Source organism: Pantoea rwandensis (assembly GCF_002095475.1).
Taxonomy (GTDB): domain Bacteria; phylum Pseudomonadota; class Gammaproteobacteria; order Enterobacterales; family Enterobacteriaceae; genus Pantoea; species Pantoea rwandensis.
Window position 1 is genome coordinate 1 of record NZ_MLFR01000025.1, and the last position, 57,671, is coordinate 57,671.

At 52.4% G+C, this 57,671-nt stretch carries 51 protein-coding genes and 2 pseudogenes (1 of these 53 running past the window's edge); 29 read left to right on the top strand and 24 right to left on the bottom strand.

Features of this window, described 5'->3' with window-relative positions; all coding sequences use genetic code 11:
- Positions 1-192: 192 nt before the first annotated feature.
- From HA51_RS19810 to HA51_RS19820, 3 genes are read right to left on the bottom strand one after another with little or no spacing between them, the layout of a single operon-like run.
- A complete protein-coding gene (locus tag HA51_RS19810) occupies positions 193-1,374 on the bottom strand; it encodes an acetyl-CoA C-acetyltransferase (RefSeq protein WP_084936297.1) in 1,182 nt (393 codons plus the stop codon).
- Entirely contained in the window at positions 1,371-2,048 is a 678-nt protein-coding gene (locus HA51_RS19815) for a CoA transferase subunit B (protein WP_084936298.1), read from the bottom strand. Before HA51_RS19815 ends, HA51_RS19810 begins: the two co-directional genes overlap by 4 nt.
- Positions 2,035-2,754: a CoA transferase subunit A gene (locus tag HA51_RS19820; RefSeq protein ID WP_084936299.1), complete on the bottom strand. Its 720-nt coding sequence runs from the start codon at positions 2,752-2,754 to the stop codon at positions 2,035-2,037. Before HA51_RS19820 ends, HA51_RS19815 begins: the two co-directional genes overlap by 14 nt.
- Positions 2,755-2,899: 145 nt before the next feature.
- On the opposite strand from HA51_RS19820, the gene HA51_RS19825 reads away from it, so the two are divergent.
- From HA51_RS19825 to HA51_RS19855, 7 genes and pseudogenes are all read left to right on the top strand, one after another.
- Complete coding sequence (locus HA51_RS19825; RefSeq protein WP_084936300.1) at positions 2,900-3,799, top strand: LysR family transcriptional regulator; 900 nt, start codon at positions 2,900-2,902, stop codon at positions 3,797-3,799.
- Between the two features lie 744 nt (positions 3,800-4,543).
- The gene (locus HA51_RS27575) at positions 4,544-5,158 is read left to right on the top strand and encodes a LuxR family transcriptional regulator (protein ID WP_245840241.1); all 615 of its coding nucleotides are present in this window, start codon (positions 4,544-4,546) and stop codon (positions 5,156-5,158) included.
- A 17-nt stretch (positions 5,159-5,175) separates the two neighbouring features.
- Positions 5,176-5,721, top strand: a complete 546-nt coding sequence (locus tag HA51_RS19835; protein WP_084936301.1) for a fimbrial protein — start codon at positions 5,176-5,178, stop codon at positions 5,719-5,721.
- A 59-nt stretch (positions 5,722-5,780) separates the two neighbouring features.
- Positions 5,781-6,521 (top strand): fimbria/pilus periplasmic chaperone, encoded by a 741-nt coding sequence (locus tag HA51_RS19840; protein ID WP_084936302.1) that lies wholly within the window; start codon positions 5,781-5,783, stop codon positions 6,519-6,521.
- A 1-nt stretch (position 6,522) separates the two neighbouring features.
- Positions 6,523-9,056 (top strand): annotated as a pseudogene (locus tag HA51_RS19845) (fimbrial outer membrane usher protein).
- Positions 9,057-9,060: 4 nt separating this feature from the next.
- Positions 9,061-10,380, top strand: a complete 1,320-nt coding sequence (gene stbD, locus HA51_RS19850) for a fimbrial usher protein StbD (RefSeq protein ID WP_245840242.1) — start codon at positions 9,061-9,063, stop codon at positions 10,378-10,380.
- Complete coding sequence (locus tag HA51_RS19855; protein WP_084936304.1) at positions 10,346-11,068, top strand: fimbrial assembly chaperone; 723 nt, start codon at positions 10,346-10,348, stop codon at positions 11,066-11,068. Before stbD ends, HA51_RS19855 begins: the two co-directional genes overlap by 35 nt.
- Before the next feature lie 37 nt (positions 11,069-11,105).
- Here the strand turns inward: HA51_RS19855 and HA51_RS19860 are convergent, their stop codons facing one another.
- The 4 genes from HA51_RS19860 to HA51_RS19875 all read right to left on the bottom strand — a co-directional run bounded on the left by HA51_RS19860 (position 11,106) and on the right by HA51_RS19875 (position 15,048).
- Positions 11,106-12,374 carry an MFS transporter gene (locus tag HA51_RS19860; RefSeq protein WP_425435771.1) on the bottom strand — a complete coding sequence of 423 codons (1,269 nt, stop codon included), beginning with the start codon at positions 12,372-12,374 and terminating at the stop codon, positions 11,106-11,108.
- 108 nt (positions 12,375-12,482) lie between these two features.
- A complete protein-coding gene (locus tag HA51_RS19865) occupies positions 12,483-13,409 on the bottom strand; it encodes an SMP-30/gluconolactonase/LRE family protein (RefSeq protein WP_084936306.1) in 927 nt (308 codons plus the stop codon).
- Positions 13,406-14,356 carry a hydroxyacid dehydrogenase gene (locus HA51_RS19870; RefSeq protein WP_084936307.1) on the bottom strand — a complete coding sequence of 317 codons (951 nt, stop codon included), beginning with the start codon at positions 14,354-14,356 and terminating at the stop codon, positions 13,406-13,408. The genes HA51_RS19865 and HA51_RS19870 overlap by 4 nt, the downstream gene beginning before the upstream one ends.
- Entirely contained in the window at positions 14,356-15,048 is a 693-nt protein-coding gene (locus tag HA51_RS19875) for an RraA family protein (protein WP_084936308.1), read from the bottom strand. The genes HA51_RS19870 and HA51_RS19875 overlap by 1 nt, the downstream gene beginning before the upstream one ends.
- A gap of 167 nt (positions 15,049-15,215) precedes the next feature.
- Here HA51_RS19875 and HA51_RS19880 point away from each other — a divergent pair, with 167 nt between their 5' ends.
- The gene (locus HA51_RS19880) at positions 15,216-15,947 is read left to right on the top strand and encodes an IclR family transcriptional regulator (protein WP_084936309.1); all 732 of its coding nucleotides are present in this window, start codon (positions 15,216-15,218) and stop codon (positions 15,945-15,947) included.
- Between the two features lie 44 nt (positions 15,948-15,991).
- Here HA51_RS19880 and HA51_RS19885 read toward each other — a convergent pair whose 3' ends face one another.
- The 3 genes from HA51_RS19885 to HA51_RS19895 all read right to left on the bottom strand — a co-directional run bounded on the left by HA51_RS19885 (position 15,992) and on the right by HA51_RS19895 (position 19,116).
- On the bottom strand, positions 15,992-17,332 hold the full coding sequence (locus HA51_RS19885) for an MFS transporter (RefSeq protein ID WP_084936310.1): 1,341 nt from the start codon (positions 17,330-17,332) through the stop codon (positions 15,992-15,994).
- Between the two features lie 282 nt (positions 17,333-17,614).
- The gene (locus HA51_RS19890) at positions 17,615-18,271 is read right to left on the bottom strand and encodes a TenA family protein (RefSeq protein ID WP_084936311.1); all 657 of its coding nucleotides are present in this window, start codon (positions 18,269-18,271) and stop codon (positions 17,615-17,617) included.
- A complete protein-coding gene (locus HA51_RS19895) occupies positions 18,271-19,116 on the bottom strand; it encodes a BtpA/SgcQ family protein (RefSeq protein ID WP_084936312.1) in 846 nt (281 codons plus the stop codon). Before HA51_RS19895 ends, HA51_RS19890 begins: the two co-directional genes overlap by 1 nt.
- A gap of 27 nt (positions 19,117-19,143) precedes the next feature.
- Here HA51_RS19895 and HA51_RS19900 point away from each other — a divergent pair, with 27 nt between their 5' ends.
- On the top strand, positions 19,144-20,010 hold the full coding sequence (locus tag HA51_RS19900; RefSeq protein WP_084936313.1) for a PfkB family carbohydrate kinase: 867 nt from the start codon (positions 19,144-19,146) through the stop codon (positions 20,008-20,010).
- A gap of 11 nt (positions 20,011-20,021) precedes the next feature.
- On the opposite strand, the gene HA51_RS19905 is transcribed toward HA51_RS19900, so the two are convergent.
- Positions 20,022-20,972, bottom strand: a complete 951-nt coding sequence (locus HA51_RS19905) for an ABC transporter substrate-binding protein (protein WP_084936314.1) — start codon at positions 20,970-20,972, stop codon at positions 20,022-20,024.
- Between the two features lie 341 nt (positions 20,973-21,313).
- Here HA51_RS19905 and HA51_RS19910 point away from each other — a divergent pair, with 341 nt between their 5' ends.
- The 6 genes from HA51_RS19910 to HA51_RS19935 all read left to right on the top strand — a co-directional run bounded on the left by HA51_RS19910 (position 21,314) and on the right by HA51_RS19935 (position 27,445).
- The gene (locus tag HA51_RS19910) at positions 21,314-22,351 is read left to right on the top strand and encodes a LacI family DNA-binding transcriptional regulator (RefSeq protein ID WP_084936315.1); all 1,038 of its coding nucleotides are present in this window, start codon (positions 21,314-21,316) and stop codon (positions 22,349-22,351) included.
- Positions 22,352-22,711: 360 nt separating this feature from the next.
- Entirely contained in the window at positions 22,712-23,458 is a 747-nt protein-coding gene (locus tag HA51_RS19915; protein ID WP_162288395.1) for an ATP-binding cassette domain-containing protein, read from the top strand.
- Positions 23,459-23,476: 18 nt separating this feature from the next.
- Complete coding sequence (locus HA51_RS19920; RefSeq protein ID WP_162288394.1) at positions 23,477-24,478, top strand: ABC transporter permease; 1,002 nt, start codon at positions 23,477-23,479, stop codon at positions 24,476-24,478.
- Positions 24,479-24,481: 3 nt separating this feature from the next.
- Positions 24,482-25,561 carry a phosphotriesterase family protein gene (locus HA51_RS19925; RefSeq protein ID WP_084936318.1) on the top strand — a complete coding sequence of 360 codons (1,080 nt, stop codon included), beginning with the start codon at positions 24,482-24,484 and terminating at the stop codon, positions 25,559-25,561.
- A gap of 13 nt (positions 25,562-25,574) precedes the next feature.
- Positions 25,575-26,330, top strand: a complete 756-nt coding sequence (locus HA51_RS19930) for a glutamine amidotransferase (RefSeq protein WP_084936319.1) — start codon at positions 25,575-25,577, stop codon at positions 26,328-26,330.
- Positions 26,330-27,445, top strand: a complete 1,116-nt coding sequence (locus HA51_RS19935) for a M20 family metallopeptidase (protein WP_084936320.1) — start codon at positions 26,330-26,332, stop codon at positions 27,443-27,445. The genes HA51_RS19930 and HA51_RS19935 overlap by 1 nt, the downstream gene beginning before the upstream one ends.
- A 50-nt stretch (positions 27,446-27,495) precedes the next feature.
- Here HA51_RS19935 and HA51_RS19940 read toward each other — a convergent pair whose 3' ends face one another.
- On the bottom strand, positions 27,496-28,359 hold the full coding sequence (locus tag HA51_RS19940) for a helix-turn-helix domain-containing protein (protein ID WP_158087381.1): 864 nt from the start codon (positions 28,357-28,359) through the stop codon (positions 27,496-27,498).
- A gap of 226 nt (positions 28,360-28,585) precedes the next feature.
- On the opposite strand from HA51_RS19940, the gene HA51_RS19945 reads away from it, so the two are divergent.
- Entirely contained in the window at positions 28,586-30,712 is a 2,127-nt protein-coding gene (locus HA51_RS19945; protein ID WP_211282972.1) for a TonB-dependent siderophore receptor, read from the top strand.
- Positions 30,713-30,728: 16 nt separating this feature from the next.
- Positions 30,729-31,814: an ABC transporter substrate-binding protein gene (locus HA51_RS19950; protein WP_084936322.1), complete on the top strand. Its 1,086-nt coding sequence runs from the start codon at positions 30,729-30,731 to the stop codon at positions 31,812-31,814.
- Positions 31,815-31,850: 36 nt separating this feature from the next.
- On the opposite strand, the gene HA51_RS19955 is transcribed toward HA51_RS19950, so the two are convergent.
- The gene (locus HA51_RS19955) at positions 31,851-32,321 is read right to left on the bottom strand and encodes a DUF1203 domain-containing protein (RefSeq protein WP_084936323.1); all 471 of its coding nucleotides are present in this window, start codon (positions 32,319-32,321) and stop codon (positions 31,851-31,853) included.
- Positions 32,322-32,520: 199 nt separating this feature from the next.
- Here HA51_RS19955 and HA51_RS19960 point away from each other — a divergent pair, with 199 nt between their 5' ends.
- From HA51_RS19960 to glgX, 5 genes and pseudogenes are all read left to right on the top strand, one after another.
- Complete coding sequence (locus HA51_RS19960; protein ID WP_084936324.1) at positions 32,521-32,763, top strand: hypothetical protein; 243 nt, start codon at positions 32,521-32,523, stop codon at positions 32,761-32,763.
- 300 nt (positions 32,764-33,063) lie between these two features.
- On the top strand, positions 33,064-34,503 hold the full coding sequence (gene proP / locus HA51_RS19965; RefSeq protein ID WP_084936325.1) for a glycine betaine/L-proline transporter ProP: 1,440 nt from the start codon (positions 33,064-33,066) through the stop codon (positions 34,501-34,503).
- Between the two features lie 283 nt (positions 34,504-34,786).
- Positions 34,787-36,571, top strand: coding sequence for a malto-oligosyltrehalose trehalohydrolase (treZ, locus tag HA51_RS19970; protein ID WP_084936326.1), 1,785 nt, complete (start codon positions 34,787-34,789; stop codon positions 36,569-36,571).
- Positions 36,568-39,063 carry a malto-oligosyltrehalose synthase gene (gene treY, locus HA51_RS19975; protein WP_084936327.1) on the top strand — a complete coding sequence of 832 codons (2,496 nt, stop codon included), beginning with the start codon at positions 36,568-36,570 and terminating at the stop codon, positions 39,061-39,063. Before treZ ends, treY begins: the two co-directional genes overlap by 4 nt.
- A gap of 50 nt (positions 39,064-39,113) precedes the next feature.
- A pseudogene (glgX, locus tag HA51_RS19980) lies at positions 39,114-41,188 on the top strand (glycogen debranching protein GlgX).
- 35 nt (positions 41,189-41,223) lie between these two features.
- Here the strand turns inward: glgX and HA51_RS19985 are convergent.
- The gene (locus tag HA51_RS19985; protein ID WP_084936328.1) at positions 41,224-41,562 is read right to left on the bottom strand and encodes a helix-turn-helix domain-containing protein; all 339 of its coding nucleotides are present in this window, start codon (positions 41,560-41,562) and stop codon (positions 41,224-41,226) included.
- A complete protein-coding gene (locus HA51_RS19990; protein ID WP_084936329.1) occupies positions 41,534-41,941 on the bottom strand; it encodes a type II toxin-antitoxin system RelE/ParE family toxin in 408 nt (135 codons plus the stop codon). Before HA51_RS19990 ends, HA51_RS19985 begins: the two co-directional genes overlap by 29 nt.
- Before the next feature lie 286 nt (positions 41,942-42,227).
- On the opposite strand from HA51_RS19990, the gene HA51_RS19995 reads away from it, so the two are divergent.
- The 4 genes from HA51_RS19995 to HA51_RS27580 all read left to right on the top strand — a co-directional run bounded on the left by HA51_RS19995 (position 42,228) and on the right by HA51_RS27580 (position 45,770).
- Positions 42,228-43,865: a methyl-accepting chemotaxis protein gene (locus tag HA51_RS19995; RefSeq protein WP_084936330.1), complete on the top strand. Its 1,638-nt coding sequence runs from the start codon at positions 42,228-42,230 to the stop codon at positions 43,863-43,865.
- Positions 43,866-43,944: 79 nt separating this feature from the next.
- Entirely contained in the window at positions 43,945-44,496 is a 552-nt protein-coding gene (locus tag HA51_RS20000; RefSeq protein WP_084936331.1) for a TetR/AcrR family transcriptional regulator, read from the top strand.
- A 78-nt stretch (positions 44,497-44,574) separates the two neighbouring features.
- Entirely contained in the window at positions 44,575-45,543 is a 969-nt protein-coding gene (locus HA51_RS20005; protein ID WP_245840243.1) for an MFS transporter, read from the top strand.
- On the top strand, positions 45,501-45,770 hold the full coding sequence (locus tag HA51_RS27580) for an MFS transporter (RefSeq protein ID WP_245840244.1): 270 nt from the start codon (positions 45,501-45,503) through the stop codon (positions 45,768-45,770). Before HA51_RS20005 ends, HA51_RS27580 begins: the two co-directional genes overlap by 43 nt.
- A gap of 36 nt (positions 45,771-45,806) precedes the next feature.
- Here the strand turns inward: HA51_RS27580 and HA51_RS20010 are convergent, their stop codons facing one another.
- Positions 45,807-47,582 (bottom strand): chloride channel protein, encoded by a 1,776-nt coding sequence (locus HA51_RS20010; protein ID WP_084936332.1) that lies wholly within the window; start codon positions 47,580-47,582, stop codon positions 45,807-45,809.
- An 81-nt stretch (positions 47,583-47,663) separates the two neighbouring features.
- Here HA51_RS20010 and HA51_RS20015 point away from each other — a divergent pair, with 81 nt between their 5' ends.
- Positions 47,664-48,071 carry a MarR family winged helix-turn-helix transcriptional regulator gene (locus tag HA51_RS20015; RefSeq protein ID WP_084936333.1) on the top strand — a complete coding sequence of 136 codons (408 nt, stop codon included), beginning with the start codon at positions 47,664-47,666 and terminating at the stop codon, positions 48,069-48,071.
- 3 nt (positions 48,072-48,074) lie between these two features.
- Here the strand turns inward: HA51_RS20015 and HA51_RS20020 are convergent, their stop codons facing one another.
- The 4 genes from HA51_RS20020 to fliD all read right to left on the bottom strand — a co-directional run bounded on the left by HA51_RS20020 (position 48,075) and on the right by fliD (position 50,922).
- The gene (locus HA51_RS20020) at positions 48,075-48,410 is read right to left on the bottom strand and encodes an SRPBCC family protein (RefSeq protein WP_084936334.1); all 336 of its coding nucleotides are present in this window, start codon (positions 48,408-48,410) and stop codon (positions 48,075-48,077) included.
- Positions 48,407-48,721 (bottom strand): ArsR/SmtB family transcription factor, encoded by a 315-nt coding sequence (locus tag HA51_RS20025; protein WP_084936335.1) that lies wholly within the window; start codon positions 48,719-48,721, stop codon positions 48,407-48,409. Before HA51_RS20025 ends, HA51_RS20020 begins: the two co-directional genes overlap by 4 nt.
- Positions 48,722-48,746: 25 nt before the next feature.
- Positions 48,747-49,358: an ATP-dependent Clp protease proteolytic subunit gene (locus tag HA51_RS20030; RefSeq protein ID WP_084936336.1), complete on the bottom strand. Its 612-nt coding sequence runs from the start codon at positions 49,356-49,358 to the stop codon at positions 48,747-48,749.
- A 154-nt stretch (positions 49,359-49,512) separates the two neighbouring features.
- Positions 49,513-50,922, bottom strand: coding sequence for a flagellar filament capping protein FliD (gene fliD, locus HA51_RS20035; RefSeq protein WP_084936337.1), 1,410 nt, complete (start codon positions 50,920-50,922; stop codon positions 49,513-49,515).
- A 446-nt stretch (positions 50,923-51,368) separates the two neighbouring features.
- Here fliD and licT point away from each other — a divergent pair, with 446 nt between their 5' ends.
- Positions 51,369-52,232: a BglG family transcription antiterminator LicT gene (gene licT / locus HA51_RS20040; protein ID WP_084936338.1), complete on the top strand. Its 864-nt coding sequence runs from the start codon at positions 51,369-51,371 to the stop codon at positions 52,230-52,232.
- A 30-nt stretch (positions 52,233-52,262) separates the two neighbouring features.
- Here licT and HA51_RS20045 read toward each other — a convergent pair whose 3' ends face one another.
- From HA51_RS20045 to HA51_RS20060, 4 genes are all read right to left on the bottom strand, one after another.
- Complete coding sequence (locus HA51_RS20045) at positions 52,263-53,657, bottom strand: glycoside hydrolase family 1 protein (RefSeq protein WP_084936339.1); 1,395 nt, start codon at positions 53,655-53,657, stop codon at positions 52,263-52,265.
- A gap of 15 nt (positions 53,658-53,672) precedes the next feature.
- Entirely contained in the window at positions 53,673-55,541 is a 1,869-nt protein-coding gene (gene bglF / locus HA51_RS20050; RefSeq protein ID WP_084936371.1) for a PTS beta-glucoside transporter subunit IIABC, read from the bottom strand.
- 297 nt (positions 55,542-55,838) lie between these two features.
- Positions 55,839-56,507, bottom strand: coding sequence for a response regulator (locus tag HA51_RS20055; protein WP_084936340.1), 669 nt, complete (start codon positions 56,505-56,507; stop codon positions 55,839-55,841).
- A 201-nt stretch (positions 56,508-56,708) separates the two neighbouring features.
- Positions 56,709-57,302, bottom strand: a complete 594-nt coding sequence (locus tag HA51_RS20060) for a helix-turn-helix transcriptional regulator (RefSeq protein WP_158087382.1) — start codon at positions 57,300-57,302, stop codon at positions 56,709-56,711.
- Between the two features lie 202 nt (positions 57,303-57,504).
- Between HA51_RS20060 and HA51_RS20065 the strand changes: the two genes are divergently transcribed.
- Positions 57,505-57,671, top strand: partial view of a con-10 family general stress protein gene (locus tag HA51_RS20065; RefSeq protein ID WP_084936342.1) — the 5' portion only. It continues 19 nt past the right edge of the window; the window shows 167 of its 186 coding nt (coding positions 1-167); its start codon is at positions 57,505-57,507; its stop codon lies beyond the right edge, outside the window.

Genomic DNA, 57,671 nt, shown 5'->3' on the forward strand with positions numbered 1-57,671 from the left:
CGCCATTCATGGCGACCGAAAACCGCATCGAACAACGTAGGGGCGCCATTCATGGCGACCGAAAACCGCATCGAACAACGTAGGGGCGCCATTCATGGCGCCCGAAAACCGCATCGAACAACGTAGGGGCGCCATTCATGGCGCCCGAAACGCACTTAAGTGACAAGCCTTACGCCATTTGCGGCCCTAGTTTTAGGGACGCTCAATCGTCACAGCCACGCCCATTCCGCCGCCGACGCACAGCGTGGCCAAACCGCGCTGCTGCTGGCGTTGCTCTAGCGCATGCAGCAACGTGACAAGAATGCGGCAACCGGATGCGCCAATCGGATGGCCGAGGGCAATCGCTCCACCATTGACGTTGACGCGCTCTGGCAGCCAGTTCAGTGCTTTACCCACCGCCAGCGCCTGTGCCGCAAAGGCTTCATTGGCCTCAATCAGATCTAACTGCTCCAGCGTCCAACCTGCTTGTTTAAGTGCTTTTTGTGTGGCGGCCACCGGACCAATCCCCATCACGGCAGGATCGACGCCTGCAATGCCGCACCCCGTCAGACGTGCCAGCACCGGCAACCCTAAGGTTGCTGCACGCTGTGCTGACATCAACATCACCGCTGCCGCGCCATCGTTGAGACTGGACGCATTGCCTGCGGTCACGCTACCGTCCTTTTTGAACGCAGGATGCAAACGTGCCAACCGCTCTGCTGAGCTATCCGCACGTGGCTGCTCATCCTCGCTTATCAGTACCGGGTCCCCTTTCGCCTGAGGCACCTCGATCGCGGTAATCTCTGCACCGAAACATCCCTGCTGTTGCGCTGTTACTGCCTTCTGTTGCGATAACAACGCAAACGCGTCCTGCTCTGCACGGGTAATCTGATATTGGTCGGCAAGATTCTCTGCGGTTATCCCCATGTGGTAATCGTTAAAGGCATCCCACAGCCCATCGTGAATCACACTGTCAACCAGCTGGCTATGTCCGAGACGGCAGCCACCGCGCGCGTCAGGCAGCAAATAGGGCGACTGACTCATACTCTCTTGACCACCGGCAATGACGATTTCAGCCGCACCGCTCTGAATCGCCTGCGCAGCCTGAATCACCGCTTTAAGTCCCGAACCACACACCATATTCAGCGTGCTGGCTGGAACGCTATAAGGCACACCGGCGGCCACCGCGGCCTGACGAGCCGGATTCTGCCCACACCCTGCGGTCAAGACTTGCCCCATGATCACTTCATCAACCTGAGCGGGATCGACTTGGGTCTGCGCTAGCAGCGCGGCAATCACGCGTTGACCTAACTCAACAGCTGACAGAGAAGCCAGCGCACCATGAAAGCGCCCAATCGGCGTTCGGGTCGCGGCAACAATCACGCATTCGTTCATGGCGCCTCCTGAACTTGCGGGGTCAACACCATTTCGCGCACATCATCTGCCACGCGTAACGCTCCGGCGGTCTTGGCACGAATATCCTCGATGCTGACACCGGGCGCGTATTCACGCAGGACAAAGGTGTCATCCTCAATTTCCAGCCAGGCGAGTTCGGTGATCACACGGCGAATACAACCTGCGCCCGTGAGTGGCAAGGTACATCTTGTTAGCAGTTTCGATACACCCTGCTTGGAGGCGTGCGTCATCATCACGATGATGTTCTCGGCACCCGCTACCAGATCCATTGCGCCGCCCATCCCTTTGACCATCTTGCCGGGGATCATCCACGAGGCGATGTTGCCTTGGGTATCCACCTCCAGCGCGCCCAGCACCGTGAGATCGACGTGACCACCGCGAATCATGGCGAAAGATTGGGCAGAGTCGAAAATCGCCGCGCCTTTTCTTGCCGTCACCGTCTGCTTGCCCGCGTTGATCATGTCAGCGTCCAACTCCGCTTCGGTCGGAAAAGCCCCCATGCCGAGCAGCCCGTTTTCTGACTGCATCATCACGTCCATGCCGGACGGAACGTAATTGGCGACCAGAGTCGGCATGCCAATGCCAAGGTTGACGTAATCACCGTCACGCAGCTCTTGCGCCACGCGCTGTGCCATCTGTTCACGCGTCAACATGCGCGCCTCCCGCTCTTAAGGTGCGTTGTTCAATGCGTTTCTCGAAACTGCCCTGAATTAAGCGGTCAACATAGATACCCGGCGTATGAATCGCTGCGGGGTCCAGCTCACCGGGTGCCACGATCTCCTCCACTTCCACCACGGTGACGCGTGCGGCCATCGCCATCAGCGGGTTAAAGTTTTGTGCCGTGTGGCGATAAATCACATTGCCGTACCAATCGGCCTTCCAGCCTTTGACGATGGCAAAGTCACCGCGAATGGCCTGCTCCAGAATGTAATGACGCCCATCGAATACCCTGACTTCCTTACCCTCTGCCACGGGCGTGCCATACCCCGTCGCGGTGTAAAATGCCGGAATACCTGCACCGCCCGCACGCACTTTTTCTGCCAGCGTGCCTTGTGGCGTCAGAATCACCTCCAGCTCTCCACTCAGCATCTGTTGCTCGAACAGGGCGTTCTCACCGACGTAGGAGGCGATCATGGTTTTGATTTGCTGATTCTCCAGCAGCAAACCCAAGCCAAACCCATCCACGCCGCAATTGTTGGAGACCACCTTCAGCCCTTTGGTCCCTTGTTGCCGAATCTGGGCGATCAAATTTTCCGGGATGCCGCACAGGCCAAACCCCCCTGCCAGCACGGTCATGTTGTCTTCTAAACCAGCCAGCGCCTGCGGGTAACTGGTGACGCGTTTATCTAAACCTGCCATTGCCGTGCTTCTCCTCAATTCACCGGATAAGCCATCCTCGCGTCACAAAAATGATTTGTTAATTTTGTTTTTCTGCGCCTTTCATTTACTTTTTTTATTAATGAATGATTAATCGTTGTTTTACATAAAGTTAACAAATTAAAAAATGAAAATGACTATCAAGCAGTTACGCGCATTTTTAGCGGTTGCTCACACTTTGAATTTTGCCCAAGCCAGCGAGCGACTGGCGATCTCGCAGCCTGCATTGAGTCTGGCGATACGCGGATTAGAAGAAGCGCTGGGCGGCTCACTATTGATGCGAACCACTCGGCATGTCTCACTCACGCCAGAAGGCGAGATCTTTTTCCCCCTGGCACGGCGGCTACTGGCCGACTGGGAAAATGCCGAAGAGGCCATGCATCTGCGTTTCACACTGCAATTGGGCAAGGTTTCAATTGCAGCCATGCCCTCTTTCGCCGGTAACCTGTTGCCCGCGGTGTTGAAAGCCTTCCGCCAGCGCTACCCCGGGGTCAATATCGCTGTGCATGATGTGATCAATGAAACGGTGCTGGAGATGGTGCAAGAAGGTCGCGTGGAGATGGGCGTCGCGTTCGAGCCTGAGCTGGCCGATGCATTGCATTTCACCCCGTTAGGGAGTGATCGCTTTGTGGCGGTGGTGCCTGCAGAGAGCCCTTTGGCGCAAAAGTCGCAGTTAAGTTGGCGTGATTTACTGCATCTCGATTTTATTACGCTACAGCGCCCTTCTGCTGTGCGTCTGCTGCTGGAGCAGTCGTTGGCCCAGGCTGGGCGGCGCTTAGATGTCGCTTATGAGAGCCATCAGTTAGTCACCGTAGGGAAAATGGTGGCCAGCGGTTTAGGGGCCAGCGCAGTGCCTGCGCTCTGTATCCAGCAGATGCGTGAATTGGGCGCAGTCTGTGTGCCCTTGGTATCGCCGATGATTGAGCGACGCGTGGGGATATTAAGATTAAAACAACATCAGTTGTCACATGCCGCGGCAGCGTTGGCACAAACCATGAGTGAGCAATGCCGTTGGCCGGACTTGTAAAGGTGTTTGTGTAAAGCCAACCTAAACCAACCCGCATTTTCCTCATTTCCTGTCGGCGCTTTCCGGCGCCATGTGGGATTAAATCACCCTAAAACATGAACAAACTGCATAGGCACTGAATGATAAATTGGTGAAAGATCATCGCTTAGTAAAATTATTCATCAGCACTTTTCAAAACTTTGATTAATCCCACCAATATAAATTCGCCTAAAAATAAATTAGAAAGATCACCTCATTTTTTGCCGGACACTTTAGGATCAAAATAACAATAACGTAAATGTAAGAATAATCCTAACGACGCCAATTTAATCCGCAATTGTATCGAGAATCATCTAAACCTTAGTGCTGTAGAGATACTGAATGATAATCCTGAAGCATTATCAATTTTGTTTAATAAGCACGTTATCAATAACAGTGAGAAATAAATATTATTAGCTTGAAGATGATATCCATTAGTCTAAAACACAGAAACATTTAGCAATTAGTGCTATAAAAAAATTGATCTTAGTGCGCCATTTTAAAAATTAATCCTGGTGAATTTAGAAAAATCCTAACTCGTTTGAGGTATTCAGAGAAAAACTGCGCTTCAAGTTGAGAAAAGACAAAGAAATTCCATTTTATTCTCACCTGTAGAACTTAAGACTATTCTGAGCAAAGAAAAAACGTCATTTTCTTAACTCATTGAATAAAAACAACTATCCTGCCAGGATATCCGCAGCTCTTGATGGAGCGGATGAGTTAGCTATGAGAAACACAACCAAAGAGGACATACGCTGTGTCAGTTGCAAATATGGCTGCCAGCTAACAGATCGGAACAACGATATTCTTAACCGATGCCCAATTCAAAAAATCGCAGTCTGGCCAGACAGTAATCACTATCTGACCCGGGGCGTATTGTCATTGGTAGCAGGTCGCTATGAAAGTGTTTTTTGCCGCGGCTGTATATTCGTTGATTTTTCGATCTACAACATACGTTATTTAACCAATAAGCACTGGATTGATTATCTCAAATCGACCGGCTTAACCATCGTTTTGATTTGCGATCGTGCCTTAGCCGCATTAGCCGCGCACTGGATGAAGAGAGAGGGAATCCACTCTGTTATTTATTGCGAGGAACAGCTGGTCGATATTAAGAGAACCATCAACAGTACTTATTATGGTTTAAAAGGAGGTGCAAAGCGGAGGGTCAATGCGCTCTCCAGTGAAGAGGTAGCCTTTCTGGATTTAGCGCTCAAAGGCAACTCACTCTCTTCCATTTCGTTAGCCATGAACCATGACATAAAAAAGATTTACAACATGAAAGATTCAATTCGTAGAAAAACCGGTACCAGCCTTAATCAGCTGCTCTCGGGTCACTAAGTAAAAAGGATTACACGATGATGACTCAAACACATAAAACTCTATTAACGCTGGTGATCTCCAGCACCCTGTTCTCCACTGCTGCGTTCGCCGCGTCGGACAACACCATTAACTTCCAGGGTGAAGTATCAGATGAGACCTGTTCGATCTCAGTGAATGGCAATGCAGCATCCCCGGTTGTGTTGATGCCAACCGTCAGCAAAGCCGATCTTGCGGCGAGTGGTGATACAGCAGGACAAACGGCTTTCACTGTCGGACTGTCCGGTTGCACCGGTGATACTACTGCCTCCACAAAAATCTCAACCGTGTTTGTCGGGAACAACGTGACGGCCAATGGCAACCTTGCCAACTCCGGTACGGCGACCAACGTTGAGGTGCAATTGGTGGACAGCAAAGACGCGGTGATTAACCTGACCGGCGGTTATACCGGCAGCGGTGACTTGACGCTGGCCGCAGGTGAAACGGAATCCTCAGCCACCTACAACGCGCAATATTACGCCAACGGCGTGGCCACCGCCGGTACGGTTGAGGCTTCACTGCAATACGCCGTCACCTACCAGTAATAACGAACCCGTGTGGCTCGTTTCCTTGGGGCCACACGGAATGACATGAGATTGTTTGTATGTTTTTACGTAAGGCCTTGTCTTGTTTATTACTGAGTACAGTGCTGACTTCAGCGCAGGCCAGCGTGACGCTGCTGGGGAGCCGAATTATTTATCCAGGTGCGGCTAGCTCGATCGATATTCAATTTAAAAATGGCGACAACATTCCTTATATCATCCAGGCCTGGTTTGATGACGGGGATATTGATGCCAAACCACAGCAAATAAACCGAGTGCCTTTTATTATCACACCGCCGGTATTTCGTATTCAGCCTAAAGCAGGACAAGTTGCCCGCGTCATGTTTAGCTCATCGCGTCCGCTGCCTCAGGATAAGGAATCCGTGTTCTGGTTTAACATGCTGCAAATCCCACCGGCAGGACAGGCTTCTGCAGCTAAGCAGAATGCGATGACCGTGATGTTGCGTAATCGCATCAAGCTGTTCTATCGCCCGGCCGTCATTGGAAAACCCGGCAATATTCTGCAGGGTATTAAAGTCCGTAGCCTGTTCGATGAGCGCCACGGGAGCGGAATCGAGATCGAGAATGTGCAGCCGTGGTTTGCTTCACTCGTTGCCGCCACCCTGCAGGTAGCGAATAAAACTTACCGCTGTGAACCCGAGATGGTAGCCCCATTCTCTCAGCAGACCTGTTGGTTTCCCAATCATAAACAGCGCTTACAGGGTGTAGGCACCGTGCGTCTCGACGCCATTAACGACCAGGGAGCAAGAATAAGTGAAAGTTACCCCATCCACTCCCAGTGAATTGAAACTGCCCTTATTCTTCCTGACTGTTTCATTCTATTTTTCTTCACCTGCACACAGCGATGAATTTTATTTTGATTCGTCGCTGTTTAAAGGATCGGCATTTGGTCAAAACATCGAACAATTTAATCATGGAAATTTACCTGCCGGAGAATATCTGGTTGATGTCTATTTAAATAACCAGTTGGTCTCTTCTGGCGTGAAGCTCAATTTTTTACCCTCTGCCGTGGGTCAGCCAGCAGAGCCGTGTTTACCGCTCGCGCTGGTCAACATGATGCAAATTAAACATAGCACCGACAACGTGGCTTCAACGCGCTGTTCGCCACTGGCAGCCTGGACGCCACAGGGCAACTGGGAGTTTGATTCCGCCGCTTTACGTTTAAACATCACGCTGCCAATGTCTGCGCTCAACCGCACGCCCAGAGGATACATCCCACCTGAACAGTGGGATCAAGGCATGACCGCGTGTTTTTGCGCCATAACACCAACTACACCTGGACGGAAAACAGCGCGGCGGGCTATCGCTATCAGTACTTATGGAGTGGTATCACTGCTGGCACCAACCTCGCTAACTGGCAACTGCGCCATCAGGGAAATCTACGCTATCTCAGCAGCAGCCTGGGCGGCAGCAGCTATCGCTACAACACGGTGAGAACCTGGGTACAGAGGCCGATAGAAGCGATCAATAGTCAGGTCGCCCTTGGCGATGGTTATACCGAAAGCTCGCTCTTCGGCAGTTTAGCCTTCAACGGCATCAAACTCTCCTCCGATGAACGTATGCGGCCGCAAGGACGTCGTGGCTATGCGCCAGAGATTCACGGGATTGCCTCCTCGAACGCACGGGTGGTAGTGAAACAACTCAACCGCGTGGTGTATGAAACCGTGGTGCCACCGGGTCCCTTTGTCATAGACGATCTCTACAACACCCGCAGTCAGGGTGACTTTGAGGTCGAGGTGATCGAAGCCAACGGCAAGAACGCCATCTTCACGGTGCCCTACGCGTCCGTGCCGGACTCCGTTCGACCGGGCAACTGGCACTACTCACTGGCCTTAGGACGGGTACGTCAATATTACGCGGTCAATAACCACTTCTTTGAGGGTGTGTTACAGCACGGCATCAGCAATAGCCTAACGGCAACCGCGGGCTCCCGATTGGCTGAAGATTATCAGGCGTGGTTGCTGGGTGGCGTCTGGGCAACGGACGTGGGCGCGTTAGGCGTCAATACCACTTTCTCTCAGGCAAAAGTCGAGAATGATCAACGAACCTCGGGCTGGCGCGCAGAGCTGAGCTACAGCAAAACCTTCGAAACGGGCACCAATCTCGTGTTAGCGGCTTATCGCTATTCCACCCGTGGCTTTCGCGATCTTGAAGATGTGTTGGGTATGCGACGCCAGCAACAGGCAGGGATCCGCTACTACTCGGATTCGCTCAACCAACGTAACCGCCTCTCCGCCACCTTGAGCCAATCAATGGATGAATATGGTTTGGTCAGTCTGAGCGCCAGCACCGCTGATTATTACAACAACCAATCACGTATCACGCAGTTGCAACTCGGCTATACCAACAGCTGGCGGGGCATCAGTTACGGCGTTAACGTGGCGCGCCAGCGTACTTACTGGAACACCAGTCGATACGATCTGAGTGTTAATGATGACCAGGACAGCAGCCGTCAGCAGAAGTACACCGAAAACACGGTGTCATTCAATATCTCACTGCCGCTGAACTGGGGCTCAGGTTTCTCATCGGTTGCTTACAACTACAACCAGTCTAAACAGAGCCGTTCGTCGACGGTTTCCCTCACGGGTTCGGCTGGCGACCAGCGTGATTTCTCTTATTCGCTGTATGGCGGCACCGAGCATTACCGCAATGGTGCCAGCGGAGAAGCCAGCTCATTTGGCGGTAACCTACAACAAAACACCCGCTTCGGCGCGGTGCGCGCCAACTACGGCCAAGGGAATAACTATCGCCAGGTGGGTTTAGGCACGTCTGGCACGTTACTGCTGCATCGCGGTGGATTGACCGCAGGGCCCTACACCAGCGAAACCTTCGCCCTGATTCATGCTGAAGGCGCCCAAGGCGCTGTGGTTCAGAATGGACAAGGTGCCGTGATCGATAGCAACGGCTATGGGTTGCTGCCGTCACTGACGCCCTACCGCGAGAACACCGTGAGTCTCGACACCCTGAATATGCGCGCCGATGCCGAGTTGAGCGGAGGAAGCCAGCGCGTTGTGCCTTACGCCGGTGCGGTGAGCAAAGTGAGTTTCTCCACCCTCCGCGGTAACGCGGTGCTGATCTCATTAAACACTAACCTGGGCTTGCCGCCCCCCATGGGTGCAGAAGTCCGAGATGCGGCCGGTACAGTGATAGGTGTGGTAGGCCAAGGCAGCCAACTGTATGCCCGTGTGCCGCACGACTCTGGCACATTAAAAGTAAGTTGGGACGGCAACACAAACCACTGCTTAGTGGATTATCAAATAACCGGAAAAACGCAACAGGCGCTGATCCTTCTCGATGGTATTTGCAGGAAGTCATAACCCCGTGAACATTAAATACACGCTTTTTGCGCTGCTGCTGCTCCCTCTGACGTTGTGGGCTAACTGCATAAAAGTCACCAGCAGCGCCTCGCTCTCTGCCGCCGCGATTGCGGCGGGCTATTCGGCGTCCTCCTGGACCGGCGCATGCGATACCTGCTCTGGCAACCTGGGCTTGCCTTCGGTGATCAGCATTAACAGCGGCACATCCTTTCAGCCCGCAGGTTCGCTGATTGCCAGTTCGGTAGGATCATTTCTGACTTCAGCCAGCAATGTGGCCTATAGCCCAAACCAGATCCTTTATCGTTGCGCTGTCGCTGATGCCAGCAGCTTGTACGAGATGTACGCCACCAACGGCGACAGCGCTTATGCTGGGATGTATGCCAGTAGTGAAGTCGACGGCGCTTATTATGATGTCGCGAAGAACGTCGCCGTTCGCATGACCAACACCGCGACGGGCGAATATTACAGTCGTTACTGGAAGGCACGTCAGTTCAATGCTGATAGCTGGTATTCCGATGGAACGTATCTTTATATTCCGGCCAGCGCGTTTAGCAACGTGCTGTATGAGATGTTTAAGATCAGTTCGACCAGCTATTTCGCTAACGGCGACAACCGCTACAGGGATACCTGGACACAGCCGCGTGGCTATATCGCCTTTAAAGGTCCCGGTCTGGATACCAACAGTTTGGTGGTGGGCCAGGACAGCGCCAGCTATTGGTACGGCTTTTACGGCAACTGGCCCGCCGCCTGGAGTACCTACAACAATGTCACCTACGTGCGCGGTGCACTGTGCGAGGTACAAAACTACCCGTCGGTGGTGCTGTTACCCACCATCAGTGTCGGCACCCTTACCGGCGGTGGCAGCAGCCAAGCCCCCTTCTCTATCTCTTTGCAGTGTGAAACGGGCGCCAAAGCCAGCACCAGCACCTCAACCAGCAGTTCCGCCAACGTGGCCATGGGATTGCTGGTGAACCAGTCTAATGCCGTCTTACAGGCAACCCAGTTGGGACTCACCACCAGCGGGGGCGGTCTGACCTGGTTACTGGATTCGCGCTACGGCAGCATTGGCGTCGCCTCCGGTGTGGGTATCAAAATCTATGACAGTAATGGCAGCGCGATCAATCTGCTGCCTAATTTGGCCAGCACCGGCACCGGCAATACGCGCGGCTGGTATGCCTACACGGATCTGACCTCGCTGGTGTCATCAGGCACCAGCAATATTTACAGCGGTGATTTTACGGCTTCCCTTGAAGCCTTAAGTGGACAAACAGTGACAGCAGGAACAGTGAATGCGCAGTTGCAAGTTGTGGTTAGTTTTCAGTAGCGCGCTGGCGATAGCCAGCCAGTGTTTCAGCGGAAACGCCTTGGCGGTGGTCAATGTAGATCGCACGCGCATCATTTTCAGTGCCAACCAAACCAGCCAGACGCTGAATGTGAAAAATGGACCGGAGAACCCTACGGTAGTGCAGATTTGGAGTGATGAAGGTGACTTGATGCAATCACCGGATCTCAGCAAAACGCCGGTGTTCGCGATGCCACCGATGATGAGGTTGTCGCCCGATGAACAGCGTTCCATTCGTCTGGTGCTGACGACCCGTCAGTCATTGCCGGAAGACAGAGAAAGTCTTTACTGGCTGAATATTTATCAGATTCCTGCCCTGACTCAGCAAACCGGCAGTGCGGAGCGGAAGATCGTACTGCCGCTGCGTATTCGACTTAAAGTCTTTGTTCGACCTGCCACGCTTAACGCACCCAAACCCGATGACGCACAAAAACTGCGCTTTGTGGTCAAGGGTAATCAACTCCGCGTGGAAAACCCCACGCGCTGGTTTATGAGCTTGCGCTTGCAAATCGCCAATAAGATCCAAGTGAACGATGTGATGGTCGCGCCGCTGACCACGCAATCCATTACGCTCAGCCAACCTGCTCAGCCCAATGAAAAGGTCAGTTACGAGGTGTTTGACGACAATGGCAATCCGGTGAGTTATATCAGTACTACGCGCTCATCGTGAAGGCTGCCGCGCCAACGTTCGGCGCGGCACTCCAGCATTACTCAGTCTTATAGGGGTCTTTGACCTGTGACACAGCCAGTGCGCCAATCAGTAACACCGCTGAAACGGCTAGAAGTGCCCACATAAAGCCACCTGACATTTGCTTAATATAGCCAATCAGTGACGGGCCAAAAAATCCGCCCAAATTACCGACAGAGACAATCACCGCCAAGCCAGCGGCGGCGGCATTCCCGGTGAGAAAACCCGACGGTAGCGCCCAAAATGACGCTTGAAACGCCAGAATCCCACTTACCGTAAAACAAAGTGCCAGCATTTTCAGTACAGGTTCAGTCACTACCGCACTGACTGAAAGCGCGCATGCGGCAATGATCAAGGCACCACTTATCCAGCGAATTCGATGCGGCGACTGATTGGCTCGCTTAGCCCACAGCAGCATACTCAATGCCCCACAGATATAAGGCAGTGCGGTGAGAAAGCCCGTGGCAGTGTGACTGACGCCCATCTGTTTAATTATTTGCGGCATCCACAAGCCAACGCCAATTGATCCCACAATGCCGCAAAAGTTGATCATCGCCAGTAGCCACAACAAAGGATTGCGCATCGCATGTTGCATACTCGCACCATGCTTGGCGGCAATGCGCTGCTGCTCATCGTCCAACCGACGTTGTAACACGCTCTTCTCTTCTGCAGTCAGCCACTTTGCCTTGGCCGGTTTATCATCGAGAAAGAACAAACAGACAATACCGAGGATGACGGCAGGCACACCCTCGATCAATAACAGCCACTGCCAGTTGCGGATATGCTCATGTCCGGTGAGTTGCATCAGCGCCCCCGAAATGGGAGCACCAATAATGTTCGCCACCGGAATACCCACTAAAAACGCAGCAGTGATCTTTGCTCGCCATGTGCCTGGGAACCAATAGGTAAAAAACAGGTAGATGCCCGGTGTAAAGCCAGCCTCAGCCATGCCAAGGCAGAAACGTGCTACCGCAAAACTCATCGGCCCCGTAACAAATGCCGTGGCCATTGAGATCACACCCCACGAGATCATGATGCGCGCAATCCAAATACGTGCGCCGGTTTTCTGCATGATGAGATTACTGGGAATTTCAAACAGGAAATATCCAATGAAGAACATCCCTGCGCCAAAACCAAACTGCTCAGCCGTAATGCCGAGATCGGCGTTCATTCCGAGTGCCGCAAAGCTGACATTGGTTCTGTCGAGATAGCTGATGACATAACAGATAAAAATAAAGGGCAGAATGCGGCGGAATGCTTTGGCGACAGCGCGCTCGCTCTGGTCCATCTCTTGTGCGTTGAGCGTGTTAGATTCGGGCGCAGCTATAGTAGCCGGTGCCGCGTCCGGTAAGGTATGCAGGGTCATAAGAGGCTCCAGAGTGCTCTGCGGCACCTGTTATTGTTGTTGTGAGCTGAACAGCGCGTTCCCGGGGATTGTCATTTCGCAAGTCAATATGGAACCGCTCACCGACTCGGTAATGAACAGCTTGCGTCGATGATGACCGCCATAACAGACATTGGTGGTGGAACGCCCTGCGGGACTGGTGATGATTTGTATAGGTTCCGCCAAAGCATTTAATAACCACAATCGACCCAATCCCGGATTTGCAATCAGCAACTCACCTTCTGCGTTGATGGCCAGCCCATCTGGGCCACTCGGACCATATGAAGTGAAGAATTGGCCGACTTTGCTGACCGAACCATCCTTTTGCAGCGGGACGCGCCAAATACAGTTGCCGCGCGTCATGGCCACATACAGCACACTTTCGTCAGGAGAGAGCACTAAGCCGTTAGGACTTGGACAGTTGTCCAGCAACAGATCGAGGCGCCCATCAACGCCCAATCGATAGACGCGGCCGGTCGGGTCATGCAAACCGGTTTGGCCTTGATCGGTGAAATAGAGATTGCCACAGCGATCAAAAGTGAGATCGTTAACACCTTTGAAACTCTCAGAGTTACGCCGTGTCAGCCAAGGGGTGACGCTTCTGTCAGAGAGTGACAGTTTCATCAGGCCATTTTGGTAATCGGTGATAATCAGCGTGTCATCATCCAGCAATTTCATGCCGTTAGGCTCACCCGCGTACTGAACGATCAACTCCCACTCACCGTTCATATCGACACGGAAGATGCGGCCATAGGGGATATCCGTGACAAACAGACAACCTGAAGGGTGCCAGACGGGTCCTTCAAGAAAAGAGTCTACGGCCTGTCCACCGCGATTCGCCGCAGACCAGGCATTGGCCGGATCGGGATGCCGATAGCGGTCAGGCAACCGAGTAAAAAGCTCAGCTTCTCGGATGACGGGTTGTGTCAACGTGATCACGGTGACACCCCCGCTTCCAAAGGATGCTCTTGCATTGCCTGCAAGATATTCTGCGCCGCAACCGTCCCCATCCGAATATAAGAGGCATCGCTGACTCCCCCAATATGCGGTGAAAGGATGACATTAGGAATGCCCTGCCAACGATGGGGTGCCGCGAGAGGCTCAACACTAAAACTGTCGAGTGCAGCAGCATGCAATGCGCCCGATGTCAGGGCCTCTCCCAACGCCGCTTCGTTAATCAACCCACCTCGCGCGGTGTTGACTAAAATGGCACCGGGTTTGAATTTGGCTAAGGTTTCCGCATTGATCATCTCGTGATTGGATGCGGTAAGTGGGCAGTGCAGTGATACAACATCTGCCTGCGCCAATAAACTCTCCATGTCAGCGACCGCTTCACAAGCTGGAGGTAGTTCTCGCGCATAGGGGTCATAGGCCAGCACTCGCATACCAAAAGCGTTACCTGCACGGGCTACCCGGCTACCAATCGCGCCGAGGCCAATTAACCCTAAAGTACGGCCTTCCAGTTCAACTGACTTATGTGTCGATTTGTCCCAGAACCCGGCTTGCATACGCGCATCCAAGGCAATAACTGATTTGGCGCAGGCCAGGATCAATGCCCAAGTGTGCTCCGCCACGGCGGCGGCGTTGGCCCCAGGAGCAGAGCAGACAAGGATATTGCGGGCCGCTGCCGCCTGCTGGTCGATAACATCAATGCCACTGCCATGCTTGGAGATCACCCGCAGCGCAGGTGCAGCGTCCATCACTGCTGCGGGAATTTTGCCGTAACGCACCAGAATGGCTACCGGATTGTGTTGCTGACAAAGCGCGATCAGTTGCGCTTCTGTGGGTTGCTTACCCGCGAAAACCAGGTGGTAGCCATGCAACATGGCCACCGCTTCTGCAGCCAGATCGCTGCCAGTGATCAGTACAACGGGAGCAGCATTCATCACAGCGACTCCCCCTCGCCCAACATACCGGCTTGGCGCAGCGCTTTCTCTACCCATGAAGGGCGCAAATCACCTGTACGAATAGCGGCAAGACGCTGGGTTTCCCCCTCCAGTTTTTTCTTCGCGAGCGCGATGATGGCCTGTACTTCAGCACGCGGAATCACCACCACACCATCGACATCCCCGACAATGAGGTCACCCGCCTCAATCTGTGCGCCAGCCACTGAAACAGGATGATTGACGCGGCCAGGAATGAGTTTTGTCGGACCACACGGGTTTAAGCCTGCGGCAAAGACCGGATAATTTTGCTTGCTCAGCGTGTCGGCGTCACGCACAGCGCCATCAATGATGATGCCTGCAATGCCCGTCGCTTCAGCCTGCGTCGCCATGATCTCCCCCAGCAAGGCACAACTGAGATCGCCTTTACCGTCCACCACGATGACATCCCCTGGTTGGGCAATGGCCAGCGCCGCATGGATCGCGAGATTGTCGCCGGGGCGGACTTCAACCGTAATGGCCGGGCCTGCCACCTTCATGTGTGATGCCAGTGGTTTGATTCTGCCATGCAACGTGCCTCTGCGACCGGCGACATCCGCCAGTATCGCGGCCTGATATTCCGCTGCCTGCTGTACTTCTTCTGCCGTCACTCGCTGGATGTTGCGCTGAATCATGGTGTTGGTTGGGTTTGTCATGCTTGCTCCTGTTGTTTTACTCTGTAAAACCTATGTGTACAATATAAAACAACTATAGCCAGGCCGATGCATGATTAGCCATAGCCACAACAGGGTTTGTGACGTAAACACGAGGTGACTCACAAAATTTCAGGTACACTCTGTGTCGTTCAAAACAGGAGGAATGCATGGGAAATGAAGGCGTTATTGCGGTGGAAAAGGCGCTTGCGCTGCTTGACTGCTTCCGTCCGGGCGACGATAGCCTGACGCTGACAGCGTTGTCACAGGCGTCCGGATATCATAAAACCACAGTTTATCGCCTGATGAATTCTCTGGAACGCATGAACTATGTGGTGCGCCATGAAAATGGCAGCTATGGATTGGGGCCACGACTGCTTTACTTGGGTAAGCTTTATGAACAATCGTTCCATTTAGCGAGCGTTGTGCAGCCTGAACTGCATCAGTTGGCGCAAGCCACGCATGAAAGTGCCAGTTGGTATGTGATAGAAGGCGGCCAACGTATGTGTCTGTTCCGTGCAGAAGCATCAGAAGGTTTACGCCACAGTCGTTTACCCGGCACTATTTTCCCTTTAGATAACTCGGCCATTAGCCAAGTGCTGCGTTACTGGGGACAAAATGAAGCGCTGTTTAACGCTGATCCGCTGCTGCCCCTCTATACCTCCGGTGCTCGCGATCCCCATACAGCAGCATTTGCCATGCCGGTGTTTGGCGTTAACGATAAATTGACTGCAGCACTGGCGTTAACCGGTCCGGCCTCACGTCTCGTTGAATCACGCCGAGATGAAGGCATTGCACTGCAAATGGGGCAGACCGCTGCTCGGCTCTCCTTGAAGTTAGGGGCGTCCAAACCCTTTTGTACCGTGCAATATGGTGCTGAAGCACTCATTAGCGACATCTAAACCCCATAAAGTGAAACCGGTGCTCAAGGCACCGGTTTTGTTACTTAAGATGTATGGCTAGACATGGCGTTATCCTGCGTTTCACCCCGCGAGAGGCTACGTCCCATAGTCACCACGGCAATCCCACCGGCCAAACATAGTGCAGCCAATGGCAGCAGTGCCAATGTATGACTGCCCGTTTTCTCATTGATAATACCGTACGCGTTCACCATAACGGCACCCCCAATCAGGTTAGCGATGGCACCAATTGCTGCAAGTCCTGCGGCGGCTGAGCCACTGCTCATCCAACCTGCTGCTAATGCCCAAAACGGCCCTTTCATCGAATAAGCACCGACCAAAATCACACTCATGATGATGACGGTTGCAGGCAATGAGAGGCTGACAAAGGCCGCGAAAATTCCACCTGCGATCATGAACAATGTCAACGCCGTATGCCAACGACGCTCACCCGTGCGATCGGAGCTTCGCCCCCACACAATCATCAATACAGATGCCAGACCATAAGGGATGGCATTCAGCAAACCGGTGGTGAGATTGTCTAAATGGAAAGATTTCAGCAATTGCGGAGACCAAACGCTCAAGGTTGTACCCGCCGCTGACGCACCCGAGTAGATCAGTGCCATCAGCCAGATATGTTTGTGCTTAAGCAACTGCCACGTTGAGATGTGACCGATGTTTTTTTGCTGCTGACGCTCCGCTTGTAACGTCTCCACCAGCCACTGCTTTTGCTCTGGATTTAACCAACGTGCCTCGTCAGGGCGATTACTCAAGACAAAATAGGCAGCAATACCCAGCAACACCGCAGGTAAGCCCTCAATAATAAACAGCAAATGCCAACCGCGAAGACCCATCCAACCGTCTAACGTGAGGATCAGACCAGAAAGCGGAGAGCCGATAAAATTCGCTAACGGGATCGCCACCATAAAGGAAGCGATGATTCTTGCGCGATAACGGGCGGGGATCCACCAGGTAAGGTAGAGCACCACGCCAGGAAAGAAGCCCGCCTCTGCTGCACCCAGTAAAAAGCGCAATACATAGAGAGAGGATGACGTCTCAACCAGCGCCATGCACATGGAAACGATACCCCAGCTGATCATGATGCGTGGGATCCACAGTCGTGCCCCCACCTTTTGCATCGCTAGATTGCTGGGCACTTCAAAGAGAAAATACGCCACGAAGTAGAGACTGCTGGCAAAACCAAAAGCGGCCTTACTTAAGCCTAAATCTTCATTCATCTGTAACGCCGCCATACCGATATTGCCGCGATCGATAATGGAGACCAGGTAACTCACCACCAGGAAAGGCAAAATGCGCCAGATCACTCGCCGCATCGTATCGCGCTCCAGCGCCGAAGCGGGAGCATGTTTTAGAGTTTGTTCAGTCATTCTTTCCTCGCAGGATCTGATTATGGTTATCAGGAAAAGACGCCATGTTTTACTGTGTAAAATCAGGTTGTACAATATAAACTATCAGAATCCACACAAAGCCCACACCCTTGGCAACAGGGATGCGGCGCGAATCACAGAATTCTATGAGGTATAAGATTGAATTGTGATCAAAGGCGAGAGTTTAAAACGAAAAAACCTGCTTCAGCTCATAAAGAGTGAACAGCAGGTTTAAGAGCTTGATCGGTGTACTAGGAGTAGCTAAATAATGCAATAAAACAGCTATTCATCCGCACTCTCCAGATAGGCCGCACTATGGAAGTCGATTTCCCATTGCAGTACGGTGCCGTAAAGCTCGGTAAGCCGCTGTTTCTCGTCAGTGCTGAGTGACAATGCGCACTGATCCAGTTCGGCTTTGAGCCACAACGCCTGTTGGTAGAACTCCTCTTCGGCGTGCATCTCTACCCAGCGGCGCACATCCGCATCGCTTTGAGGTTGCGCGCTGACTCGCTTGCACCAGTGGTAATACATCCACTCAGCGCCAAACATCAGGGTGATGATTTCGGCATAGCTGCCCTGCTGCGCTACCCGCAGCATGCCGTCACGGAAGCGATTCACGCCCGGCAAATCATCGGGATAGTCGCTGGGGTTAATTGCACGCTGCGCCAGCACGGCTTCGAACCAGGCAATTTGGGTATCCACCAGGGCATTGAGCACCCCGATTAGCCAGCGTTGCTGACGTATATCCGGCGCTTTGCTCACGCCCAAAGCAAAAATGGCGATGGCGGTGGCCACAAAATTGCCTTCAAACACTAAATAGCGATTGAACACGCTGTCAGGAAGCTGGTCACGTTCAATGTCCAGCACAAAGCGATGCTGCTGCATCTCTTGCCAAACTTTTTGATGCTCGGCCAACAGCTGATCGGTAAAGCTGCTCATCACGCCTCCTCCAGTGCAGCTTGCGCCACCGACATAAAGTGCTTCACGCGCGCCAGCTCAACGTCGTTCCACCACACGCCATCCAGTTTCATGGTGCTGGCTACGATCACCCCTTGGGTGCGTCCTAAAATCTGGCAAACATTGGCTGGGGTGATGCCTGAACCCACTAGCAGCGGCAATTCGGTAGCAGCACGAATCTCATCGATTTCACTCAAGGTGGCGCTGTCACCGGTTCGTTGTCCGGTGGCAATCACAGCATCCGCTTCGAAGAAATCGACATCGCGCGTCAATTCCTGAATGGATCGGTCAGCTACAATCGCGTGACTGCCGTGTTTGACGTGGCTATCGGCAAATATGCGAATATGGTCAGCGCGCAGCTGATTGCGATAGCGCAACGCTTTCGCGGCCGCACCCTCAATAAATCCTTCATTGGCGATATACGCATTGGCCCATTGGTTGACGCGCACGAAATCAGCACCACCTGCCAGCGCGGTGGCAATGGCTGGAATCGCGGCATTTGCCAGCACGTTAATCCCCAGCGGTGCGCCAAAGCGTTGACGGATCTTCTCAGTGATGACCGCCATAAAAGCCGCGGTTTCATGGCCGATGTCCTCGGGTTTAGCGAAAGGAATGTCGCCATGATTCTCTACAATCAAACCATGAACACCACCAGAGAGATAATTATCTGCATCGCGTAAAGCACGATCGATAATATCTAAAACTGATTTACCTCGATATTTTGGCGACCCTGGAAATGCATCACAATGAATAACACCAATCACTGCTTTCTTACGTGAAAAAATATCTTGTATCGCGCTACTTTTTTCTGCTGATATAGAAGCCATCTCTTTCACCTTATTAACGAGAAAACCATGCGTGTATATGTTGCAGGTAATATTGTTGTTGACGAAACTTGGTCCATTGATGAACTGCCACAAAAAGGCGCCTCAATACATGGGCGAAAAATATCCCAAGATATTGGTGGAAAAGGCGCTAACCAGGCGATTATCCTTTCACGCTGCGGTATCGACACCCATTTAATCGCTGCTACGGGCAATGATATTCATGGCCAGTGGATTCGCGCGCGCATGCAGAGTGAACATTTATTGCTACAGCCCGATGAGGCTTTATCCGAACACAGTGACACCTCAATTATTTTCAATAGCCATGATGGTGACAACGCTATTATTACCACCCTCGCCGCAGCAGAAGCGTTGGCGCTGGAACGCATCCTGGTTTATTTAGCGGATGCTGCACCTGGCGATATTCTGTTACAACAAGGTAATTTCTCCGTTGGAAAAACCCACGCGCTGTTTAGTTGGGCGAAATCCCACGGCTTAATCACTGTTTTTAATCCCTCACCGGTTAATCCTGACTTTGCCGATTTATGGCCGCTGATTGATATTGCCGTGGTCAATCAACTTGAAGCCGAATTACTGCATCCCGCTGGCGTCAACACCTTAGTGATCACGCAAGGGGCTGCGGGGGCCGACATTTTCCGAGCTGACGACCACCTTTATTGTCCCGCTGCACCGGTACAAGCGGTAGACAGCACCGGCGCTGGCGACACCTTTTTGGCGGTATTACTGGCGTCTTCCCTGATACGGGGCGTCGAACCTGATGCACTTGCCCTGTACCATGCCAGTGCTGCGGCGGCCATCACCGTCAGTCGCACTGGCACCCTGAATGCCTTCCCCACGGCAGATGAGCTGGCGGCCATCCTCACTCACCGCCCGTAAGGGCGGTTTGATTATTTAAACAGCGAACGGTAACTGTCGACGTTCACTTTTGTCACCACAGTCGCGGGAACCAAAATAGTCTTGCTGACCGTTTTGCCCTCATTAATGGCATTCAGTGCTTTTAGCGCCTCTTCCCCCATCTTTTTCGGGTCTTGCTGCAGCACCGCCGCGACATAACCGCCATCAATCCCACTGATGGCTTTCGCGGTCAAATCCCAACCGAAGACTTTGATATCTTTCTGACGCCCCTGGTTTTCCACCGCCGCGATAGCGCCCAGCAGTGCCGGCTCTCCCGTGGCATAAATTGCCGTGAGGTCTGGATTACCGGTGATCAGGTTTTCCGCCGCACTCATCGCGTTGTCCTGAATATTTTGCCCATCGACCACATCAGCAACGGTGATTTTGCTGTTGCTCTTAATGGTCTCTTCAAAGCCCTTCTGCCGCTGGTTCTGGATAGCTGAATTCAACGCACCGACAATACCGAGACGCGCTTTGCCGCCCATCTCTTTCGCGACATAATCAACAAAGTATTTGCCGAGGATTTTCCCTCCTTCCAGGTTATCTACCCCCACCTGTGAGGCTTGCGGTCCTGCCGGTAATACCGCATCAATGGCAATCACCGGAATTTTCGCAGCGGCAGCTTCTTTAATCGCCGGCATGATACCGTTAACATCAATGGCATCCACCAGAATACCTTTCACACCCTGCTGAATATAATTTTCAATCGCATCATTCTGCGCCACAGGATTGTCATTGGCATTGTAGATCACCAACTCTTTGCCGCTGGCTTTCGCCGCATCCTGTGCGCCTTGGTTCATCAGATTAAAGAACAGTGCCTGCTGATTAATTTGCACCAATGCATAAGTGGGTGCGGCCTGAGCCATTGCAAATAACGATCCTGCTGAGAGGAGTGTCGTTGCCAAAACCATTGAACGCAGTTTTCCGGTGAAAGATGACATCATTGAGTTCCTCGTCGGGAATAAATAATAATCAGCGCTTCCCAGCGCTATCACGCTGAGAGTTTATGTTGGCAGGCAAATATCGATTAAATAATGCAGAACACGCCATTCATGTCGTGTTTTTGATACCACCGAATTCCACTATTTCGGCATCCCTTCCGTTGGGAGTGCGGTTGAAATAGTTCGAAGCGGGTTGGGAAGCTATTCCCGGTACTGCGGTAAACGGTTTATACAATTCGCCTCATGGATTTCTTTGTCAAGTGTTTATTTATCGAACAGCGCAAAAGGGAAAGCGCTGTATCAGTTACGCTTAACTGTGTTACAGATAAACCACCTGAGCAGAAATGGCGAAATTCATGAGTACAAAACGCGTGTTGTTGTCTGATGTCGCGAAGCTGGCTGGTCTGTCGAAAGCCACGGTTTCACGTTATATGAATCACAGCATCGTGCTGCCTCAGGAGACTATTGACCGCATTGAAACCGCCATCCACACCCTCGACTATCGTGGCAACAGTCTCGCGCGGCGCTTAAGCAAAGGCGGCAGTGAAACTTTGGGTTTAGTGCTGCCTGACATCACCAACCCCTTCTTTGCAGAACTGGCCGATGCGGCCGAAGAGGCTGCCTCTGCGCGCGGCTACAGTCTGGTGTTGTGCATCACGCGGAACAATCCGGACAAAGAGGCGCAATTTATACGCTGGCTGGATACGCGCCAGGTGGATGGTTTGCTGTTCACCACCAACCGCCCGGATAACGGCGTATTGCGGGCTGAAATCCAGCGTCAGCATCACGTGGTGTTGCTGGATGAAGATATCCCCGGTAGTCAGGTACCCAAGGTGTTTGCGGATAATGTGCAAGGTGGGCGCATCGCCACTGAGCAACTGATTGCCGCTGGCCACACGCGAATCGCGTTTATCGGCGGGCCGGAACAGCTGATGAGCGTGCGCGAACGCTTTCTCGGTTTTTGCACCGCAATGCAGCAAGCCGGTTTGGCGGTGCCGCCCGAGTGGGTGATGTACGGCAACTATGCTCGCGAATTTGGTCAGCAAGCGCTGAATCACCTGTTCAGTTGCGACCAACGCCCCACTGCGGTGTTCGCCGCCAGTGATTACCTGGTGTTGGGCTTGCTCGACGGTTTACGCGCCAACGGTTTACAGGCACCCGCCGCCCTCTCACTGGTTGGTTTCGATGACGCAAACTACACCGACCTCACGCAACCCCGAATCTCCACCATCCGCCAGCCCGCAAGAGAACTCGGCCACACGGCGGTCAACATCATGCTACGCCTGCTCAACAACGAATCCGATATTCCCATGGAGACGCGCTTACCGGTGGAGTGGATTGGGCGTGATTCGATTGGATTTGTTAACAGCGTCCCAAAATGATGCAAAAGCGCACAATAATGGCGCAAAAAGTGAGCTGAATTTTTTAATCGCGTTATAGTCAGTAAACCGGTTTACTTGAAAATTGCCTAACAAGTGATGCTTTACAACAAGTTAACCGAAAGTGCAGTGCCTGCGATGCAGGCTGGCATGGATGCTGCAATGTCGTACCTGGCGAGTAAATATCATTGTAGCGTTTGTCCTGTTGGTTTTGACAAAAGTCTTATCTGGTAGGTAAACCGGTTTACTAGATTGTAAACCGTGCTGGATGAGTCCTTTTTCCCAACAGGACAAACATTTCCCACAAGCGTTGATGGGAGTTGTCCAATGCAGCAATTACAAGCTCTTCCTGCCCGGGTTGAAATGGTGAATATCACCAAAACCTACGGTTCGATTCGCTCCCTGCGCGGCGTCAATTTGCAGCTTGCGCCGGGAGAAGTGCTCGGTTTGGTAGGCGATAACGGTGCCGGCAAATCAACACTCACCAAAGTCCTTTCGGGCGCCGTGATCCCCACCAGCGGTACCATCCGTATTGACGGGGAACAGCAGCATTTCAACAACCCGGCCGATTCACGTCGCTGCCATATCGAAATGGTCTATCAAGATTTGTCACTGTGCGACACCGTGGATGTGGCGGGTAACTTATTCATGGGCCGTGAGCCAATGAAAAGCGTGCTCGGTGTTCCTTTCCTTGACCAAGCCAAAATGCATGCTGAAGCCCGCGAGATGCTGAAAGGGTTGGGGATTTCCATTCCCGACACCCGCTTATTAGTCCGCAACCTCTCAGGTGGACAACGCCAGGCGATAGCCATTGCACGCGCTGCAGCGTTCGAACCGAAAGTCCTGATCATGGATGAACCTACGGCGGCACTGGCAGTCGCCGAAGTGGAGGCGGTACTGGAATTGATTCGCCGTGTGTCGGCGCGCGGCGTCAGTGTGATTTTGATTACACACCGCCTGCAAGATCTCTTCCTGGTGTGCGACCGAATTATGGTGATGTATGAGGGCACCAACGTTGCCGATCGCCGAGTGGCCGATACCAGTCTCAGCGACATTGTGAACCTGATCGTGGGTGAAAAATTTACCGCGCACTCAGCGGCTGCACATTGAGGTAACAGGATGAGCATCATGAATTTAGGCAGCTCCCGCATGATCCAGCACTCACTCCCTCGCCGCCTGCTACATAACCATTCCGGCGTGGTGAGCATTGCACTGTTTTTCATCTTCTGCTGTGTGGTGTTTTCGCTGATCACCAGTAACTTTCTCACCAGCACCAACTGGCTGAATATCATTCGCCAAAGTGCACCGCTACTGATTGTCGCCACCGCCATGACGCTGGTGATCACCACTGGCGGCATTGATTTATCGGTAGGGTCGACGCTGGCGTTGGTCGGAGCGCTTTCTGCCATTGCCCTGAACAACTGGGGTTTGCCGTGGCCGGTGGTATTAATTGGCGGGCTGCTGCTGGGGGGCTTAGTGGGGGCGATCAACGGCTTCTTTATTGCCTTCGAAGGGATACCCGCCTTTATCGTCACGCTGGCGACTCTCGCCGTGGTGCGGGGTATCGCACTGTTGGTGACCCAAGGTTATTCGATCCCGGTTCCCGCCGACAGCCTGTTCACCTTTATGGGTCGCGCTTGGGTGCTGGGTATACCAATGCCCGCGCTGATTGGCATTGTCTGTTTAATTGCCGGGCACATCCTGCTGAATCATATGCGTTTTGGCCGTTACGTGACCGCCATCGGGGCTAACGCTGAAGGCGCGCGCCGCAGTGGCATCAATACCAAAGCGGTAACCATGAAGGTGTACATCATTAGCGGGATGGCGGCCGCACTGGCAGGGATGATCATCACCGCACGTCTCGGCAGCGGCTCCTCTAACCAAGGCGAAGGCTTTGAACTGCAGGTGATTGCCGCAGTGGTATTGGGTAGCACCAGTTTGTTCGGCGGTTTTGGCACGGTCATCGGCACGCTGTTGGGTGCGCTTTCTATCGCGATTATCCAGAACGGACTGATCTTGTCGCATATCTCGCCGTTCTATACCCAGATTGCAACAGGCACCATCATTCTTCTCGCCATCTGGCTCAACACTCGCATTCTCAACCCAACCCGCTCCGCCGCGAAAGGATAGCTAATGAAAGGATCAATATTTCGCCACGCGGATCCGTTGCCCCTCGGGGTGAGCAGTGGTCACGTGATGACGGTGCTCGGTCCGCTGCCACTGGCAGAAATGGGTGTGACCTTGATGCATGAACACATCCTGCTGGATGCGTCAGGAAAATGGGTGGCGCCCTGCTGTTGCAGCGAACGCCATGTGGCCGAGATGCCCGTCAAAATGGAAAACCTGGGTGAGTTGTCGCTCAACCCGCTGATGAGTCGTGATAACTGCCAGCTTTTTGATGTGGATACCGCCATCGAAGAATTGATGAAGTATCGCGCGCTGGGCGGAGAGACAGTGGTCGATCCCACCAATATTGGCATTGGTCGCGACCCCAAAGGCTTGCAACGTATCGCACGTTTGACGGGCTTAAACATCGTGATGGGCACCGGATTGTATCTGGAGCCTTCACATCCTGAATGGGTAAAAAGCATCAGCGTTGAGCAACTCGCAGACAAACTGATTTATGACCTCGGTGGCGCAGAAGAAAAACCGGAGGTGATCGCGGGTTTGATTGGTGAAATCGGCATCTCCAGCCGTTTCACGCCAGACGAAGAGAAATCACTGCGCGCCGCTGGACGCGCCAGTGCAGCCACCGGCGTGCCGATTCAGGTGCACTTGCCCGGTTGGGAACGACTCGGCCACAAAGTACTGGATATCCTGGAACAGGAAGGCGCGAACCTGCGGCATGTTGTGCTTTGCCACATGAACCCCAGTTTTGCTGACAAGCGCTATCAGCGCGAGCTGGCCGAACGCGGGGTGTTTCTGGAGTACGACATGATTGGCATGAGTTATTACTACGCCGATGAGGCTGCGCAATCCCCTTCCGATGAGGAGAACGCGCGCGCCATTTGCGGATTGATTGAGGATGGCTACATTCAGCAGATTTTGATGTCGCAGGATGTGTTCCTCAAGACCATGCTGACGCGCTATGGCGGTCACGGTTATGGATACATCCTCAAGCATTTTGTGCCGCGTCTGAAACGCCATGGCGTCACCGGCGAACAACTGGAAACCTTAATGATTGCCAATCCGCAGCGGGTATTTGGCGGATAAACGGAGAGATGTCATGCAGAAAAACGTTTTGCTGGTCGGTGAATCCTGGACCAGCACCTCGACTCATGTAAAAGGCTTTGATCAGTTTGCGACTGCGACCTGGCACAGCGGTGCGGTGGATTTTATGGCGGCCTTAAAACAGAGCGAATACGCCATCACGCACATGCCTGCCCATGCCGCGGCCACTGAATTCCCTTTGACGCTGGAAGAATTACAGCAGTGGGATGTGATTATCCTTTCTGATATTGGCGCCAACACCTTGCTGCTACACCCAGATACCTGGCTGAAAAGCCGACGCACGCCCAATCGTTTGGCGCTGATTCACGATTACGTGGCAGGCGGTGGTGCGTTGATGATGATTGGTGGTTATTACAGCTTCCAGGGCATCAATGGCGGCGCGCGCTACCGTAATACCTTGGTTGAAAAAGTCTTGCCGGTGCGCTGCCTGGCCTGGGACGATCGCATTGAAACCCCTGAGGGCAGCCATGTTGAAGTGACAACGTCACATGAAATCCTCAAGGGTATTCCCACTGACTGGCCTTGGTTGCTGGGCTATAACGAGGTGGAAATGCAGACCGAAGGTCAACTCCTCGCCACCATAGCCGGTACCGGACATCCATTACTGGCCGTTCGTGAATACCAACGTGGTCGTTCACTTGCCTGGACCAGTGATATGTCGGCCCATTGGCTGCCTGAAGAATTTTCAAAATGGCCCGGCTATCGACAACTGTGGATTAATTGCCTCGACTGGCTGACGGAGCCCCGCTGATGCAGCTCAAGTCCCTTGAATTAGCTCAGCGTTTGTTGGGTTTCGATACCATTAACCCACCGGGTAATGAAGCCGACTGCATGCACTATTTCGCCAACTGGCTCACTGAGCAGGGCTTTACTGTTACCCTCACCGCCTTTGGTGAGGGGCGCACCAACCTCGTGGCCCAACTGCCAGGTCAACGCGTTGGCAAACCGCTGGCATTTACCGGCCATCTGGATACCGTTCCGCTTGGCAACCAGCCGTGGCGCTTCGATCCGTTTGGCGGCGATATCGAAGGTGACCGCCTGTATGGCCGTGGTGCCAGTGACATGAAAGCGGCTGTGGCCGCGTTTGCGCTGGCCTGCGTGCAGCAAAAAGCCGCCATTGAGGCGGGACGCGGTGTGGTATTGATCATCACGGGGGGTGAAGAGACCGGTTGTGATGGCGCCAAAGCGCTGATTGACGCGGGCACTTTACCTGATATCGGCGCATTGATCGTGGGAGAGCCAACCGCAAACTATCCGGTGATCGGCCACAAAGGTGCACTGTGGTTGCGTTGTGAAACGCGGGGTAAAACGGCACATGGCGCCATGCCCGAACTGGGCATTAATGCCATTTATCTGGCGGCGGATGCCTTGGGCAAAATCCGCCATTTTTCTCCCGGTGCGCCTCATCCGCTGATGAAACATCCCACGTTAAATGTCGGGCGTATCCAGGGCGGATTGAACATCAATTCGGTGCCAGACCGAACGGCATTCGATGTCGATATCCGCAGTGCGCCTAATCTAGACCATGCCACCATTCGGCAACGACTCGCTGACCTGTTAGGCGCAGAGGTCACGTTAACCACCTTAGTGGATTTGCCTGCAGTGTTGAGTTCTGAAGCGCATCAGTGGATTCAATCCGTCTTTCAACACTGCCAAGCGCTGTTCGACCAGCCTCTTGAGGCCAAAGTGGTGCCCTACTTTACCGATGCCTCACTGCTTTTGCCCGCGCTTAGCCATCCACCTTGCGTGATTCTTGGTCCTGGCGAACCGGCCATGGCGCACCAAACGGATGAATATTGCCTGCTAAGTCGCCTGGCTGAAGCGGAGGTGTTGTATACGCAATGCATTGAGGACTGGATGCGCTAATCAGTCACTGGACAGATTCTGGCGTGAACAGATTGATTTCACCGAGTGTGCTAAATGCGCATCTCTTTGGGTGCAAAACCATACTTTTTGCGGAATGCCACCGACAAATGCGCGGGTGTGTAGCCAACTTTGTAGGCAATCGATGAAACACTGGCTTCACCGGTTGAAAGCATACGCCATGCCGTTTCCAGCCTTAACGTTTGCAGATAGCCATAGATACTTTGATCAAACAAACGTTTAAAACCTGATGTCAGTTTGCGTGTGTTAATGCCCAACAAGGCACTCAGCTCACTGATTGAAGGAGGTTTATCAATGTGCTCAGCCAACAGGCGTTTCACATCATGTAAGCGCGCGATATCACTCGCATTTAAGCGCGGCAATGCTGGCTGCGTTTCTGCTGTCAGGTTATCGAGCGTATGCGCCACAATTTCCAACGCTTTCCCGGTCATATACAGCTGACGCGCCAGGCCTTGCAATGGCGTGGTAAAGAGTTGTGCACGAAGGCCGTTGAGTGTTTTGGGCGCGGAATGAATGCGCATTTTAGGGCGCGCCGCGAGGTCGAGATGCAAACCCGACGCGAGTTGTTCCATGACATCAGCGCCAAGATGCTGGGACAGCGAGTGCGTGGAGAGAGACACGGCGCTGTAGCACAAATCTTTGCCCGGCAGGAAACACTGGCTGGCTTCGGCTCGATCTTGATTCCACACCGCGCACAGGGCTGGCCCCGTGATATGCCGTTCCTGTTGCGAAGGGAAACGGCAGAGTAGCTCGCCACTCTCAATAATGATGATTTTCAGCCCAAGACAAAGCTGCTCATCCTGCCAGATCGCCCGCTGCGGCCTGACGCTTCCGCTCATTAATGCAATATCCCCGCTGAGCAAGGTGACCTGATCATGTAAAGGAGCTTCCGTCACCACCTCCCGATTTTCCCGCTGTAGCATGACCCTACTCTCAATGCGATTAATGATATTGATTCTCATTTACACTTTAGGCGTTTTACTGCTCGCTGTCTATTTTTGCTTTTTTGCCTTCCAGCTAAAGAAAGAGTCCCGCAAACAAAAGGGTTGACGATTGTTCACAAGATCCCGCGCTGACACACTTTCAGCCGACAAATTGGCTGATTCATTTCGGGAGAATATCTTGCAAAACAATAATAAAAATCGGGCGCGCTGGAGCACGCCCCTGACCTGTCTTGCCCTGCTGGTTCAGGCGCATTGCGTGATGGCTGAAGAAACATTAACCGTCAACGCTAACGGCGAAAGCTCATCTGAGAAAGGCTATGTGGCGCAAACCAGCAGCACAGCCAGTCGCACCAATCAATCCATTTTGGCAACGCCACAATCCGTCTCGGTGATTACGCGTGGCGAACTGAATGACCGTAATGTGCAGAGCACCACGCAAGCCCTGCAATATACGCCGGGGGTTTTTGCCTCCACGAGCGCCATTTCGTCACGCTTTGACTATTTCAGCATTCGCGGTTTTGATGCCACGTTGAATGGCACGCTGTTAGATGGACTGCGCTCAACCACGCGACAATCCTATGTGCGTTATGAACCTTACGGTTTAGAGCAACTGGATGTCCTGCGCGGACCGAACGGCTTCCTGTATGGTGCCGGATCGCCAGGTGGCATTGTTAATGGGATTAGCAAGCGCCCTACACTCAATGCGCAGCATGAAGTCGCGCTTCAAACGGGCAGTCATGGTCGTATGCAAGGCCAGTTTGATACTTCAGGCCCTCTCGATGACGACAAAACCCTGCTCTATCGCGTGGTTGGCGTGGCGCGGGACAGCAACACGCAATTCAATAACGTACCTGATGACACACTCTATCTGGCCCCCTCTCTGACATGGCGCCCGGATACCGATACCACCCTAACGGTGCTCGCCTCGGTCAACCGCAACAAGTTTGGTCCACCTCGCCCATTCCTGCCGCTTCATGGCACTTTGCTCAGCAATCCCAACGGGCCGGTCAACCGTAACAGTTATCTTGATGGCACCAATCTTGATAACCACATGAGCCAGACAAATTTGGGTTATGAACTGGACCATAAGTTTGCCGATCGTTGGACCTTCCACTCGGCCAGCCGCTACAGCGAAACAGACCTCTCAACACAGACGCTATCAGGGTCGGCGCTGGCTGCTGATATGCGCACGTTAAGCCGCGTGGCCTACGCATTTAGGATAAAAGGGAAAATCTTTGCCACCGATAACAACCTGAAAACACAATGGGAAGCCGGTCCGGTGCAGGGTTCGAGTGTGGCAGGATTATCGTTTCGCCACACCGGCGAGGATTACACGCTGGACTACGGTCGCGCCAGCAGCATTGATATTTATAACCCTACCGGAAATGGCCGTTTCTCTGCTCCCACGGCGTATACCAGCACACAACAGAATGCTAATGAAACTGGCGTCTATCTCTCAAACAGCCTGTCGCTGTTTCAGCATCTGAATCTGGATCTTTCCGCGCGACAGGATTGGGCAACGGTCAACACTAAAAATCGACTGAGCGATAGTTATACCTCGCAGAATGACCAACGCTTCACCTGGCGTGCAGGGTTGAGCTGGATCACCGATAGCGGTGTGGCGCCTTATGTCAGCTATGCCACATCCTTTGCGCCTACGCTGAGCACCAACATTTACGGTGAAAATTATAAGCCCACCACCGGCAAGCAGTGGGAAGTGGGCTTGAAGTATCAGCCCGTTATGATGGATGCGCTATTCACGCTGGCCTGGTTTGATTTGCAGCAAAACAATGTCCTCACCACTGACCCCAATAATTCACTGAACAGTGTACAGACCGGGCAGATCACCTCTAAAGGCATTGAAGCATCTGCAACCGCTAACCTGACGGATCAATGGAAATTAGTGGCCAGCTACAGCTGGAACGATTTGGAAACCACTAAGTCCAGCGTAGCGAGTGCACAGGGTAAAACACCTGTCGCCATGCCAGAGCATATGGCCTCATTGTGGAGTCACTATACCGTGCAGAGCGGGCCATTGGCTTCGTTGGGGCTCGGTGCCGGTATTCGCTACTCGGGTTCAACTTGGGCGGATACCAACAACACGATAAAAGTCCCGGATTACACCCTGGTTGACGCCTCAATTCATTACGACCTCGGCCAACTCAGCCAGCGATTGCATGGGGTGAATGTGGCCCTTAATGCCAATAACCTGTTTAACAAACATTATTGGGTGAGCTGCTCAACCACCACCTGCAGCACCGGCTACGACCGTTCACTGCTCGCCACCCTTTCGTACCGTTGGTAAGTGAAGGAAAACATTGATGAAAAATTATCTTCTGCTCACGTTGTTGTGTTTGATGTTCGGTATTTCCTCAGCCTCGGCCTCCATAACAGTGACAGATATGCTGCAGCGTAAAGTCACCTTGCCCGGCCCAGTGAAACGCATCGTATTAGGCGAAAGCCGCCACATCATTACGCTGGCGTTATTGGAAAAAGACCCGTTCCACAATTTAGTAGGCTGGGGAGATGACCTTCAGCGCTACTCACCCGCCACTTGGGATGCTATCGAAAAGCAGTATCCAGCGGCGCGCAATGTTCCGGTGCTGGGCACCATGAATAGCGGTACTTTTTCACTGGAAGCGACCATCGCTGCAAAGCCTGATATCGTTATTTTTACGCTCTATGGACCCATTCCGCCGGGACTGGAAGCGCTGGATGCGGCGCACATCCCTTATGTGTTTGTGGATTTTTTCCGTAAACCCTTGGTGAATACTGTACCCAGCCTGAAACTGCTCGGCTCGGTGCTGGGCGAGAATACACAGGCTGATAAGGTGATTACATTCTGGCAACAGCACATGGACGAGGTAAAAAAACGGCTCGCCACCGTAAACACACGTCCTTCAGTGTTCTTTCATCTCAATCCCGGCAAAGGTGACTGCTGCTTCACCTCAGGTCCCGGCAATATGAGTGATTTTATCGCCGCGGCGGGTGGGCATAATATCGGCACCGATCTGTTGAGTGCGCCGATTGGCAAGCTCAACCCGGAATATATTATGTCTCGTAACCCTGATTTTTATTTAATGGGCGGGGGTTCTGCAGTGAGTCGTGAAGGTTTGCAAATTGGCACTGGCGCGACAGCACAACAAGTCGCTCAAAGCAGCAGGCAGTTGCTTCACACGCCAGAAATCGCCAATTTACCCGCCGTGAAAGCTGGGCATGTAGGGGGCGTTTGGCTGTTCTTTTTTGATAGCCCACTCTATTTCATCGGTGTCGAAGCCATGGCGAAAATGTTCCATCCAGCCCTGTTCAGCGATATTGACCCCGATGCCACACTGCGCACGGTAACGCAAAGCTGGCTTTCGGTGCCGCTCCAGGGCACCTTCTGGACAACCTTGCCACAGCAGTAAACACCATCGACCACCGTTCTTCGGTGGTCGTTCCCCTTACAGAGTTTTAGACACCCGAGCCAAATAGCAGCCGAATTGCGCGCTATGAGCATGAATATAAGCGGTTTCCGGCCGCTGTAGCAGTGCTAAAACCGTTTGTTCCACTTCATAACCTGTCGCCAATTCTGCCGCAATAATGCAGTGCTCAAGATTAAACGCACGCAGCGAGAGTTGACGCTTGGCGAGATACTCCGGGATCTCGTCATTGAAAACACCTGAGTGAGTACAGCCCTCATGAATGAAGATGGCGTGTTGCCCGTGGTAAGGCGATTGCGCAGGTTGGTAGGTGTGATTAAGCAAGATAGCATTCTCGCCCGGGGGGACATCTTTCAAACCAATACGATCAGGCAAAGCTGAGTGAATGTCAGCAGTGACTCGTCGTGCATTGTGCCGTGCCAGATAATCACTATCCTGGCCATACAAATGGGCGAATTCGCTGCTGTTCAAACCACTGATAACATAATGCATGCTGCCTCCTGGTAATAATATGGGGTTCAGCAGCAGTAAACGTCATCAAGCCTGAAGTTGCTCGCTGGAAACGGTCAGCGGATTCTTGTTCACCCTCGCAACTGTGATAACCCTCTTAACACAATCAATAGGGATTTGATAAGGTGGCTGGCAATAAAATAAAAAAGCTGCATTTGCATACTTAACCGGGAAAATGACCATGCCAAATTACATCTTCTATCGTAAAGATCAGGTAGTTGCTACCGTCGAAAGAGCGGACGTCGAGAACGCCTTACTTTTGATATCGCAAGGCTATGAAAAGCTGACGGATGAGGTTGAAGCAGCAAGTCCGGAAGCGGCATTAAGGCGGTTAGCTGATATTCGCCAGGAAGATAATGTCACTGAACACGCTTTCACCACCGGCAGCGTATTCTGTTCCATCGTGAGTGCCATGTTCAAATAGCCCATTGCTCTATAAGCAGCATATTTGTCTGGCTGAGTGAGTCTCACCACATATTATTGTGGTGAGCCAACTAATTAACATCGTCAGCCCTATAATCATTTATTTCACTCCTTCAGCACTTTGACAGATTATTCGTTCATCGCTACGCTTTATTGCAACGATATATGTCACAAACTTGCACATCTTAAAAATATTTCCTAAGGTGTCCGCCTTTCAGCCTCTTATAGCTTTCATTTCCATTTGTGAATTGTACGGCTGCGAAAGCTATAAGATCGCTCCAATTTTACTCATGGGGAGTTTATGAGCACCGGAACGATTTCTAAACAAAATGACTTAACCGTTGATGATATTACCGTTATCGACAACAAATTACTTAAACGTGCCGTCAGTGCTGCTGCATTGGGCAATACCATGGAATGGTTCGATTTCGGCGTATATAGCTATCTCGCGGTGATAATTGGCCAAGTATTTTTTCCCGGCGCCAGTAATACCGCACAATTAATCGCCTCATTCGGTACTTTTGCCGCTGCGTTCCTGGTCCGCCCGATTGGTGGCATGGTATTTGGTCCCTTAGGTGACCGTTTTGGCCGTCAGAAGGTGTTGGCTTTCACCATGATCATGATGTCCATTGGCACCTTCTGTATTGGACTGATTCCAAGTTATAGCAGCATCGGTATTGCCGCGCCCATCTTACTGCTGGTTGCCCGTCTGGTGCAGGGTTTCTCTACAGGAGGCGAGTATGGCGGTGCCGCCACCTTTATCGCTGAATATTCTACCGATAAGCGCCGCGGCTTTATGGGCAGCTTCCTGGAGTTCGGGACTTTGGCAGGCTACCTGTTGGGCGCCAGTCTGGTAACCGGTATGATCGCTGTATTACCCCATCAGTCAATGATGGATTGGGGCTGGCGCATTCCGTTCTTTCTAGCCGCTCCCTTAGGATTATTTGGCCTGTATATCCGCTTAAAATTGGAAGAAACACCGGCCTTTAAAGAGCATATGGATAAGCGCGAAGAACTGGAACATAACAAGCCGCAACTGGGGCTATTTCAGATGCTGCGTAAGCAGAGCAAACCGCTGTTAAAGTGCATTGGATTAGTGCTGCTGTTCAACGTGTCAAATTATATGCTGACCGCCTACATGCCGAGTTATTTAACCGGCGTATTGGGACTAAGTGAATTATCCGGCCTCATGCTTGTCATGGTGGTGATGTTTATTATGATGCCGCTGACGTTGATGTGGGGACACTTCACCGATCGTATTGGCCGTAAGCCGGTTATTGGTTTCGGTGCGTTAGGATTATTATTGCTGTCAATTCCAAGCTTTATGTTAATTGGCTCCGGCAATATGATGCTGGTATTTTTCGGTCTGGCGATATTAGGTTTACTCCATACCTGTTTTAGCGGCACCATGCCAGCAACACTGCCAGCACTGTTTGTGACCGATATTCGTTACAGTGCTTTGGCCATCGGCTTTAATTTATCGGTTTCCCTGTTTGGTGGTACGACTCCCTTGATCACTGCTTGGCTGGTCGATACCACGCACAATGCAATGATGCCTGCCTATTACATGATGGGGGCGGGCGTCATTGGTCTGATTACCGTCTTAACGCTGAGTGAGACCGCGCGTAAGCCGTTGAAAGGCTCTTCACCTGCTGTTGCCACCAAAGCGGAAGCGCATAAATTGATCGATAAACTGCGCAAGCAGCGCGGTCGAAAAGTTCAGCAGCAAAAAACGGCTTAAGGCGATTGGATTAGGCCATTACTTGTGTTCGGGCGTGCCAAGGTACGCCCGATGTTCTCCCTGACTCACCGTTTTCCTGCCTCAATTAGCGAAGCGCAACGCTCCGGTAATTTCCGAAACGGACCGAATTCCCTCCTGTACGCGCCTGAAAAGGCAAAAATATCGACTATGATCTGTTCTCGGCCCTGTCGAGTCGTCCCAACTTAAGCCATACATCTTTTAACGGAACGCTAACCGCTTGATGTCGTCCATTGCCCTTGCTTGGGCTTAACGAGGCAATTGAATGGAATTCAGATCTTTTGAGAAATCTTGGGGCGCAGAAATACAGGCAGATGGCAGCGTGCTGTTTCGCTTGTGGGCGCCGGGTCAGCAACAAATTACGCTACGCATCGCTGAGGGTGACCATCGCATGCCCGCGATCGGTGAGGGCTGGTATGAACTGCAACTGAGCAACATCGCTCATGGAACGCCATATCACTATCTCCTCGCCGATGGCACCTTAGTGCCCGACCCCGCCTCCCGCGCGCAGCAATCGGCGGTGAATGGCCCTTCACTGGTGATAGATCCTCACCATTACGTATGGCAACACCCAAGCTGGCGCGGGCGGCCCTGGGAAGAAACCGTGGTGTATGAACTGCATATCGGCACCTTCACCCCAGCGGGCACATTCCTGGCGGCGATAGAAAAGCTACCGGAATTAAAAACGCTTGGCATCACCATGATCGAGGTTCTACCGGTGTCACAATTTGGTGGAACGCGCGGCTGGGGCTATGACGGCGTATTACTTTACGCACCTCAAGCCAGTTATGGATCGCCGGATGATTTCAAAGCGTTCGTCGATGCCGCGCATGCGCATGGTTTATCGGTGGTTCTCGACATTGTGCTTAATCACTTTGGCCCAGAGGGCAATTATTTGCCGCTGCTGGCTCCCGCGTTCTTCCACCAGGAACGTATGACGCCTTGGGGCGCAGGTATCGCCTACGATGTGGATGCCGCTCGCCGTTACATTATCGAAGCCCCGCTCTACTGGCTGCAGGAGTTTCATCTCGACGGTCTACGTTTTGATGCCATAGACCAGATTGAAGATACCTCCAGCAAGCATGCGTTGATTGAGATTGCTGAACGCATCCGTCGAGACATCACCGACCGGCCCATCCATCTCACCACCGAAGATTGCCGCAACGTGACCTTCCTGCACCCACGTGACAAACAGGGTAACGCGCCACTGTTTACCGGCGAGTGGAATGACGACTTCCACAACGCCATTCATGTATTTGCCACCGGTGAAACCCACGCCTACTACCAGGACTTTGCCGACGTGCCGGAAAAACTGATTGCACGCATTCTGGCTGAGGGCTTTGCCTATCAGGGTGAAATCTCCCCGCAAAGTGGTCAGCGGCGCGGCGTACCGAGTGCTGGGCAACCGCCAGTGGCCTTTGTGGATTTCATCCAGAATCATGATCAGGTCGGTAACCGGGCGCAAGGGGATCGATTGATCACGCTGGCCGGCGCAGAACGTACCAAAGTGCTGCTCGCCACCCTGTTGTTGTCACCGCATATCCCTTTGCTGTTTATGGGCGAAGAGTTTGGCGAAACCAACCCGTTTTTGTTTTTCACAGATTTCCACGGCGATCTCGCCAAAGCCGTGCGCGAAGGCCGTGCCCGCGAGTTCACCGGACACGCTGGACATGATAGCGACGTGCCCGATCCTAACGATGAGCAGACCTTTATCCGCTCTAAACTCGACTGGAGCAAACCACAAAGCGTTGAGGGGAAAACCTGGCTGACGTTCACTCAGGCTCTGTTGCAATTGCGGCAGCGCCACATTGCGCCGTTACTGGCTTCGGCTGCGGGTCACAGTGGCAAGGTCTTGAAAACCGCACAAGGCTTTGTGGCGGTGAGCTGGTCATTCCCGGCTGGAGAGCTGTCAATGGCCCTCAATATCGGTAAAACCGCACAGCCCCTTCCTGCCATGCCCGGTGAAACTATTTTTGCGTGGCCACAGGAAAGTGTATCCCTGCCACAACACACCATTGTCGTACGTCTGAACACGGGAGTATCCGCATGACTGTGCCTACCGCCACCTACCGTATTCAGTTTCGTAATGGCATGACGTTTGACCGCGCCATCGAACTCATCCCCTATCTGCAACGACTCGGGATTAGCCATCTGTATGCTTCACCCATCTTCACCGCCACCCGTGATTCTACCCACGGATATGATGTCACCGATGCCAATGAGATCGATCCCGCACTCGGTGGGCGTGAAGGGTTTGATCGCTTGTCTGCCGCTTTGCAGCAGGCACACCTCGGTCTAATTCTCGATATTGTGCCGAACCATATGGCGGCATCGCTGGAAAACACGTGGTGGCAGGATGTGATCGAACAGGGCGAGCACAGTCGCTATGCCTGCTACTTCGATATCGACTGGTCACGTCGTTTGACACTGCCGTTCCTGGGTGACGATTTTGACCGGGTGCTACAAAACAATGAGCTCAGCATAAAGCCCCATCCACAAACTGGCCGTCCAGCCTTGGCTTACTACGACAGCTTCTACCCCCTGACGCCGACCAGCTGGGAAAATCGGGTTGATGAGGTGCTGGCCATCACCGACCATGCAGCCATTGCCGAACTGCATCAACAGCAGCCCTGGCAGTTAATCAACTGGCGTGATGCACGACGAGACCTCTCCTACCGTCGTTTTTTTGAGATCACCGGTTTGGTGGGCATACGCGTTGAGGATGAAGACGTATTTAACGCGTCACACGCGCTGATTCTGGAATTGGTGCACCATGGCGCAGTGAGCGGATTACGTGTCGATCACATTGATGGATTGGCCGATCCGCAAGGCTATCTGCAACGTCTGCGCAAGGCCGCAGGACCAGATTGCTACATCACGGTGGAGAAGATTTTAGCCGAGGGGGAACAGATCCCCGCAGAGTGGCCGATTTCTGGCACCACCGGCTATGAGTTTATCGCTGCGCTGTCCCATGCCTTAATCGACGACACCCAAATTGATGCGCTGCACCTCGCTTATGAAGCCGCGACGGAAGAGAGAAACAACCTTAGCGCGGGTTTGCGGGCGGCACGTGAATTGATGGTGGATCGCAATTTTGCCGGGGAGTTCGCCCGCTTGCTGGCGTTAGCCACCGATATTGCCGGCGAAGAGCAGCGTAATTTTGGTGAAGCCGAATTGCATGTTGCACTGAGAGAAATGCTGATTGCCTTCCCTGTTTATCGCACCTACGGTCGCCATGCTGGCATGACGTTGGCGGGAGAAGAGTTGCTGCAGCAGGTGCTGGAGGAGGTGAAGTTCAGCGCTTCGCCCGTTGCCCTAAGCTTTCTGCAAGCCATATTGCTGGGGGCGCTATCTGAACGCAGCGAGCATGACGCGGCTGAATTCCGCTCGCGCTTCCAACAACTTACCGGCCCACTGATGGCGAAGTCCGTCGAAGATACTCTGTTTTTCCGTAACCACGTTCTGCTGGCGATTAATGAAGTGGGCGCAGAACCGTTGCCGCATCCCTTCTCATTGCAACATTTTCACCAAGAGATGCAAACCCGCCTTCAGCGCCAACCCGATGGCATCTCGAGCACCTCAACACACGATACTAAACGTGGCGAAGATGCCCGTGCACGTCTTTATACCCTGAGTGAAGCCCCGGCGTTGTGGGCAGAGCATGTGACACGCTGGCGTGATCTTCACCAATTGCAGATAACGCCCCTGCGGGATGGGATTGCTCCTGAGCCCGCCGTCGAGTGGATGCTGTATCAGGCACTGGCAGGCGCATGGCCCACAACCTTACAGCCACAAGATGCTGCAGGATTGGCCGCACTGCAGGAACGCTTTGTTCCCTTTGTGGAGAAAGCACTGCGAGAAGCCAAACTGCGTACCGATTGGGCCGATAGCAATGAGCACTATGAAAAGGCGGTGTTGGACTACACGCGCCACCTGCTTTCCCCACACAATCAGGCGTTTTTGGTGGATTTCCATCAAGCGTTACAACCTTTCCTGACCGCCGGTCTGATCAACAGCCTGACCCAAACCGTGATCAAACTGACCGCGCCCGGTGTGCCAGATATTTACCAAGGTAGCGAAGCGCTGGATTTCAGCCTGGTTGACCCTGACAACCGCCGCGAACCCGATTTTGCCACGCTGCAACAGCAGCTTAGCGCTACGAATGCAGTGAATTTTAATCAGCAGATGGATTGGTTAAACGGCACACTCAAACAGCAGATTATCGCCCGTATTTTACATCTGCGTCTGGATAAACCGCAGTTATTCCGTTTTGGTGATTATCAACCGCTGTATGCCACGGGTGAAAATGCAGAGCATGCTATCGCTTATGCCAGGCAGGACAGCAGCGATACGTTGCTGGTCGTGGTTCCTCGTTTACTGCTGGACAGCCAAGACTGGGCAGGGGCCGTCATTCAATTACCGGAGTCATTGGCACATCGCCGCTATCGCAACCTGTTGAGCGGCGAAATGCTCTCGCTTAACGAACAACTTTCACTGGAAAACATGCCGTACTACGCGCCGCTGGTGCTGATTGCCAGCTAAGCGTGCATCACATCAACCTGTATTTCTGTTCATTGGATGGAGAGGAATGAATGTCTAACGGTAAGCCTTTGGAAATCACCGCGGGTTCGGGTCTGCAGTTGGGTGCGAACTATGACGGTGCAGGGGTGAACTTTGCCCTGTTCTCAGCGCACGCAGAACGTGTTGAGTTGTGTCTTTATGATGAGAGTGGGCAGCATGAGGTCGCACGTTTTGATCTGCCCGAATATACCCATGAAATCTGGCACGGCTATGTGCCCGGATTGCCTGCGGGCGCTCTTTACGGCTATCGGGTACATGGCCCGTTCGACCCGGAGAATGGGCATCGTTTTAACCCCAATAAGCTGCTTCTTGATCCTTATGCGCGTGAACTACGCGGCAATATTGACTGGAATGACGCGCATTTCGCCTACGATCTGCATCATGAAGATAAAGATCTGACCTTCGACGAGCGTGACAGCGCTCCCTTTACACCGAAATGTCGTGTTATCGATCCTAACGAATTTGACTGGCAAGACGGAAACCGCCCTAATATTCCGTGGTCGCAAACCGTCATTTATGAGACGCACGTGAAAGGCTTTAGCCAGCTCAATCCAGCCGTGCCGCCAGATATGCGCGGCACCTATGACGGAATGAGCAATAAAGCCACGGTGGAGTACATTAAAAGTCTGGGTGTGACGTCAGTAGAACTGCTGCCGGTGCACTGGTTCCCGGACGATCAGCATTTGCTGGATAAAGGATTGAAAAACTTCTGGGGCTATAACTCACTGGCCTTTTTTGCGCCGGCATCACGCTATTTTGGCCCTCGAGGTATTCAGGGTTTTCGCGATATGGTGCGTGCCTTCCATGACGCCGGGATTGAAGTGATTCTTGATGTGGTCTACAACCACACCGCTGAGGGCAACGAACTCGGCCCAACCTTGTCATTTAAAGGCATCGATAACTTCTCCTATTATCGCACGCTACCCGATCAGCATCGTTACTACATTAACGATACCGGCACCGGCAATACCCTCAACACCTCGCATCCTCGCGTGCTACAGATGGTGATGGATTCATTGCGCTATTGGGCAGAATCGATGCATATCGATGGTTTTCGTTTTGATCTGGGCACCATTCTCGGACGCGAACCCGAAGGCTTCGATCAGCGCGGCGGCTTTTTTGACGCCATGACGCAAGACCCGGTGTTATCGAAACTGAAACTGATTGGCGAGCCTTGGGATATTGGACCTGGAGGTTATCAGGTAGGCGGGTTTCCACCTGGCTGGGCCGAATGGAACGACAAATATCGCGACACGGTGCGCGAATACTGGAAAGGCGACAACGTCTCTACCGACTTCGCTGCGCGTCTGCTGGGTTCCGGCGATCTCTACGATCAACGCGGACGCCGCCCGTGGGCCAGCATTAACTTCTTAACTGCGCACGATGGTTTCACGCTGAACGACTTAGTGTCATACAACGAGAAACACAACGACGACAACGGCGAAGATAACAACGACGGCCACAACGATAACCGTTCCTACAACTATGGTGCAGAGGGCCCCACCGACGACGAAGGTATCAATGCGGTGCGTGAACGGCAAAAACGCAATTTCCTGGCAACGCTGCTGTTCTCACACGGTACACCGATGTTGCTGGCGGGTGATGAATATGGTCGCAGCCAAATGGGCAATAACAACGGCTATTGCCAGGACAGCGAAATTTCGTGGCTGCATTGGGAGAATTTGCCAGAGTCGGCGGATGCGCTACGTGAATTCACTCGCCATTTGTTGGCTCTGCGTGTCAAGCAGCCACTGCTGCGACGTGAAAACTGGCGCGATGGTATGGACATCAAGTGGTTCAACGCAGGCGGCGGCTTCCAGCAAGCTGAACAATGGGATGAGGGCACTACACTTGGCGTCTACATTGGTCGGCCCGACCTACAAACAGAAGAGGACATCTGGCACGATGTGCTGATGCTGTTCAATCCGTTTGAAGGCAACGTGCCCTTCCGTATCCCACAATTCGGTGAAGGCGGCTGGGTACTGGAACTCACCACTCCGATACCGCTAAAAAAGGTCTCGTCATCACCAAAGAGAAGGATTTCGAGCTGGAAGGACGCAGCATGGCGCTATTTAGACGGCCTTAACTCATTATGCGGGAAGCTGAATGGCAGCTTCCCTTTTAAATCGCAAATGCATCTGGCCCCTTGGCCGCAAGGGTATTAAGAATACGTAATGCCGGACCGCTTGGTTTGATCTCTCCGCGCTCCCATTTCGAAACGCTATCTACCGTCATTCCCAAGGTATAAGCCAATAGTGCCTGACTTAAACCATACTGGTTTCGCATCCTTTTGATTTCCTGCCCGGTCATATCATGTACGGCAGCGACGCGTTTGCGGTATTCACTGGCTGAGATGCGCGTTTTAATTTGTTCGACATCTTCACCAGAGATTAAACCTAATGTGCGCAACTCTTCAGCATCTTCAAGCATCTCATTCAATGTCACTGACGTCGTTTTCATCACAATTTACCTCTCTGAAAGTCCCTCTGTTTTTGAGTTGAAGCAGGTCGGTCTCACTTGCCTGCAAATAACCCTTGGCGAGAATTTTGTAAGCAGTCAGCGCATCATCTTCAATTTCCCTGGCGTTTTTCTTGTTCAGCTCGGCCTTGGACCAGCCATCATAAAAAAACAGCGTGTTTCCTCTTTTGAAGAAAATCACCGAACGCGCCCCACAGCTCTTTCCAGCCTTCAGCGCTATACGCTTTTTGATAACACCACCGCCTAAATCAGCTTCAAACTCTCCTCTTTTGACCTCAGCAGCAGCGTTGCACAAATCGGCATCAAAGAGTTTTGTTTTCTTGAAACTACGGTCAAACCGCTTATGCACATAAATCGCCATTCCCTGCCCCTAAAATCCGTAATGATTATTATAGTAATCATTACGGCATTGCTTCAACATCTCCGCTGGTAAGATTCATACATGTCTGTCACATTAAATTTTATTGGCACTGAAATAATCCACGACTTCGGTTAAATGCGTCACAATCTCACAACGGTTTACCCGCTGTGCATCACCCCTTCATAAAAAAAATTAACTAAATCTCACAATCTGCCGATGGTTATTAATCTGCCCTATTCCCTGATTTTCCTTAAACCAGGGGTGCTTTTAGATTAAGGATAATAAGATGAACATCTCCCAGCGTCTTTTGCTGACTCTCTCTATGCTGTTTGGCGCCATCATCCTACAAGCGGTATTTGCTATCTCACTGCTTTCTGGATTTCAGGACCGTTTTGAATTTGTGCAAACCAACGCCATTCCTTCCATCAAGGACCTTGGTAAACTCATCGATCAAAGTAACCAACTGGCACTGACGTTGTATAAGCATCAGAGCCAGATTCATGACAGCAATATGCCCGCCGTGGAGCAACAGATTGGTCAGCAAATCAATGGATTGAAAGCACTGACTGATTACTACATGGCGAACGATATCTCTAGTGAAGAGGACAAGCGGCTGACCAATGTGGCTTTTGATCATATTCAACAGGTGGCCGCACAATTACCTGCATTCTTAACGGCTTCTCGCGCGCACCAAAATGAAGTCAGCTTAGATTTGCTTCAGAGTAATAACGGTATCGGCTCGGCAATTCGCCAAATGATCAGCGATTATCAAAAACAGCTGGCGCTGAACATTGCTATTGGTGATGAACTACGTGCTACCAATCGCAGTACCTTCCATTTTGTGTTGTGGGCCACCATCGCTGGGGTCACCGCCACGGTAGTAATATTTGGTCTGTTCTCGCTGTTTACCGTGATGCGTATTCGCCGCAGCTTGAGTGCCGTCGGCAAAGTGATGTTGACCGCCAGTGAAAATCTGGACCTGACACTGAGCGCGGACGAGAGCCGTCGCGATGAAGTGGGTAATATGGCGCATTCATTTAATATCCTGATGCAGCGTGTCTCGGAATCACTCGCCTCCGTGCGCAGAGCCTCACAGTCTGTCAGCAGTGCTTCGGTACAGATCTCAGCGGGCAATGAGGATCTCTCGGCACGCACCGAGCAACAGGCCGCCTCGCTGGAACAAACAGCAGCCAGCATGACGGAGCTGAGTGAAACCGTGCGTCAGACCGCGGACAACACCCGCCAGGCGAGCCAGCTGGCGGCCAACGCCAGCGAGCTATCTGAGAAGAGCGGTACATCGCTCACCACCATGTTATCGACGATGGATGACATTCGCGGCAGCTCACGCAAAGTCACGGAGATCGTCTCGATCATTGAAGGTATCGCCTTCCAGACCAACATTCTGGCACTGAATGCTGCTGTTGAAGCGGCACGCGCGGGTGAGCACGGTAAAGGCTTTGCAGTGGTCGCGGGTGAAGTGCGCAGCCTCTCGCAGCGCTCTAGCAATGCGGCACGTGAGATCAAAGCATTGATTGAAGAGTCGCACCGATTAACCGAAGCCGGTGCAAATCAGGCCAGCGATGTCGGCCGTAATATGGATGTGATGAATGATGCCATCCATCAGGTAAGCCAGTTGGTCGGTGAAATTGCTGCGGCGGCTGTTGAGCAGAGTCAAGGCATTGTGCAGGTTCAACAAGCCGTCAATCAGATGGATGATGTCACCCAGCAAAACGCCGCGCTGGTCGAGCAAGCCGCGTCAGCCTCGCAGTCACTGCAGGAACAAGCGGGAACCTTGAATCAACTGGTGGGCAAATTCCATGTCAGCGATGCGATTGATGTACCACAGCCTGTTCTGCGTAAAATCTCACAGCCAAAACCTCAGCGTTTAACCGTGGTGAACGACGCCGACTGGCAGAGTTTTTAAGGTTCCCCCTTCCTGCGCCGCGCGCGCAGGAAGGCTTTCTGTTACCCTTGGCGCTGATTCAGGGACGGGGGAACGCTCCATGGCTGACAACAGCGACATCAAAACAGACATTCTCGAAGCCACACTCACAGTGATCATTAACCAGGGTGTACGCGGCACGACTTATCGTCGGGTAGCTGAACAAGCGGGCTTATCACCAGGCACCCTCACCTACCATTTTCCACAAACCGATATCCTGCTTATGGGCGCCTTTAGCCATATGGTGGATACCATTGCGCAATCTTTTCGTGACCGTATGCATGCCGCGCGCGACCGAGCCAGCGCCTGTGAAGCGGTAGTGGATCTGATCTGTGGTGATATCTGGGCCAGCAAGCGTCATTTGGTGTTGAGTTTTGAGCTTTACTCGCTGGCCGCGCGTAAAGAGCCCTTCCGTGAACTGTTACAGCAATGGATGCAACGCAGCCGCGCGTCCCTACATCTGTTTTTCTCAATGGAAACAGCCTGTTCACTGGACGCGCTGATTGAAGGGTTCACCATTCACAACCTGCTCAATAATACCCCGATCAGCCGCGCAACGATTCTTAACGCGGTACGCAATATCGCCGCGCAGGACGATAATCAGGCAAGCTAAACGGAGAAATCTGCCTGTTCAGGTCTCGTCGATTTCTGTATTATCACCTCGTACACCTGTACGACAAAAGGGACAGTGATGAATTTACAGCAACAGCTACGCGGCAAATGGGCGATTTACGGCCTGATGTTTTTACCCGGTTTCACCTGGGCTTCATGGGTTAGTCGCACGCCCTATATGCGTGACATTCTGCATGCCTCCACCGAGATGATGGGCCTGATCTTGTTCGGCTTTTCCTGTGGTTCCATGCTGTGCGTGTTGCTGGCAGGAAAATTAATCGCGCAATATGGCACCAGCCGCGTCATGCGCTATGGCTTTGTGCTGCTGCTGAGTGGCGTCGCAGCCATGTTAGCTGCCCTACTCCTGCATAACGCTTACGGGGTGTTCGCCAGCCTGGTGTTACTGGGCGGAGGGACAGCGTTAATCGATGTCGTGATAAACGTTGAAGGCGCAGCCTTTGAGCGGCTGATCGACAAGTCAATTATGACCACCATTCACGGCTTCTTTAGCTTTGGTACGCTGATTGGCGCTCTGTCGGGTCTTGCGATGACGGCAGCGGATATCAGCATTAGCTGGCACTTTGCCGCCGTGGTGCTGGTGAACCTGCTGATCGTCTCCACGGCACTGCGTCATTTGCCCGCCACCAGCGACAGCGAACGACATGAACAGGATCACAGCGGAGGTTTCCTGGCGCAAGTTGGACGAGAGCTGCGCGACCGCCAACTGCTCATCCTTGGGGTGGTGATTTTGGCCATGGCGCTGGCGGAAGGCTCTGCCAATGACTGGCTGCCGTTACTGATGATCGATGGTCATAATCTCAATCACACGCAAAGCACGCTGGTGTATGCGGGTTTCACTGCGGGCATGACCATTGGGCGTTTCCTGGGCGGATACGTAGTGGATCGCGTGGGTCGTGTACTGGTATTACGTGCCAGCGCATTTTCAGCCGCCTTGGGTCTGGCAATGGTCATTTTTCCAACAATCAATGGCTGGCGGCAGCGGCGGTGTTGTTCTGGGGAATTGGCGCATCGCTTGGCTTCCCACTGACCGTTTCCGCTGCCGGCGACGGCCAAAACAGCGCGGTTCGCGTGACCATCGCCGCAACGCTTGGCTATCTGGCGTTTCTGGTGGGGCCACCGGGTTTGGGCTTTATTGGTGAACACGCGGGTTTGCGTATGGCGATGTTGCCGGTGCTGGTCATGGTGCTGCTGGCATTGGTGTGTGCGGGTGCGGCGGGTTCCAGAGACCTCAAAAAGGCTGATCAATCCATTTAAATAAAGCGGCCCAAAGGCCGCCTTATTCCGCTGACACTAAGCTGACTTGCGCAAACCTAAATAGCGCACTTTAAAGCTCTCCGCTTTTTGCGCCAGATAGCGCACGCGGAAAATATCATGGCGGGTGATCACCCCTTTCACCTCGCCTGAATCAACATCGGTGACCACCACCATGCCCACCTCTTCGCTGAATAAGTGGTCCGCGATATGGCTGCACAAGGTGTCGGGATGGGCGCTCATTTGTGGTTGGTCGCTCAGCAACTCCTGTAAGCTGATATCCATCGCACGCTGCTGCAGCTGCCAGTGGATCATCTCCTTACGTGACACCACCGCAATAAATCTGTCCTGCGCATCCACCACCGGATAATGGTGATGCGCATGTAAATCGCTCATCACAGCAATCACCTGTTGCAGAGGCGTTGAGCCCGGTAGCGTCGCTGGAGCGGCGGTCATAATTTGTCGCGCTTTGGTGGTCTCCAGCGTGTCGGTGGCATACTCCTGCACGATGTGATGTCCACGGCGCGCCAGTCGTTCCGTGAAAATGGAGCGAGGCATCATTAAAACGCTCACCGCATAAGATGCCACAGCCGCCCCTAATGCTACGGGCAGCAGGTCAAAATGCCCGGTCACTTCCACCGCAAACAGTGTCCCCGTTAACGGTGCTCGCATAGCCCCACTGAGAATACCGGCCATGCCCGCCATCACCAGCATGCCGCTGTAGCCGGGTAGCAGATGTGCCACCACGGCACCCACCGCGCCACCAATGATCAGTAACGGGGCGACCACACCACCAGAAGTCCCCGAACCCAGCGAGATCAGCCAGACGATACTTTTGACCAGCAGCAGCGAAATGATGATGTTGATTGCCAGCGAGCCATCTAACAAATTCTGGATACTGACATAACCCGCACCCAGCACGCGTGGCTGAACAATGCCCCCAATACCCACTGCCACGGAACCCAGCGCGGGCCACCACATCCAGTGAACTGGCAGCTGATGAAACCACTCTTCCAGCCGATACAGGCTTTTCGACAGCGCCACGGCGATAACGCCAGTCAAAGCACCAATACCCACCGCCACGATGAGTTGCATCGGTTGCAGATGAGTCACCCACTGGAAAGGGAAAATCGCGCCGGTGCCAATCAGCGCGTTGCGCCAACACCAGGAGACCAACACCGCACTGACCACCGGAATAAAGCTGCGTGGCTTCCACTCAAACAACAGCACTTCCAGCGCCAGCAGTACTGCTGCGACAGGAGCATTGAAGATGGCGGTCATGCCCGCAGCCGCGCCCGCCACCAGCAGGGTTTTACGTTCGGCCGCGCTGAGATGAAATAACTGAGCAAACAAAGAACCGATTGCGCCGCCAGTCATGATAATCGGCCCTTCTGCACCAAACGGGCCACCGCTACCAATCGATACCGCCGAGGAGAGCGGCTTAAGCACTGCCACCTTGGGTGACATGCGGCTTTCGCTGTAGAGAATTGCCTCAATCGCTTCTGGAATACCGTGGCCGCGAATTTTCTCCGAACCAAAACGCGCCATGACGCCAATGATTAAGCTGCCCAGCACCGGTGCCGCAAGAATGTGAAGCGCGCCAGCGTTGCCCGGCATCACGTGCTCGGTGAACGAAAATTGGTGATACCAGAACAGATTGGTCATCAAGGCGATCAGGTGCAGCAGCACAATGGCACCGAACGCACCGCCGGTTCCTATCAGAATGCCCATCAGCGCGAGTATAATCACTCGCTTCGTCACGGTGTGGTCAGAAAGTTTGGGCCGATGTGAGGAATCGGACAACGTGTCCCGCATCTTGTTGCTCCTGGTTACATTATTGAAACGCGCAATTTAAATCGTAATGCGATATAAATTCAATTCAGAAAGGTTTTCAACATGTCACAACCCAAAATGAAAGATGCCGATTACGTGCTGCTGGCGGACTTCCGCGCCACCTTGCGCACCTTTATGGCCTTCAGTGAAACGCAGGCTCGCAGCGTAGGGTTAACGCCGCAACAGCACCAGGCTCTGCTGACCATTCGCGGTACCGCGTTAGGTAACGCCACGGTCGGTTATGTGGCAGAGCGTCTGATGCTAAAACCGCACAGTGCGTCAGGCTTGTTAAGTCGTTTAGAAGAGGCGGGGTTGGTGCTACGCGAGCCAGATCAAACTGACCAGCGCAAAACCTTTTTGCGGTTGACGGCGGAAGCGGAGCAACTACTGGAGTCGCTCTCGCTGGCGCATCTGGAAGAGTTGAGCAACTTAAAACCGATGCTGCTGTCGATGATTAACCAATTCTGCTAGACGTTAGGCGGCAAGCATCAGTGGACTGAATCCATCGTTGGCTGCTTGCAGGCGCGGATCGCTCAGGCGATGCACAATGGTCAACAAGGTGCCACCGGCGTTATCTGGCGCGATCCTTAACGACACCTCGCTCTCCAGATAGGGAGGCGTATCATCGCGCATACGATAATGGATCGTTTTGCCAGGTTCACAGACAAGGGGTTCAACATCAGCTAATACCGCATCGGGCAGCCAGGCTTCCCGGTATTCGGCGATACTGATGGCGCGCCACACTTTCTCCGGTGGCGCGTCCAGTTGATACTCTTCAACGCGTTCGATCGCGGTCTCGGCTTCACTCATTGGTCCATATCCTTCAGCAAACTTTTCAGGGCATCAATGCGTGTCGGCCAAAACGCACGATACTTGGCTAGCCAGTTGACCAGAAACGTCATGCCAACCGGGTCGACTTCATAGTTCACAAACCGCCCTTGCCGCTCTTCACGCACCAGCCCCGCACACCGTAACACCGCGAGATGCTGAGACATCGCCGATTGGCTGATCTCCATCCCGTCGCGCAACGCCGTGGCATTCATGCGCCCCACCGACAGCTTTTCAAATATGGCACGGCGGGTCGGATCCGCCAGTGCTTTGAATATCGCATTTTCAATCATGCTGATGACATTAGCATTGGCTTATTTATGCAGCAAGATAATGTGCCGCAATTTCATGCTCGGAAACAATAACGTTGTGCACTAAACCGTATTCCACCCCCTGCTCTGCACTCAACCAGAAATCACGCTGGGTATCCTGCTCAATTTTTTCGATCGGCTGCCCAGTGGCGTCAGCAAAAATGAGGTTAAGACGGTTTTTCATACGCACGATCTCATTGCTGTAAATCTGCATATTGCTGGCCGGCCCTTGCATGCCACCGGAAGGCTGATGCAGCAGAAAGCGTGTGTTAGGCAACGCGTAACGATGCGCCTTTTTGGCCGCCACATAGATGAGCGCACCAGCACTGGCGACGCAGCCTGAACCGATCATAATCACGTCTGGCGCGATAAAGCGGATGGCATCAAAGATCATATCGCCGGATTCCGCATGACCGCCGGGGGAGTTGATGAAAATGGTAATAGGTAGGCTGTTGATCGCTGCAAGGATGTGTAAATGCTGTACCACCTCTTTCGCCATTTTTTCATCGACGGTTCCGGTGATAAAGATCTTACGGGCGTTGATCAGGTGTTCCATCAACGAGGGGTTCAGCGGTGCAGCAGCGGGCGGCTGAGGGGATTCGGTATTGCTGTAACGCATAGGTTAGCTCCGCAAAAAGGATAGGCACCCAATTACATTAGCATTCACTTATCTATTTGGCGAGAGTATGTGTTCAGAGGCGATGTTAGCGGGGTAATAAAGAGTAGGGTCAGGGCGCAAAGTGCACCCTGACTCAGGCAGATTAGCAGGAGGATTACTTCTTGCTGCTGGTGTTATCAAACTGCTGGGTAAGGTAACTACTGGTGTTATTCAACACGCTAACCAACTTATCCAGATTGGTAAACTGGGCTTTGTAACGCGCAATCTTGTCATCAATACGCTTGCTCGCCACATTGTATTGGTCGGTCAGTTGGTTGAGCTTTTTACTGATACTGTCAGTCGCCCCTTGCAAGACCCCTTTACTACTCAGGAATGTACTTAGCGTGGTATCCAGCACGGTAGTGACACCGGTTTTCTTGCCATCACCGGTATACATATCTCGAATTGCTTCTGGTTTTACCTGCAGTGCATTCGCCAGCTTCGTCGCATCCAGCTTTAATTGGCCATTAGTTGGGTCAGTGGTGATACCCGCTTGGCTCAACGTCTTATACACTGCCGACCCTGAGGCATTCGCCAGAATACTTTTCAGCTGCGTCTGAATGTTGCGTAAGGTGCCATCACCCAGCAATGCGCCGTTTTTGCTGTCCGGATCCGCACCTGCATCAACCGCTGTGTATTTGGTCAGGCTCGCCATGGAGTCCTGCAGCGAGTTATAGGCTGTTACCCATTCAGTGATCGCCGTCTTCGCTTTGTTGGTATCACTGCTCACCGTCAGCGTTTGGTTGCCGCTGGTTTTATCATTCAGCTTCAGGGTAATCCCTTCCACCGCATCGCTAATGGTGTTGCTGCTGCTAACAATCGACACATTGTTAACCGTCAAACTGGCATTCTGAGCTTCCACACTCTGTGTCATGCCACTACTGGCTATGTCTGCTGCATCGAAACCGATGAAGCTGTGCAGCGTGTCATCGCCGGTCACGCTCAGGGATTTCAGGGCATGGTCGGTACCCGTCGCCGTGGAGGTTAATGACAGACGATACTCGGTGCTGGACACCTTAATCAGGCTGGCACTGACACCCGCATCTGATTTGTTAATGGTGTCGCGAATCGCGGAAAGCGAAGTCTGATCTTTGGTCAGGGTAATACTTTTCTCTTTCCCTTCCGCCGTGACAAATTTCAGGGTACGAGAGGCCGCATCACCCCCGATTGCCGCTTTAATATCGGTTTTGGGCGCACTGGTTAACGTTTGTGATTGTGCCAAATGATCGACAGCAATGGTGTATTTGCCCGTTAACGCATTGCCATTGGTATCGGCACTAAAAGCGGTCGAACTCGCCGTGGTGCTGGTGGCGGTATACAAGGCGGCGTCTTTTAATTTGGTGTTTGCCGTCTGGAAAGCTTGAATGGCGGTTTTAAGCGTGCCGTAAGCAGAAAGCTTTGCCGTTGCAGCCGATTGCTGTTTTGAAATCGGCGTCAAAGATTGCTTTTCCGCGCTGGTTAACGCCGCCAGCGTATCACTCAATTTCATGCCAGAACCGACGCCTAAACTTGATATCCCGGTCATCCCACTCACTCCTGTTATTTTGACGTTACGGTACTATCGGCGACTTAAGGCAAACCTTTAATGAAAACCTGATCATTTCTTTACGTTATCCTTACGAATAACCTTACCTATCGCCCGGATTTGGTGCAAATGCCCGCCCCACGCCCCTTGCAGGGGATTTGCTATGCAGACAGTTTCTTTACGTTTCGCATTTAGCCGAGGCATTTTGCGCATCTTAACGTGACAAGTTTTGGCAAAAGCACGCATTTAACCCCGAATATTCTTTATTGCGCTTAGCCTGCCACAGCGCAAAAACATGATGTAACTCACATATCACGGCTATCCCGCTTGTCGGAATTACGTAGCCGCTTATGATCCTGCCAGATTGTTACTGCGTGAAACGCAGGCAAAACCTGACACACCGTCCTCCCGGTGGGTCGGGTTTTTTCTTTTTAGGGTCGATAAAAATGAAAATCGCGAAAATCCTCAACAATAATGTCGTGGTGGTATTGGGCGACAACGGCAAAGAACAAGTGGTGATGGGACGCGGGCTGGCTTTTCAAAAACGCGTGGGCGATGCACTCGATCCCCAGCAGATTGAGAAAGTCTTCGCGTTGCAAAGCGATGCGTTAACTGGACGGCTCAGCGAGTTGCTGTCTGATATCCCGTTAGAGGTGATTACCACTAGCGAACTGATCATTGCCCAGGCTCGTCAACAGCTGGGGCAACCGCTGCATGAGAGCCTGTCGATTGCGCTTTGCGATCACTGCCATTTCGCCATTGAACGCCATCAGCAAGGCGTGCCGATCCGCAATGTGCTGAAGTGGGAAATCAAAACCTTATATCCCAAGGAGTTTGCGCTCGGTTTAGCGGCACTGGCGCTGATCAAAAAACGCATTGGTGTCGATTTACCCGACGATGAAGCCGGCTTTATTGCCCTGCACTTGGTCAACGCCCAACTCGGCAGTGACTTCGCCGATGTTTCCCACGTTACGCAATTTATGCAGGAGATCCTGCACATTGTTAAATATCGACTTCAACTCGACTATCGTACCGACAGCTTGAGCTACAACCGATTCGTCAATCACCTGAAGTTTTTCGCACAGCGAATGCTGGGCAAACGCGGCGTGTGCAGTGAAGATGAGTCGTTACATGACGTGGTGCGCGACAAGTATCCCATCGCCTATCAGTGCGCGATGAAGATCGATCAACACATTCAGCAGAAACACCTGTATTCGCTCTCCGCAGAGGAGCGCATGTTTCTGACCATTCATATCGAACGAGTGCGTAAAGAGACGTTGGCGTTAGAGGAAGATGCGGATGAGGCATGAAACCGGGCGCATCCGCACCCGGCCGCAAGATTATTTCAGTGATTCGCCGTGGCTGCGGATCACCTCCTGATACCAGAAGAAACTCTTCTTGCGCGAGCGCGCCAATGACCCGTTACCCGCGTCATCACGATCCACGTGAATAAAGCCGTAACGCTTGGAGAATTCCGCTTTAGATGCGCTGACTAAATCAATCGGTCCCCAGCAGGTGTAACCCATGACCTCAACCCCATCCTCAATCGCCTCACTCACCTGCACCAGATGGTCATTCAGATACTGAATGCGGTATTCGTCATTGATGCTGCCATCCGCTTCCACCACATCCTTTGCCCCTAGCCCGTTTTCAACAATAAACAGCGGCTTCTGGTAGCGGTCATACAGGATGTTAAGCAAGATACGCAGCCCTTCAGGATCGATCTGCCAGCCCCATTCTGAACTGGCAAGATGCGGGTTGGGCACCATCGATAAAATATTGCCGCGCGCTTTCTGATTCTCTTCTTCACTGGTGGTCACACAACCGGTCATGTAATAGCTGAAGGAGATGTAATCCACGGTATTTTTCAGGTCACGCTTATCTTGATCGGTGATGCTGATGGCAATCCCGCGGTCGGCAAAGAAACGCTTCATATAAGCCGGATAAGCGCCACGCACCTGCACATCCCCAAAGAACAGCCATTCACGATTCTGCTGCAACGTTTCCAATACATCGGCCGGGCGGCAGCTCAGTGGATAGAGCAGCGCGCCGAGTAGCATGTTGCCGATTTTACCGTCCTTCACGATCTCGTGGCAGGCTTTCACCGCCCGTCCGCTCGCCACCAACTGATGATGGATGGCCTGATAGATGGCCTGTTGATCGCTCTCTTCCGCCAGGCCCACACCGGTAAACGGCGCGTGCAGCGACATATTGATCTCGTTAAACGTCAGCCACAGTTTCACTTTATGCTGGAAACGGGTAAACACCGCACGCGCATAACGTTCGAAGCAATCAATGGTGATGCGATTGCCCCAGCCACCGTACTGTTTGATCAATCCATAGGGCATCTCATAATGTGACAAAGTCACAAGAGGCGTAATGTTGTATTTGGCCATCTCGTCAAACAGGCGGTCGTAGAATGCGAGCCCTTCTTCATTGGGTTCGGCTTCGTCCCCTTGCGGGAAGATACGTGTCCAGGCGATGGAAGTACGTAACACGGTGAACCCCATCTCAGCGAACAATTTGATGTCCTCTGGGAAGCGATGGTAGAAATCGATAGCCGTATCTTTGATACCAAAATCATCACCGCTGCGCTCCACGCGTGCGCCGAATATCCCTTTAGGTTGTAGATCCGACGTTGATAATCCTTTGCCACCTTCCTGCCAGGCACCTTCAACCTGATTGGCAGCGACAGCGCCACCCCATAAAAATGCTTCTGGGAAACGAGTAGTCATTTGCTTGCTCCTTGGTTATTTCAGTACGGCCAGCAGCGGTGAGCCTTCACCCACCACGCTGTTATTCAGGGTTAAAACATCAATAAAATCATCACTGTTAGTGACCAGTACCGGCGTGGTGATGTCGTATCCGGCGGCTTTGATGGCTTCTATATCAAACTCCAGTAGCAGGTCGCCTACCTTGATTGGCTGATCGTTTTGCACCTGCGGGTGGAAGTACTGACCCTCGAGTTTTACCGTGTCCAGCCCAACATGAATTAATACTTCAGCTCCTTGGCTGGACGTTAAGCCAATGGCATGGCCGGTTCTGAACATCGATGACACCACACCGTCCACCGGCGACACCACGCGCCCGGTCTGCGGCAAGATCGCTGCCCCCTTACCGAGTAGCCCGCTGGCGAAGGTTTCATCTTTGACGTGGTCCAACGCAATCACTTCACCGGCGATCGGGCTGACGACGCTTTCACGACGCGTCAAGGATGTCGAGGCTGGCGCAGTAACAGGTTCCACCCCTGCGGCGACAGGGGCGCTCTCTTGCAGGCCAAACAGATAGGTCGTGACGCAGGAAAACAACAGCGCTACGGCGGCACCGGCAAATGAAGCTATTACGCTGGCATCAATACCCGTGCTGGGGACTACCTGAATAAAGGTGAAGATGCTGGGGAAACCAAACGAGTAAATCGTGGTGTGCCAAAAGCCGAGAATAGCCGCGCCCAGCGCACCGCCAATACAGCCAAAAATAAACGGACGGCGACGCGGTAAGGTGATGCCATAAACAGCGGGTTCCGTAATACCGAAGATACTGGCTGTAAAGGCTGAACCCGCCATCGCCTTCACTTTTGCTTCTCGTGTACGCAGGAAAACACCAAGGGTCGCACCTGCCTGCCCCAACACCGCAGGCATCAGCAATGGCAACAGCGTGTCATACCCGAAATTGGCAAGGTTGTTGAGCATGATCGGGACGAGTCCCCAGTGCAGGCCGAAAATCACGCACACCTGCCAGATTGCGCCCATCACCGCGCCTGCCATCATGGGGCTTAGGCTATAAATCCAGAGATAGCCTTCGGCCAGCATGCGGCTCAACCAGGTTGCTGCAGGCCCAATTGCTAAGAAAGTCAGCGGTACCGTGACCAGCAAGCACACTAGAGGGGTAGTAAAGTTACGCACTGCAACGGGTGAACGCGGGTGCACTCCACGTTCGATTAGGCTAGACACCCACGCGGAAAATATTATCGGGATCACCGACGAGCTGTAATTCAGAATCTCCAGCGGAATGCCGACAAAGGTCAGCGTCTTGCCCGCCTGCTGCTGTTGTAGGGCGTCGAGGATCATTGGATGCACCAGCGCAGCGGCGATAGCCATGCTGACGAAAGGATTGCCGCCGAATTTTTTCCCGGCACTGTAGCCGAGCAGAATAGGTAAGAAGTAAAACAAACCATCGCTGGCCACAAACAGCACTTTATAACTGCCGCCACTGGCTTCCATCACACCCAAGACCAATGCAAGCGCCAGCAAACCTTTAATGATACCGGTCGCGATCATCACTCCAATAAAAGGGGTGAAGATCCCGGAAACCAAATCGATAAAGCGGGCAAACAGGTTTTGTGGGGCGCTGTCCGTATTGTTTTCAATACTATCAAGCGCATAACGCGTGGTCAGAGCGCGGTATACCTCCGCCACCTGGTTGCCAATCACCACCTGATATTGACCACCGCTCTCTACCACCATGATCACGCCAGGATTGTTTTTCAGCACGGCGGTCTGCGCTTTTTGGCTCTCTTTCAGCTTGAAGCGTAAGCGTGTTGCACAGTGCATCACACTGAGAATATTTTCTTTGCCGCCCACGCCCGCGACGATTTCATCTGCCAGTTCCTGATACTGCATCATCCCTTCTCCTGAAAATGCCCCGAATTTCGCGCAAAAAAAAACCTGAGACGCGCCCTCTATCTCGAGAAAGGGCGCGTCTCAGGTTTTGCCTGCCAAACAGTAACAATCCTTAACGCAGGACATATTGCTCAGCCACCATAAAAAATGGCAAGGCGTTTTCAAAAATTCCGCATAAAAACGTGAAGCAAGTCAAAATTCGCGCGTGTTTATTGAGAGACAAATATGCCCGTCACGAATCGTTTAGGGTGAGAAACCGTCCACTTTATGTGCCAGCATAAAGTGAGGTTTTAACGGTCATAGGAAAAGGTCGTCATGGTACTTGAACAGTTCGAGTTCGGAATGAATACCCAATTTTCTCATACCAGATTGTTTATGGCCGCTTATTGTTTTATTGCTTCTTTTTAATTTCTTAGCGATGTCACTATTTTTCATCCCAGCCAGAATGCAGCGAATTACTTCAGCCTCACGAGGTGAGAGCAGGTTATCCAACCGCGACTTGATCATATTATCTTGTTCAGATAAAGGGCTATCTAATACCGCACCATCGCATCTGCGCAGAGGTATTTTGGCAAGTTCTGTGTAAATTCGTTCTGGAATATAACGTTGCCCACGGCTCAACGTACGAATCGCCTGCAGATAGCAGTCGGGATCTTCACGCTTAGAGAGATACCCGCAAATGCCGCGCTGAAATGCGACACGAATAACAGCTAAGTTTTCCATGGATGTATAAACCAGAATGGGGATATTCGGATAATGCGCGATAACCTGTTTAATCAGTGACAGCCCATCAACTTCATCATTATCTAAAATATAGTCCAGCACCAGTACATTCACATCAAATTGCTGAAGCCCGTACCATAAATCGATACTGCGGCTAAAGTTACCCACAACCTGCATATCCTGCTGTTTGTTTATCACCATTTCCATTGAAAGACGAATCATAGGGTGATCGTCCAGCAACATCACGGCTATTTTTTCACTGACTGAACAGTTCCTCCGGTTTTCCTCGTCATAATTCTCAGCAGAAGCGATAATCCGGATTGATTAAACGTCAAGATAGAGTGCAGTCAGAGAATCAGATGCCCTCCACATCTGATTAATCCGTAAGGATTTCCCGACGTGTTGTGTAAATAAGATGAAATAGCATTGTATTGATAGGGTTCATTAATTCATTGAGTTAAAACCATAGCGCTTTAGGCAATCATGAAAGTGAACATTATTTTTACAATATAGCTTCGTGTAAATTGAACGCTTGTAATGGCTAATGGTTTTATTATTAAGCCGAAGCTTAAATGCAATCTCATGCTGACTGCTATATTGTGAAAACCATTTCAACATTTTAAATTCTTGTGGCGAGAGTGAGGCAGCAGAACGCATTGGCACCTTACCCACAGATTCCATGGGCAAAGAAAAAATCTGTTTAATATTCTCTATAGAACTGGTTTTTTTCAATATTGCTATCAAACTCAGTGTGTTCACAAAAAAATTCAATAATGCCGTATCCGTGATCTCAGTGAAAACGACGATACGCATATGAGGATACAAGGTCTGGGTAAGCCGTAAAAATTCATGGGTTGTTTCAATATTATCCTCTTCAGTTTTGAGCTCAACGACCAGAATATCTACATGTTGGTAAGGGAGAACGCGTTTCGCATTCCCGATCGAAATACAGGTTAAGACTTGATCATGTTGAGAATTCAATAAGGCGCTGAGTCCCTGCGCCACCCAATTATCTGCATCAATGCTGAGAATGTTCATGTTTTTTAGGTGAAGAGTTAAAAAGCAATTAAATCGCGAACACTGACCTTTTAACATCGGACAACAATGCCATCTACGTACGATAAAGCTTACAGTTTGAAAACTTCCCTGCAGCGACTGGCACAGCGGCAACGGCACACTAAAATTATGATGTGACTAGCTAGTCCTTATCTCTAACGGAACATTGATATGAGGTCTTCCTATGAAACAACAGAGCTACAGAGGCGGTGCAGGGAATTTTGCTAACGATCCGGCACGTGCAAAAGAAGCGGGCAGAGCGGGAGGCAAAGCCAGTGGGGGCAACTTCAGAAACGATCCTGAACGCGCCGTTGAAGCGGGTCGGAAAGGAGGCAAAATAAGCCGCCGTCC

Bases quoted from the DNA above. Each gene is read 5' to 3' on its own strand.
- HA51_RS19810 (WP_084936297.1), bottom strand. From the start codon at position 1,374: ATGAACGAATGCGTGATTGTTGCCGCGACCCGAACGCCGATTGGGCGC.
- HA51_RS19815 (WP_084936298.1), bottom strand. From the start codon at position 2,048: ATGTTGACGCGTGAACAGATGGCACAGCGCGTGGCGCAAGAGCTGCGT.
- HA51_RS19820 (WP_084936299.1), bottom strand. From the start codon at position 2,754: ATGGCAGGTTTAGATAAACGCGTCACCAGTTACCCGCAGGCGCTGGCT.
- HA51_RS19825 (WP_084936300.1), top strand. From the start codon at position 2,900: ATGAAAATGACTATCAAGCAGTTACGCGCATTTTTAGCGGTTGCTCAC.
- HA51_RS27575 (WP_245840241.1), top strand. From the start codon at position 4,544: ATGAGAAACACAACCAAAGAGGACATACGCTGTGTCAGTTGCAAATAT.
- HA51_RS19835 (WP_084936301.1), top strand. From the start codon at position 5,176: ATGATGACTCAAACACATAAAACTCTATTAACGCTGGTGATCTCCAGC.
- HA51_RS19840 (WP_084936302.1), top strand. From the start codon at position 5,781: ATGTTTTTACGTAAGGCCTTGTCTTGTTTATTACTGAGTACAGTGCTG.
- HA51_RS19855 (WP_084936304.1), top strand. From the start codon at position 10,346: ATGCGCAGTTGCAAGTTGTGGTTAGTTTTCAGTAGCGCGCTGGCGATA.
- HA51_RS19860 (WP_425435771.1), bottom strand. From the start codon at position 12,374: ATGGACCAGAGCGAGCGCGCTGTCGCCAAAGCATTCCGCCGCATTCTG.
- HA51_RS19870 (WP_084936307.1), bottom strand. From the start codon at position 14,356: ATGAATGCTGCTCCCGTTGTACTGATCACTGGCAGCGATCTGGCTGCA.
- HA51_RS19875 (WP_084936308.1), bottom strand. From the start codon at position 15,048: ATGACAAACCCAACCAACACCATGATTCAGCGCAACATCCAGCGAGTG.
- HA51_RS19880 (WP_084936309.1), top strand. From the start codon at position 15,216: ATGGGAAATGAAGGCGTTATTGCGGTGGAAAAGGCGCTTGCGCTGCTT.
- HA51_RS19885 (WP_084936310.1), bottom strand. From the start codon at position 17,332: ATGACTGAACAAACTCTAAAACATGCTCCCGCTTCGGCGCTGGAGCGC.
- HA51_RS19890 (WP_084936311.1), bottom strand. From the start codon at position 18,271: ATGAGCAGCTTTACCGATCAGCTGTTGGCCGAGCATCAAAAAGTTTGG.
- HA51_RS19895 (WP_084936312.1), bottom strand. From the start codon at position 19,116: ATGGCTTCTATATCAGCAGAAAAAAGTAGCGCGATACAAGATATTTTT.
- HA51_RS19900 (WP_084936313.1), top strand. From the start codon at position 19,144: ATGCGTGTATATGTTGCAGGTAATATTGTTGTTGACGAAACTTGGTCC.
- HA51_RS19905 (WP_084936314.1), bottom strand. From the start codon at position 20,972: ATGATGTCATCTTTCACCGGAAAACTGCGTTCAATGGTTTTGGCAACG.
- HA51_RS19910 (WP_084936315.1), top strand. From the start codon at position 21,314: ATGGCGAAATTCATGAGTACAAAACGCGTGTTGTTGTCTGATGTCGCG.
- HA51_RS19915 (WP_162288395.1), top strand. From the start codon at position 22,712: ATGGTGAATATCACCAAAACCTACGGTTCGATTCGCTCCCTGCGCGGC.
- HA51_RS19920 (WP_162288394.1), top strand. From the start codon at position 23,477: ATGAATTTAGGCAGCTCCCGCATGATCCAGCACTCACTCCCTCGCCGC.
- HA51_RS19925 (WP_084936318.1), top strand. From the start codon at position 24,482: ATGAAAGGATCAATATTTCGCCACGCGGATCCGTTGCCCCTCGGGGTG.
- HA51_RS19930 (WP_084936319.1), top strand. From the start codon at position 25,575: ATGCAGAAAAACGTTTTGCTGGTCGGTGAATCCTGGACCAGCACCTCG.
- HA51_RS19935 (WP_084936320.1), top strand. From the start codon at position 26,330: ATGCAGCTCAAGTCCCTTGAATTAGCTCAGCGTTTGTTGGGTTTCGAT.
- HA51_RS19950 (WP_084936322.1), top strand. From the start codon at position 30,729: ATGAAAAATTATCTTCTGCTCACGTTGTTGTGTTTGATGTTCGGTATT.
- HA51_RS19955 (WP_084936323.1), bottom strand. From the start codon at position 32,321: ATGCATTATGTTATCAGTGGTTTGAACAGCAGCGAATTCGCCCATTTG.
- HA51_RS19960 (WP_084936324.1), top strand. From the start codon at position 32,521: ATGCCAAATTACATCTTCTATCGTAAAGATCAGGTAGTTGCTACCGTC.
- proP (WP_084936325.1), top strand. From the start codon at position 33,064: ATGAGCACCGGAACGATTTCTAAACAAAATGACTTAACCGTTGATGAT.
- treZ (WP_084936326.1), top strand. From the start codon at position 34,787: ATGGAATTCAGATCTTTTGAGAAATCTTGGGGCGCAGAAATACAGGCA.
- treY (WP_084936327.1), top strand. From the start codon at position 36,568: ATGACTGTGCCTACCGCCACCTACCGTATTCAGTTTCGTAATGGCATG.
- HA51_RS19985 (WP_084936328.1), bottom strand. From the start codon at position 41,562: ATGAAAACGACGTCAGTGACATTGAATGAGATGCTTGAAGATGCTGAA.
- HA51_RS19990 (WP_084936329.1), bottom strand. From the start codon at position 41,941: ATGGCGATTTATGTGCATAAGCGGTTTGACCGTAGTTTCAAGAAAACA.
- HA51_RS19995 (WP_084936330.1), top strand. From the start codon at position 42,228: ATGAACATCTCCCAGCGTCTTTTGCTGACTCTCTCTATGCTGTTTGGC.
- HA51_RS20000 (WP_084936331.1), top strand. From the start codon at position 43,945: ATGGCTGACAACAGCGACATCAAAACAGACATTCTCGAAGCCACACTC.
- HA51_RS20005 (WP_245840243.1), top strand. From the start codon at position 44,575: ATGAATTTACAGCAACAGCTACGCGGCAAATGGGCGATTTACGGCCTG.
- HA51_RS20010 (WP_084936332.1), bottom strand. From the start codon at position 47,582: ATGCGGGACACGTTGTCCGATTCCTCACATCGGCCCAAACTTTCTGAC.
- HA51_RS20015 (WP_084936333.1), top strand. From the start codon at position 47,664: ATGTCACAACCCAAAATGAAAGATGCCGATTACGTGCTGCTGGCGGAC.
- HA51_RS20020 (WP_084936334.1), bottom strand. From the start codon at position 48,410: ATGAGTGAAGCCGAGACCGCGATCGAACGCGTTGAAGAGTATCAACTG.
- HA51_RS20025 (WP_084936335.1), bottom strand. From the start codon at position 48,721: ATGATTGAAAATGCGATATTCAAAGCACTGGCGGATCCGACCCGCCGT.
- HA51_RS20030 (WP_084936336.1), bottom strand. From the start codon at position 49,358: ATGCGTTACAGCAATACCGAATCCCCTCAGCCGCCCGCTGCTGCACCG.
- fliD (WP_084936337.1), bottom strand. From the start codon at position 50,922: ATGACCGGGATATCAAGTTTAGGCGTCGGTTCTGGCATGAAATTGAGT.
- licT (WP_084936338.1), top strand. From the start codon at position 51,369: ATGAAAATCGCGAAAATCCTCAACAATAATGTCGTGGTGGTATTGGGC.
- HA51_RS20045 (WP_084936339.1), bottom strand. From the start codon at position 53,657: ATGACTACTCGTTTCCCAGAAGCATTTTTATGGGGTGGCGCTGTCGCT.
- bglF (WP_084936371.1), bottom strand. From the start codon at position 55,541: ATGCAGTATCAGGAACTGGCAGATGAAATCGTCGCGGGCGTGGGCGGC.
- HA51_RS20055 (WP_084936340.1), bottom strand. From the start codon at position 56,507: ATGTTGCTGGACGATCACCCTATGATTCGTCTTTCAATGGAAATGGTG.
- HA51_RS20060 (WP_158087382.1), bottom strand. From the start codon at position 57,302: ATGAACATTCTCAGCATTGATGCAGATAATTGGGTGGCGCAGGGACTC.